This window comes from Candidatus Culexarchaeum yellowstonense (genome assembly GCF_024707025.1).
GTDB lineage: Archaea > Thermoproteota > Methanomethylicia > Culexarchaeales > Culexarchaeaceae > Culexarchaeum.
In genome coordinates this window covers 1-44,435 of record NZ_JANGFQ010000006.1, presented here as the reverse complement: position 1 = coordinate 44,435, position 44,435 = coordinate 1, and the positions used below count along the sequence as shown (strand labels likewise).

Here is a 44,435-nt window from a genome sequence, read left to right as displayed (position 1 = left end):
ACTATTAGTTCAGGAGTTTGTGGATGAATTGGAGCGTATACATGGTGAAAAGATATCTTCAATAATATCCTCTGAGCGTTATAGCATCATAAGTAGGGATATATTGCCAAAGGTTCAATTCATTGAGAGAGCACCAATATCACGGACATTCTCCGATAAATTGAATTACTGGACTACGCATCCAATACTCGGTTATCCAATACTCATACTAGTCTTCCTATCAATCTTCTATGCAGTTTTCACTGGAGGAAGATTATTGGAGGAAGCTTTAAGCTACATTTTTGATGAGAATTTAATGCCTTGGATTTCTGGGATTATTTCAGGCATCCTCCCTGAAACAATCTATAATATCGTGATTAATGGTTTCTTCGGTGGATTGATAGCGACACTCACAATCTCTCTACCATACATCCTACCCTTCTACTTCATCTTATCGATACTTGAAGATACTGGATATATGCCTAGGGCAGCATATCTAATGGATGCATTCATGCATAGGATTGGATTGCATGGTAAGGCTTTCTTGCCATTAATGCTTGGTTATGGATGTAATGTTCCAGCATGCTTGGGTTGTAGAATTATGGAGAGTGATCGTGAAAAGCTTCTACTAAGCTTTCTAGTGGTTTTAATTCCGTGTAGTGCTAGGACTGTGGTTATACTTGGAATTGTTGGTAAATATATTGGTTTCACGTATGCATTGATGCTGTATTTAATCAACATTATTGTGATAGTTTTGTTTGGGTATGCTCTAAATAGGCTTCTACCAGGTTGCCCTGTGGGTTTAATTATGGAGATGCCTGATTATCGTAAACCAGTTTTGAAGGCTGTTCTTTTAAAGACTTGGCATAGGGTTAAAGGATTCATTTATGAAGCTTCACCATTAATAGTTGCTGGTAGCGTCATACTTGAAACCATATACCAATTGAATATGGTTCCATTGATATCATATTATGCTTCACCATTAATATCCGGATTGCTTGGATTGCCAGCTGTAACGGCTTTCCCATTGATATTTGGAATTCTTAGGAAGGAGCTTGCATTAATACTGCTTCAAGAAGTTATTGGATCCAGTGATCTTAATTTAGTTTTAAGTGTGAAGCAGATGCTTGTATTCACGGTGGTTGTTATGTTTTTCATTCCATGTGTTGCCACTATAGCTGCATGTGTGAGGGAGGAGGGTTGGAGGAGGGCTACTTCAATCTCTTTGTTCACTATAGCGATTTCAGTTTTGGCTGGGTGGGTTACAAATATTGTTTTAACCTTCCTTTTCGGTTTATGATATTAGCATTGACTTTCGTAATTCTTATTCAAGTATGAAGCCTATTGGCTCCATAACTCTTTCAGGTATTGCTGGCATTTGGCTCACAACATCTTCTATCACTATTTCCGCCATTGGTTTATCTGCTCTTAAACCATAATATTTCCCCCCAGTAATCTTAGCTATCTCCATCATTAATGCTGTCGGCGTATAGAATATCACTTGCATATCCTTCCTATAGTATATTCTCTTGTATATTTCGTCTGATCTGTGATCAGTATTTATAACTATGGTCTTTATCCCATCTTTAGCTATCTTCTTTGCCATGTCCAATGCATCTGCTTGTGCTGGGTTTAGAAATTTGTATCTATTCTCCATGGATAATGGGTTTTCTAGGGCTACGTTTGCTATTCCATCAGATATTATCACCATTACTGGTATGGATTCCTTCATTTTTGATTTCTCCATTAACAGTATTTCTCTAGCCTTCTTTAACCCTGCAGCTAGTGGTGTGAAGTCGCTTACACCAACATTCACAAGTTTCTCTATTACTGCATTGATGTTTGTTGTTGGATATTGGAGTACCTCGGCGTTTCTCCCCTTGAATACTATTAATCCAACTTTATCCCTCTTGGCATGAGCCCCCTTCTGCAACCCTCTTATAGCAGCTTTTACACTTTCTATTGATGATACCATTGATTCACTTATATCTAATACTATCATTGTTATTAATGGCATTCTAGTTTCCTTCACCTTAACTCTAATATCATCATAATCTATTTTTATTGCAAGACCTCCTCCACTTCTACTCTTTTGTTTTGGTGCTGCTACTCTTATTGTGGGTGCTATGGCTATGTCGTATGGCTTCTCCTTTGGTAGTGCATGTTTAACGTATTTCCCCCTCCTAATCCAAATCCCCCTTGCAACTTCAGCTCTCCCCCTCCTTCTACCCTTCATGTACTCTGATGATAATGTTATCTTGAATAATGGTGGTGGCGCAGTCATTATCTCATAAATGTTTTGAAATATCTTCCTCCCCTTATCTATTGCAGCTTTATAATTTGCCTTTATCTTAGCACCCAATAATGCTATGTATTGAAATGCTCTTGAACCAAATTTCTGCATTGGTGGTGGAGCTTCAACTATTTGCTCTTTAACCATGATCCTATGTGTAATGATCCTCCTAGCCTCCTCCTCTTGGGCTCTAATAGCTTTAGCATACATCACTGCCCTCCCTCTTCTTCTCAATAACATATTGATTATTGCCTGTATTGCCATGTATATTGCGAAGGCTATTGCTGCTAGTTTAAATAGTTCTGTGCTCATGAATTCACTTATCTCCTCCCACCCTCCACCCCTCACTCCAGCGAACATTAGTGTTATTGCTGCAAAGGCAAAGTAGAATACCAGATAGTACATTATACCCATTATTAGGAATGCTATTGGTGTTGGTATGTTTAGTGTTCTACTCTTCATTGATGGTGGTTTTGTTATTTGTGGTAAAGTTGCACTTTCACCTATCTCCACCTTAACTTGCTTTATCTCCTCTTCTTCAGCTTCTTCTTTCACACCTTTAGTTGTTGTTACTGCTCCCATCAATGTTTGCTTTAATTCTTCACTGGTTATTGGCGTGTATTCACCACTCTTCATCCTGTGTGGTAAAACCATTTCAGCTGCTTTTAGCATATCATCGATGGTTACTTCAATTCTACCATTTAAAGCGGCTAATGCCTTTGAAACCTTAATGATGGTTATATCTGGTCTATGTCCATCAACATGCATTTTTGCACATAATTCCACAGCCTTTTCCTCTATTTCTCTACTTACCTTTATCATGGGCAGTAATTTCCTAGCCTCATTAATTTTCTTCTTTAACTCTTCTTGCTTCTCCACCCATTTCATTATGAATCCTTGTGGATCTTCCTCATATTCTATATTCCTACTAATAACTTCATTTCTATCTTCAATGCGGTTTATTTCATTCATTTTTACGCAAATTGCAAATCTATCTAAAATTTGAGGTCTTAAACCCCCCTCTTCCGGGTTCATGGTTCCAATTAGTATGAATTTTGCTGGGTGAACTACCTTTACACCCTCCCTTTCAACTATGTTCCATCCTGAAGCTGCTGCATCAAGTATTACATCTGTTAATGTGTCCGGGAGGAGGTTTACTTGATCTATGTATAGTATCCCCCTATTTGCCTTTGCCAATATTCCTGGTTCGAAATCTTTTACCCCCTCCCTTATGGCCTTTTCCCAATTTATGGATCCAACAACCATATCTTCCGTGGCGTTTAATGGTAGCTCTACAAATGGCATTTTAATTTTCCTTGTACGTATACTCCCCCCACTTGTAATAGTCTCTTTACATTTCATACACATTTCCTCTGGTTTATATGGGTTGCAATGGAATTGGCATCCTTCAATAACTTCTATTTCTGGTAGCAAGTCTATTATTGATCTTACAATCGTGGTTTTCCCAGATCCTTTTGGGCCTATTATCAGCACTCCACTTATTGTTGGATCTACAAGTATTGTAAGTAGTGCTGTTTTAACATTCTCTTGATCAACTATTGCTGTAAATGGGTAATTCAAACTTTCATACATTTGTATTCATGGTTTATTTATGTTTCAGCAACCCTATAAATTATTCTCAGTTAATCATATAACTTTGGATTTAACTACAATTTTATTGTTAATTATGCGCATCGATATGCATGTTCATACATGTTTATCCGATGGTTTATCTTCACCTTTAAAAACTGCTAAGGGTGCATTGGGTAAAGTTGATGGTTTAGCATTTACTGATCATATAAATTCTATGGATCAATTGAAAATTCTTGAAAGGCGCTTTAAGATTTATGGAAGTGTGAAGTTTGATGGATTTACAATTTTACCTGGATTTGAATTATCCTTTGATTTTGGACATGTATTGGCAGTCTTCCCAGACTTCAATTTAAGTTTCCCGAATAGAATTTTACATGATATTTGGGAGTTTCGTGAATTTGTTAAGGGGTGTGGTGGTATTATTATTGCTGCACATATATTTAGGTCTTCAGGGATTGGTAGAAGGGTTTTTGAATTGAAGAGGGTTTTCGATGCTTTGGAAGTTTATCCATTTAGTGACGTTTTTGATGTATACTCCCTTAAAATCCCATTAATTGCCGGTTCAGATTCGCATACTCCATACACTGTGGGTTTCGCATACACCTACATTCCCCATTCAAATTGTAGTGGTGATGAAATACTTCATTCAATTGTTAGTGGGAGAGTTCTCCCAGTAATGCGTAAACCCTACATTCTTAGGAAGTTGATGGATGCACCCCACATACTCTCAAAATTAATTCCAAAATAAATCCCGTACACTATAGGTATTTTTCTACAACTTTGAATGCTTCAGGTATCTTCTCAATAACATCCGTGGCGGTTATGTGATACCCCTTCTCCATTACAGCTATATCTCCAGCCAACCCATTTATGAATGCTGCTGCAACTGCTGCTCTGAATGGGTTTTGTGTCCACGTTATGAATGTAGCTGTAATCCCGGTAAGGACATCTCCAGTTCCACCTACAGTCATTCCAGGATTTCCAGTTCTATTAACTTTAAACTTTTCACCATCAGATATTATATCGTAATGTGATTTCAGCAGTATGGTTGCTCCAATCCTTCTAGCTTGCTCCATTACTATTGGTATCCTATTCTTCCATCCACCCCCCTCTTCGCTTGGTAGGGTTATTCCAGTTACTATTTTGAATTCCCCAGCATGTGGTGTTATAACGGTCTTTGCCCCTTTGGTTATTGCTGGATCCTTTGCGTAGGCTTTCAATGCATCTGCATCTATAACTATGTTTTTACCTTTATCTGAAGCTATCTTCAATATTTCCAATACTGTTTCCAAAACCTCTTGATTTGATGATAATCCTGGTCCTATGGCTATCGTATCTATTCTATCAGCTTCTCTTTCAAATAGTTTTATGGCATTCTTATTCAAGTATTCTCCCTCATACTCCTTGACTATTAAGTTTGGTGAGAAGCTTCTTATTGCGTTTGCAATGTGGCTTGGAGCCATTATCATTGATATGTCAACCCCTGCTCTCAATGCCCCCAATGCCGTTAATGCTGGTGCACCGGTGTATTCTATGCTTCCACCGATTACACATATTCTTCCAAAATCTCCTTTATGTGCAGTTTCCCTCCTCCTCTTTATGCTTATTGCTACATCTCCAGGTCCTGCAAATATCTCTGCTTCAGGTGGCACCCCTATATTCGACACAACTACTTCCCCAGCATATTTAGCCCCCTCAATACTTTCCAATCCAGCTTTTGGTTTATGATGAGTTACTGTTATGTCTGCTTTTACAGCTATGCCCATGGGAGTTCCCGTGTCTGGGTTTATTCCTGATGGTATATCTATTGAAACTACTTTTGCACCGTTCTCCTTTGATTGGTTAATTAACTTTATTATTTCTGAGAATGGTGGGTTTACAGTCCCTCTTATTCCAGTTCCAAGTAATGCATCAATTACGATGTCTGATTTCAATATGGTTTCCTTAACAAGATCTATTTGGCTTGTATCCTCAATCGTGATGATTTTTATTGATTTCTCCATATTCCTTACAATATTCCAATTCGATTGTGCCTCCTTTGTCCTTATATTCTCAGGTTTACCTACCAGTATCACTGTAACTTCATGTTCCTTTGATGCTAGATGTCTTGCTGTGACAAATCCATCTCCACCCTTATTCCCTGTTCCAGCAATTATTGTTATCTTCCCATTTTTGAGAGGAATTCTTTCAAGTACTATTCTGGCAACTTCTGCACCTGCATTCTCCATTAGAATGAGTCTTTGAACGCCTAGATATTCACAGTTTATATCTATGGCTTTAATTTCATCTGAACTTAACCCTTTACTCATACAAGCTTATCTATATTCCACCATTATAAATAGGTATTTACTGGTTACTCATCATAAGTTTTTAATGTTGTTTATGTTGCTTTTCTCTCTTATTTTATCCATGAATTCTCCTCCTATAATTTTGTTGAAGCATGTTACGCATACGCTTTTCCTCTCACCATTCTTTAATACATATTCGTACATTGATACCATTTCCCCATCATGCTCTATTAAACTGTTTCTTGAAAGTTTTCTACCGCAGATATAGCATCTGTCTCTTGCTGTTGCTCTCCTTCTCGACATTAGGTTTCAAATATATTGTATATTATGTACTAATTAAGTTGTTATTTAAATTCGTGTTTAAAGTTTCATGGGGGATTTTTCCTCATAGTCTTTTCCACTTGTTTAAACCTAACTTGCTATGTTGCTATAAAGCTATCATCATTTAATCGTCATGATTTTACCATCGCTATACAAATCTTAATATCCACATTTGCAATACATGTTTGGGGATTTTAGTTGAATGTTTTGTTTCGTAATGTTGGGTTGTATATTCTTATGTTAACTATGGATCGCCCCTTCTGTAGTGTTGAGGAAGTTGCTGAGAAAAGTTTTGCTTCATTGAATTCCATAATGGATGTATTGAAGGAGTTTGAGATGCGTGGGTTGATAAAGCTGGTTGATGTAGATGGCTCTCTTAGTGTTAATGTTCCGGATAGATTTAGGTTTGCATATTACTTGATTGATTTAGGTGTTGATATTAAGAAGGTTTCAAAGTTTCTTAGTTGGAGGGAATTTGAAGTATTATGTTCTGATGTTTTGAGGGAATTTGATTTTCATGTTGATAGGAACGTAAGGTTTAAGTATGGTTCAAAACGTTTTGAAATAGATGTTGTTGGATATAAGCTTCCATACATTATTTGCTTAGATTGTAAACACTGGTCTGAAGGTCGTTTATCAGCATTAAAATCTTCTTTGGAAAATCATTATAGGAAAACTTCAATATTTTCCTTACAATTCCCACCTAAACCTCTGATTGATCATTATAGTGGAGAACTTGTTTTCATTCCAGTTGTGGTTACACTTCTAGATTATGTGGCAGGGATCTATGATGGTTTACCAGTAGTTTCAATATTCAAACTTAATTCCTTCATAAATGATATTCTAATGATAATTCCATCATTGAGGGTGATTAGGGTTCATCCATAGGAATTGGTATATGGAAATATGTTTCTTTGTTGTGTTGGTCTGTTGCTTCAGATATGTGGGGATTATAGTGCGTTTCTGTTGCCGCTTAGTCTTTTGATGTTAATTGATTAGTTACTTTTATTTACCCTTCATGTCTATTACAACTAGCTATTTTCCATTTAAAATGTGTGGCGATGCCAATATTCATTGTGCTTGGATTTTGATGGTGTATGGCATGTGGGAGTCAATGTATGAAAAGCTTTACTCCATGAGGGTTTTTGATGAAAACTTGTATAGGAAACTTGCGGAGTGTTATATTGAAGAAAATTTAAGGGGCATCATTGGTGAGGTCGATAAATATGTACATTTATACAATGACTTTTGCGATGATGTTAAAATCATATTGAATTCTCCGCATATAATTCACACTAAACAGCTTTCCCACTTCCTGGAAAATCCCATGAATCACATAATTGATGTTTTCATTAAGAAGGCTTTCAATCTAATTTCCATGGGAGTTGATGTTAATAAGTTTGCTTCATCGATTAATCTTACCATTAAGAAGTGTATTGATGTGAATTTTAAGATGATATTCCAAAATTTTGTTGCTTTATCTATACCCTACAATCTCCACTCACATAATCCCAAAATAGTTTATCCCAAGAATGGTTGGATAATATTGTCTAGGAAGGGGGTTCAGAATAACGACTCTCTCCCACCCAATTATGTCTTGGAGATTGATGGTAGGCGATTCAGCTTCTTCATAGAGGCCCCTCGACCTATTGATTGGAGTAGGAAGGTTAGGAAGAGTTCAAAAATACCTCTTCATGCAGCTCCAAGACCGGACATAATGATATATCGGGGTTTCGTCAAAAATATTTTGAAGAATAAAGATCGTAGGGTGAAAATGGATTCTATCATTAAGCGCCCCTACATTATAATTGAATGTAAAGAAGTTGAGGGTTGGTGGAAGAGTTCAAGATTATCTAAGGGTATTAGAAATCTCACTAATGGGGAATTGGAGAATGTTAAGGCGTTGGATGTCGTTGAAGTCTATCAATCTCTCTATAGACCCAAAAAAGCCTTTGTGGTTTCAATGGTTAAAGCTCCTAGGGGTGTTAAGTATAAGTTGGGTTTGAGGGGGATTGAAATCATCGATGATACTGGTTTTAATCCATTCATGTTATCCACATTATCTAACGCTTTACTTAATGGTGTTTAGTGTGATTTTCATGGCATTCGTTATTGTGATATGGCTAGATATATCCCCATTAATGTGATCATCATACCCAACATCTTGATACCGTCAATGATTTGACCTAAAATCATGTATGCAAGTATAGTTGATATTATAGGTTCCCCTAATGTTGATGTAGCTACAGTTATTAGTCCAAGGCTTCTAAGTAAATAGTTTAGTAATGTGTGTCCCATTAGCATTGGCACTATTGTTAGTAGTATGATGTATGTCCATGTGTTTATGTTGTATGATGTAAAGTTTATGTTGTTCGCAAATATATATGTCAATGTGGTTATTCCACCTATCCCATAAACCCATGCTGTAAGAGCTTGTGTGCTCATTTCATTTCTAAGTATTCTGTTGGCTGACAAGTATATTGAGAATGATGCTGCACCTATCAATGCATAAATTATTCCCTGAATATTGACTTCACTTATATTTAATTCCCCAATCCCAGTAACCATCATTGTGGATCCAATTATTGAAGTGATTATTCCCATTAGCCTCTTTCCACTAACCTTTTCACCCATGAATTTTCCTATGATTGTAGAGAATATTGGATGTAGGTTTACTATTGTTGTGCTAATGGCTACTGGGATCATATGTAGTGATTCCATCCATAGTGTGAAGTGTGTTGCTAGGCTTAATCCTGAGATTACTATTAGGGGGCTGAATTTGGTTATCCCCTTATATTCACCGTTCACCATCATGATTAACAGTGTTAGTATTGATGATAGTGTCATCCTCCAGAATGCGCACACTATTCCAGGTGCATTTGATAACACCACAAATATTGAAGCCCATGATACGCTGAATACCGCTATCCCAAGTATTATGTAATCCTTCATTCAGTATGAAACTTAACGTTAACATATAAGATAAAGATTTTGCAATGCCCTATAGGCAATGGTTATATTTATGTCTTCCACAATATTATACTTGGATTCCCATGAAGGAAGCAATGTTATATGAATCCATGGGTAGTGGAAGTGTTAAATGTAATTTGTGTGGTCGTAGATGCATAATTCCTGAAGGTAAAACTGGTTTCTGCCGTGTACGAAGGAATGTGGGTGGGAAATTATACTCCCTCGTTTACTCTAAAGTTTGCTCTGTGGCTTGTGATCCAATTGAGAAGAAGCCTCTATTCCATTATAATCCTGGTGCATCCGTCTTGAGTATAGCTACTATTGGATGCAATTTTAGATGTTTATTCTGTGATAATTGGGTTATAAGTCAAGAGGAAGAGATTTATGGTAGAGAGTTGCCTCCAGAGAAGATTGTGGAATTGGCTTTGAAGAATGATTGTCAAGGTATAAGCTACACTTATACTGAACCAACAATATTCTTTGAATACGCATATGACACTGCCAAGATTGCCAAGAGTAAGGGTTTATTTAATACATTCGTAACTAATGGTTATATGACCCCTGAAGCTGTGGATACCATAGCCCCATATCTTGATGCCGCCACAGTGGATTTCAAATGTTCAGCAAATCCTGAGGCGTATAAAACTTTATCTAGCGTATTTGATGTTCAACCAATTTTCGATTGCCTATTGGAATTGAAGAGGAAGGGGGTTTTCATTGAAGTAACCAATCTACTTATACCTGGAATTGATGGGTGGGAGAGGGATCTTGAAAATTTAGCTAAATGGATTGTTGAGAACCTTGGCCCTGAAACCCCATTCCACATCCTTAGATTTCATCCAGACTACAAATTATATGATCGTTCTTCAACGCCAAGTTATATGCTTAAGAAGGCTTATGAGATATCCCGTAATTCCGGATTAAAGCATGTTTATGTTGGTAATGCACCTGAACTTAGACTGGAAAACACCTACTGTCCACAATGTGGTCAATTATTGATTGAGAGGTATGGATTCCAGGTTTTAGCATACAATATTACTGAAGACCTTAAATGCCCGAAATGTGGGTATAGCGTTAATGTTCGTGGAAAGTTTTGGGCTGGTGGTGGATGGCTTCGGGACATACTATAAGTTTATAAGCATATTACCGTAGAGTAGTCTATTAGTATATTAACTTGGGTGAAGGTGGATAATGTGAAGTATAGGCGTTTTGGAAGTTTAGATTGGCATGTTTCAGTGCTTGGTTTTGGGGCTATGAGGCTTCCAGTTATCGGTGACAATTATAGTAATGTGGATGAGGATGAAGCTATAAAGATGATTAGGTATGGTATTGAGCATGGGATAAACTATATTGATACTGCTTATGGTTATCATGGTGGTAAAAGTGAAGTTATAGTGGGTAGAGCTGTGGATGGTTATCATGGACGTGTCCGTGTGGCTACTAAGATGCCCGTTTACCTCGTTAATTCACAGTCGGATATGGATAAGGTTTTGGATGAGCAGTTGAATCGATTGGGCATGGATTATGTGGATTTCTATCTACTTCACGGTTTAAATAGGGAAAGGTGGAAGAAGCTTAAGGAGCTTAGGGTTTTCGAATGGATTGAACATGCTCTATCCAGTGGTAAAATAAAGCATATTGGATTCAGCTTTCATGATACCTTCGATCTATTCAAGGAAATTATAGATTCATATAATTGGACTTTATGTCAAATTCAATACAACTATTTAGACGTGGATTATCAGGCTGGGATTAGGGGGTTAAAGTATGCTGCTTCTAAAGGTATAGCCGTGGTTGTAATGGAGCCTTTGGCTGGTGGATTGCTTGCCTCACCTCCAATTGAAGTTATAAATGTGTTTAATGAAGCTAAGGTTAAGCGTAGCCCTGTGGAGTGGGCTTTAATGTGGGTTTGGAATCATCCAGAAGTTTCAGTGGCGTTGAGTGGTATGAGTACCATGCAGCAGGTTATTGAGAATGTTAAGTATGCTGAGAATGCCATCCCAAACATCCTCAGTCAAGAGGAGTTGGCTCTGTTTGATAGGGCTAGAGAAATAATACGTGGTAGGGGATTCATAAATTGTAGTGGTTGTAGATATTGTCAACCATGCCCCAATGGTGTTTTAATTCCAGACATATTTGCATATTATAATGCCTACTTTAAGAGGGGTAGGGATCCATCTGTAATAGATGAATATAACCTCAAAATTCCACCCAATGGTAGAGCTGAAAATTGTATTAAATGTGGTAAATGTGAAGAGCTTTGCCCGCAACATATTGAGATAAGGCTTTGGCTAGATAGAGCTAGGAGGCTTTTCAGCCGCCCAAGATAAACTGAAATCACTTATATACCTCCATAAATACACATTTTTATCGTGACCTTCATGGCTTTTAAGGAGTATAGAGAGTGGCATTCCAAATGCAATTTAAAGATTGTTGCAGAAAATCTAATTAAACGTGGATTTAAAGCTAAATGTTTTGATGATGTTAAGGAGGCTAAGAACTATATTCTATCAATGATACCTCAAAATGCCACTGTTGGTGTGGGTGGCTCTGTCACTATTAGGGAGCTTGGGATAATTGAGGATTTGGAGTCTAGGGGGGTTAAGGTTATTCACCATTGGATTAGAGGGTTGAGCCCTGAAGATTCATATAGGCTTAGGATGATGGAAATTAGTAGTGACTTCTTCCTTTCAAGTTGTAATGCTTTAACAATTGATGGCGTTATAGTTAATGCTGATAGTTCTGGTAATAGAGTTGCAGCCTTAGCCTTTGGTCCTAAAAACGTGATAATGGTTGTTGGCGTTAATAAGATTGTATATGATCTTGATATGGCTTTGTGGAGGATATATAATGTTGCAGCTCCCATGAATTCACGTAGACTTGGAGTTAAAGTTCCATGCGCTGAGGCTGGATATTGTGTTGATTGTGATTCAGCAGATTGTCCTGTTAGGGTTATTGAGATCATTGAGCGTAAACCTCAAGCTGGAGACTATCATGTAGTTTTGGTTAATGCAAATCTTGGTTTCTAAGCTTCACTCAAATTCAAAACACTATATTTTATTTGCAATCATAATGTTTGGAAAGTCTTTAATTCATCTTCACAGATATATTTAATTGGCGTCTTAAATGTCTGTTTACAATTGGATTTTTAATAGAGCTGTGGAGTTGGAGAGTGAAACAATATCTTTTAGACGTGAAATACACATGTATCCAGAACTTGGATTTCAAGAGAAGCGTACAGCTAAACTTGTATCTGAAATGCTTGGTAAGTGGGGTTATGAAGTTCATACTGGCATTGCTGAAACTGGAGTTCTTGGGATTTTAAGGTGTGGTGAGGGTAGGGTTGTGGCTTTAAGGGCTGATATGGATGCACTACCAATACAAGAGGAGAATGAAGTTCCATATAAGTCTAGGGTTCCAGGCGTTATGCATGCTTGTGGACATGATGCCCATGTAGCTATGCTCTTAACTGCAGCTAGGATTCTATCTGAAATGAAGGATAAACTTAGGGGGGCTGTGAAACTCATATTCCAACCAGCCGAGGAGTTGGGTGGTGGTTTGAGTGGTGCTTTCAAGATGATTGAAGAGGGGGTTTTGAAGGATCCCGATGTTGAAGCAATTTTTGGCTTCCATGTATGGAATAATCTGGATTCTGGTAAAATTGGGTTGAGGGAGGGTCCAATATTAGCTTCAACTGGGAGATTTGAAATAGATGTTAAGGGTTTAGGTGGACATGGAGCATCCCCCCATTTAGCCATAGACCCTATAGTTGTATCTGCAAGTATAATATTGAATTTACAAACCATTGTGAGTCGCAATCTGGATCCATTGGAGTCTGGTGTTGTTAGTGCTTGTTCCATTCATTCAGGGACTGCCTTTAACATAATTCCAGAATCTGCCAAAATCATTGGAACTTATCGGGCTTTAACCTTTGAGGTTAGGGATTTATTGAAGAAGCGTATTAAGGAGATATCTGAGGGGGTTGCCAAGGCATTTAATGCTGAATGTAAGGTCACCCTTGCTGATGGTGTTCCTCCAACTATAAATAATCCAATTGCAGTTAGGATGGCTAAGAGTGTTTTAAGTGAGATTGTTGGTTTAAATAATATTGTTGAAGTTAAGCCTAGTATGGGTGGAGAGGATTTTGCTTACTATCTTGAGAAAGTTCCTGGAGCATTCTTAGAGCTTGGGACGAGGAATGTTGAGCGTGGGATAACTTCTCCACATCACAATCCAAGATTTGATATTGATGAGAATGCTTTGAAGTATGGTTCAGCATCATATGCTGCCTTAGCATACCATTACCTTGCCCATGGATTCTAAACTTTCCTCTTTATTTTTACTATATGTTCCCCCTCTTCAATTAATCCATAGGTTAATACGACAGTTTCATATTCCGATATATACTTGTTCTTCAACAATTCTTGATATGTTGCTTCTAACCCCTCCTTATAATCGTTTGCTTCAACTTTTATTGGTTTTACTCCCCATACCATGGTGAGTTTTCTAAGTGTTTTAATGTTGTTTGAAGCTGCGTATATCTGGATTTTCGGTCTATATGCAGCTATTCTAATGGCCATTCTACCCTTTTGCGTGTATATTGCTAGTTTGGAGCTTATTGATTCCGCTAATACTGCTATGCTATGTGCAAATCTTTTCTGAATATCATCATCTATTGGTTTTAATTTCACATCGGTTCTTTCCTCATTTGCTTCTATTATACTTCTAAGCCACTTCACAGCTTCCACCGGGTATTTCCCAACAGCTGTTTCTCCGGTTAGCATTATTCCATCAACCCCTTCAGCTATTGCATGTGCAACATCAGTTACTTCAGCTCTTGTTGGTGCTGGATTTTCCATCATTGATGCAAGTACTTGTGTTGCAACTATTACTGGTTTACCCATGAGCCTTGCAGTTTCAATTATCTTGTGTTGTAGTATTGGTATTTCTTCCAATGGGAATTGCATTCCAAGGTCTCCCCTTGCCACTAGTATCATATCTGATTCTCTAACTATTTCCTCTAGGTTTTTCACTGCACTTACACATTCTATTTTAGACATTATCGCAATATCCTCCACCCCTTCTTCCGCCAATATCTTCCTAAGCTTCTTCACATCCTCTCCACTTTTAACGTAGCTTAATCCTATGTAGTCCATGGAGTTTTTCACGGCGAATTTTATGTTATTCAAATCTTCCTCCGTTATTGATGGTATGTTGAATTCCCTCCCTCTTATCACTATCCCCTTCCTTGATGTTATCTTTCCAGGTGTTAATGCCCTTACCTTTACCTCCCCCTCCCTTACCTCCTCTACTTTTAGACTTATATTTCCATCATCCATTAGTATTACATCTCCTGGAGCCACTATGTTGTAGAATTCATCATTTGGTAATGGTATGTTTCCCTCATGATCCTCCACTTTATTTACCATTTTTAATTCCATGCCTTGTTTTAGTTTTATTGGTTCTTCAACATATCCTAATCTTACACTCCCCCCTTTTAAGTCTCCTCCAACTCCTATTACCATTCTTAATTCCTCTTCAGTTTTCCTAACATTCTTTAAATGTTTATTCCATTCTTCTTCATTTCCATGGCTAAAATTTATTCTGAAAGCTGATACCCCTTCCAACACCATTTCTCTTACAGTTTTCAGATTTTTTGTTGATGGTCCAAGAGTCGCTATAATCTTTATCTTCATAATTCCCTTCCAATCATATGTAAGCTTGAATTTTAATGTTTCCATATTTAATCAGTTATTTAAATTTTAATTGGCCTTTAAATACAAAATATAAATAAACATTTATACATAGAATTAGTCAGGTGTTTACCATATGATTGAGGTTGAGGAGATGCGTGAAGTAGTTCGTGGTTATAGGAATCCATGTATGCTAATTATAGGGTCTCATTCAGCTCTTGATGCTTGGAGTGGAGCTAGGGGTAATGGTTTGAGATGTATAATTTACACTACGAGGGAGAGGGCTGTAATATATCTTCATAATGCTATAGCTGGAGGTCCCGATGAATTCATTGAAGATTTACCGCAAGTTGTCTCTAGGGATGTTCATGTTGTTGAAGATTTACGTGATTTATCTGGAGATTGGAGGTATGCCATTCTAATTTTGGATAGGTATTCTGATATTGTGAAGCATGTGGATGACCTTATTGAATTGGAAGCTTTACAGATTCCAAATAGGGCTTTCTCCGTTTATGTTGGTGGTGACGATTATTGTAGTGTTATTGAAAATGATTTTGCAGTTCCAATTGTAGGTTCTAGGAGGCTTCTTAAAATTGAGAATAGGGGGATTGAGAAGGATTATTACTGGTATCTTGAAAGGGCTGGCATACCATACCCCAAGAGCATTAGATATGAAATTTATAGTGGTGGTATTAGGTTTAAGGAGCCATATGAAAATCCATTAATATTGAAAACCTATCATCCACAGAGGATTTTTGAAAGGGTTTTCATTTTTGCAGCAGATTCCAATGATCTTGAACGTAAAGTTGAGAAGGCTATTGAAGATGGATATTTAAATGAGGAGACTTTAAAGGCTGCTAGGGTTGAGGAGTTAATTCTAGGTCCTCATGCCAACTTCAACTTCTTCTTCTCACCATTAAATTCAATTAAGAGTTGGGGTAGTGTTGAGGAGTATTATTCGAAACTATATAATTTAAGTTTGGAGGAGGCTAGGGTATGTTTGGCCAATGAATTCCTATCCATAGATGAGCGTAGGGAAACAATCCTCGATGGATTGAAGAGGCTTCCAGTAGATGTTCAATCTAAACTTGAAGAGAAGATTTTACCATCTTTCGAAGTTACACTTCACGCTATGGTTAGTATACGTGAATCCATTATAAAGGATGTATTGAGATGTGCTAATAGACTCCTATTATGTTTGAGAAGAGAGCTTCCACCTGGAATTATTGGATCATGGTGTCTTCAGACTGTAATAACTTGGGGTAGACCAAGTGAATATGGTTTGAAAGCAGGGTTTAAACCAGATTTTGAAGTTGAAGGTTTAGGGTTTGGTTTATATGATAGTTTTGGTGAAAACCCCCCAATGCATATACCTGTCACTCAAGATGTTGCTTTTAGGCATGGTGGTGGAACTAATGTGCATATGGGTATTGGTGGTCAGTACTCCAATGTTAGGTATAATAGGCGTATAAGTTTAGGTGAGAGGATAGGTTTGGAGATTAAGCGTGCAGTTAAGATGAAGGCTTTAGATCTCCTTGTCACGTGAATGGGTGGTTGATTTGTATATTGTGGAGAAGTATCCAAACCCATTTTCAGATGGTGGATTCGTTGATGCCGTTAGATATTCAAATCTAAATTTCCCATTGCTTAGGAGGGGGAAGGTTAGAGACATATACGATCTTGGAGATCACTTAATACTATTCCATAGCGATAGAATCTCCGCCTTCGATGTCGTTTTAAGGGAGCTTATACCCATGAAGGGTATTTACCTCAATAAACTTACAGCATTCTGGTTTGAACGTACAAAACACATATTCCCAAATCATTTCGTTGAAATGGTTGATGATAGGTCAATTAAAGTTGTTAAAGCTAATCGTATTGATATTGAGTGGATTGTTAGGGGATACTTGTATGGGTCTGCTTGGAGAAGTTATTCGAGTGGTAAGAGGGTGATATCTGGTGTTGAGCTCCCCAATGGTTTAAGTTATGCTGAGAAGCTTCCTCAACCAATACTCTCCCCTACAACGAAATCTGATGTTGGTCATGATGTGGAGATTAGTAAGAGTGAAGCTATTGATAGAGGTCTTGTTTCACGTGATGAGTGGGATGAACTTGAAGAAGCATCCCTCAAACTATACTCATACTATAATAGTGTTGCTGAGAGTGTTGGCTTAATTATTGCTGACATTAAACTTGAGTTTGGAAGGTTTAAGGGTGAATTGATACAGATAGATGAAGCTCCCACACATGATTCAGCTAGGATATGGGTTAAGAAGTATTATTGTGTTGGTAAACCTCAAGAGAGATATTGTTTGGATAAGGAGTTTTTGAGGGCATATTTGATGGCTAAAGGGTTTAATGGTGCTGGAGCTCCTCCACAGATACCTATGGATGTTATTAGGCAGGTGGCTTGGAGGGTTAGGGGTGCATATGAAGTTATAGCTTTAGGTCGATGTATTGATGAATTACCCTTAAAGGGGTTGGAGGAGTTCATTTAGAGAGGTACCTTCCATGGATTATTTAAGACACAACTGTGGTGTTTCCGCTGTATATAGGTTTGATGGTGGTAGTGTACTGGAATACTTGTATTGGTCTTTGGTTTCATTGAATCATAGGGGGCATCAATCGTATGGTATTGTAACCTATGATGGAGATTTCCACTCATTAAAGGATCTTGGATTGATCTCCGATATCCCCATTGATAAAATTACTTCCATGGCTAAGCAGCTTACGGGGGATGTTGGTATTGGCCATGTGAGATACGCTACTAGTGGTGAATCCTCAAAATTCAATTTAGCTTTAGATGCTCAGCCAATAATCGTTGGTGATGATATTAAACTTTGCTTGGCATATAATGGTAACATAGTGAATGTTAATAGTCTTAGGAGGTACTTATCCAATGTTGGATACAAGTTTAGGGGGACTTCCGATTCCGAGGTTCTTGCTTTGATGATGTTGCATTGGCTTAATAAGGGTTACAGCATTAAGGATAGCGTTAAAAATGTTATGGAGATGGTGGATGGAGCATATTCTGTCACCGCATTACTAAATGATGGAACTCTAATATTCTTCAGAGATCCATATGGTATTAGGCCTCTAGTTTATGGATTCAGTGGTGATGGAAGTATGCTAATAGTTGCATCTGAAAGTGTAGCGTTAAATGCCAATGGGATTAGGGATTTCAAAGTTGTGAAACCAGGCTTCCTCCACATGTTTTCTAAGGAAGGTGGAAATGAAATTGTTAAGATTGCAGATAGCCCCGGTGAACATTTATGTTCATTTGAATTTGCATATTTCGCTAGACCTGACTCTAAGTTTAATGGTAAATATGTTTGTGAAGTTAGGCAAGATCTTGGTAGGAAGCTTGCCATTAGATATAGTGATATTGCAAGTAGGGTTGACTGTGTTGTTCCAGTTCCTCAAACTGCTGTGGATGCAGCCTATGGATTCCATGAAGTTTCAGGTAAACCGTTGCAGCAATGGATCGTTAGGGATAGGTATGTTAAGCAGAGGGCTTTCATATTGTTCCCTGAGGATAGAAGGGTAATTTTACAACACAAGTACAATATTCTGTTTGATAGGTTGCGTGGTAAGAAGATTGCATTGATAGATGATAGTATTGTTAGGGGTGACACTTTGAAAACTCTTGTTTCAACATTGCGTGAGAGTGGAGTTTCAGAGATACATGTTTTCGTAACATTCCCAAAGATTATAGGGCCATGCTTCTATGGTATTGATATGGCAACATTCCAAGAGTTGGCGGCATTTAATAGGAGTGATGAAGAGATACGTAAATTCATTGGCGCTGACAGCGTCAATTATCAGACCATAGAGGACTTTGTTGATTGCATATCCTCCAAGAATGTATGTTTAGGTTGCTTAACCCTAAACTATCCAACAAAATATGCCATGAAACTTTCACGTTTAGCTATGAATTTAGCTTTGAAGGGAGTTAAGGTTAAGGGTAGGATAACTGAAGAGTTTGATGGTGATGTTTATGGCTAGATTCAAAGTTAGGGTTGAAGTTTGGTTGAAGGATGAGCTTGTGGATGCTGAAGGTAAAACCGTTGAGGAGGCTTTAAAGGATTTAGGCTACAATGTGTTTGGAGTTAGGGTTGGTAAAGTTTATACATTCATTGTTGAATCTAAGTCGCCAAGTGAAGCTGAAAGGATAGTTGTTGATATGTGTGAAAGGCTTTTGGCTAATCCTATTAAAGATAAGTATTTTGTGAGTGTGTCGAGCCATGAAGTATGAGGTAATCAATATACCCCCAGAAGTTTACATCTTCCATATATCTGAATTATCAGATGAGGAGCTCATCAGTTTATCGGAAAGTTTGCGGTTAAATCTGAATTTGGTGGAGTTGAAGAGCATTAGGGAATATTTTAGAACTAAGCTTAATAGGGGTGTTTTCGATTTAGAATTGCACTCCTTCTCTCAATTATGGTCTGAACATTGTAGGCATAAGGTTTTTAGAGGTTTAATTGTTGATGAAAATGGGGAACCAATAGTTGATGATATGTTGAAGAGCTATATTGCAAAGGCAACTGAAAAGTGCAATAAGCCTTGGATTGTTTCGTTCCTAAAAGATAATGCTGGTATAATTAAATTTGATGATAATTATTCCATAGCTGTAAAGGTTGAGACTCATAATCATCCATCAGCAATAGATCCATTTGGTGGTGCTGCCACTGGTGTTGGTGGTGTAATTAGGGATATTCTCGGCGTTTGGGCTTCACCAATAGCTTGCATTGATGTATTATGTTTCGGCCCCCTAGATTACCCAATGGATGCAATTCCAAAGGGGTTTAAGCATCCAAAATATCTGTTTAGGGGTGTTGTGAAGGGGATAGGGTTTTACGGTAACAATATGGGTATTCCAACAGTTGCTGGTGCAATATGTTTTGATGAGGGATATGTTGGTAATGTCGTTGTTTATGCTGGTTGCATAGGGATTCTGCCAACATCCTCCTACAAGTTTACAGCTAAACCCAGTGATAAATTGATTTTAATGGGGAATTCTACTGGTAGGGATGGAATTCATGGTGCATCCTTCGCCAGTAGCGATCTAAAGGAGGATTCTGAGAGGATCTCCAGATCCGCAGTTCAAATCCCCGATCCAGTTGAAGAGGAGAAGTTGAGGCGTGCGATAATTAGGATTAGAGATGAAGGTCTTGCATCGGGTATAACTGACCTTGGTGGTGGTGGATTGGCTGTTGCTGTGGTTGAAATGGCTGATAGGATTGGTGGTGGGGCTAGGGTATTCTTGGATAAAGTTCATTTACGTGAATCCATGCTTCCATGGGAGATATGGATATCAGAATCTCAAGAGAGGATGCTATTAATAGTTCCAAGCGAGAATGTTGATAGGGTATTGGAGATTGCCTATGAAGAGGATTTAAAAACTTCAGTTATTGGAGAATTGACTGGAAATCCATTCATCGACGTATATTACCGTGGAAATCTCTTATGCCATATTGAGACGAATTTCCTATTACGTCCCCCAAAAGCTAAGTATGTTGCTAAGTGGTCTGCACCAAAATTATGTGAACCAGTTTTCGAAGAACCTATGGATTATGGTGATGTACTATGCAAATTGCTATCTTCACCTAACATTTGTAGTAGGGAGGATGTTATTAGAACGTATGATCATGAAGTTCAAGGTAATACTGTAATTAAACCTCTACATGGGGATTACGGTGGCCCAAGTGATGCTGTCATCTTAAAGCCTATCTCAGAATCTTGGAGGGGTGTTGTGATCTCTGTTGGTGTTAAACCTTGGTATAGTAGGATTGATCCATATTGGATGGCTGCTTCAAGCATTGAGGAAGCTTTGAGGAATAATGTTTGTGTTGGTGGGAGGAGGATTGCAATACTCGACAATTTCACTTGGGGGAATCCTGAGAAGCCCGATAGACTTGGTAGCTTGGTTAGAGCTGTGAAGGCATGTTATGATTTTGCAGTTGGCTTTGATGTTCCATTCATTTCAGGTAAAGATAGCTTGTACAATGAATCTCCACTTGGACCAGTACTTGAAACTCTACTCATAACTGCTGTGGGAATTATACCTGACATTAGGAAAGCTGTAACCTTAGATTTTAAATCTGCTGGTAACCCAATATACCTGGTTGGTTTAACGCTACCTGAACTTGGAGGTTCACAGTATTACCGTTTAATGGGGTATATTGGTTCATCTGTACCAAAAGTTGATGTTAAATCTTCCAAGAAGGTTATGGAGGTGATTATTGAAGCTATGGATAAGGGTTACGTGAGGGCTTGCCACGATATATCTGATGGTGGATTGGGCGTAGCCATATCTGAGATGGCTATATCCAGCAATTTTGGTGCAGAAATATACTTGGATAAAGTTCCGAGAGTTAATGTGAATAGAGATGACATTATACTGTTTTCTGAGAGTAATGGTAGGTTTCTATTGGAGGTTGATGGGAGATTTGAAGAGGAATTCCATGAGCTGGTTAATTCGTATGGTTGTAGTGCCGGTAAGATAGGTTTTGTTTCAAAGAGTCCACGTATGGTTATTCATGGTTTAAATGGTAGGATTCTCATGGATTTGGAAATTGAAATTTTGAGGAAGTGTTGGAAGGGTGGCTTAAAGCTATGAAACCCAAGATATTAATTATACGTGTTGCTGGAACGAATTGTGATTCTGAGACTGCTAGAGCATTGGAAGAGGCTGGAGCTTCTGCACAGATAATTCATACTAGGAGACTGATTGATGGGATCGTGGATTTATCTTCATTCCATGGATTAGTTATCCCTGGAGGGTTTTCCTACGGTGATTATGTTAGGGCTGGTGCTATATGGGCTTCAAAGCTTTACTCAAAGCTCATGGACAAAATTGTTTCCTTCGCAAGTTCAGGTAAACCCATACTTGGAATATGTAATGGATTTCAAGTTTTAGTTGAAATGGGTCTCCTTCCAGGTTTAGGTGAGTTTGGTTTACGTAGCGTATCTCTAGCGCCAAATGATTCAAGTAAATTTGAGTGTAGATGGGTTTACCTCAAATCTAATAGTGATAATAGAGTTTTCATGAAGTATTATACTCCCGATAAGGTTATTAGGATGCCGGTTGCCCATAGTGAAGGTAAATTTATTGCTTCAAATGGTGTTTTGAAGACTTTAATGGAGAGAAGGTTGATATTGTTTCAGTATGCAATGCCAAATGGTTCTCTAGCCAATGGGGTTTACCCATTTAATCCAAATGGTTCTTACATGGATATTGCTGGCATATGTAATGTTAATGGTAATGTTATGGGTTTAATGCCTCACCCTGAGCGTGCAACATATTTATGGCAGTATCCAGATTTTGCTTCAAAAATTTATGGTGATGTTAAATCTGTTCATGGTGATGGCTACTGGATATTTAAATCCATGTGTGACTACATCATTGAAGAAATTATTTAATGTGAGTTATTTTCGAGATGGTTTCCTTCGCATATTTTATGGCTCTTTCAATTAACTTCTCTGTTTCTCCAAGATAGTTTTCCGGTTTCAATAGTTCCTCCACTTCTTCCTTATTTAAGAGCTTCATGATTCTATTGTCTTGTAGTAATGCATCTTTGAATTCAATTTTTTCCAATGCAACTCTCCTAGTTATTTCCCTTAGAATTTCATGGGCTTCTGTTCTCGCCATCCCCTTCTCCACAAGTTTCATTAGGACGTTTTCACTCATCATAGTCCCCCTTGTTATTTCAAGATTTCTCTTCATGTTGTCGACGTTTACCACTAGGTTTTCCAATACTTCCATCATGGAATCTAGCATTTCATCCAGTGTTAGTATTGTGTGTGATATTAGGAATCTTTCGCTACTACTATTTGTTAAGTCTCTCTCATGCCATAATGGTATATTCTCCAATGCAATTATGACCATGGATCTCAAAACCTTTGCTAATCCACATATTTTCTCCGATGTTACTGGATTGGCTTTTTGGGGCATTGTGCTGCTTCCAACTCTCCCCTTGACTCCCTCGGCTAATTCCCCTATTTCTGGTCTCATGAGTTCTCTAATTTCCAATGCAAGTCTATCCAATTGGCTTCCAAGTATTGCTATGTTTGCTACAAGTTCTGCAAATCCATCTCTGGGTGCTATTTGTGTTGAGATTTCATGTGGTTTGAGTTCAAGGATTCTTGATGCTTCCCCCTCAACTATTAGTCCCTTATCTTTCCATGATGCCATATTTCCAACAGCTCCTGAAATCTTACTTCTTATCAACCTCTTCTCCATTTCATGCATTCTCTCTAGGCTTCTTGTAAATTCGTATACGTAGTTTGCAAATTTGAATCCAAGTGTTATTGGAACTGCATGTTGACCATGTGTTCTGCCAGCCATAATAGTGTTTTTATATTTTATGCTGTACTCGATTAGTTTATTGATTACTTTTACTGTTTTCTCCTCTAATATTTTCAATGCATCCCTCATTATTAGGCTCCATGCTGTATCAACTATGTCGTAGCTTGTTGCGCCGAGATGCACATATTTCCCTGCTTCACCAGATTTCTCGGCTAATGCTGTGGCTAATGCCATTATATCATGTCCAAGTTTTGCTTCCAATTCATCCACTCTACTTACTTCAACTTTGCAGACAGCTTCCTTTATCTTTTCAGGAACCCATTCTTCAACTATTCCAGCTTTTGCCAATCCATATGCTATTGCAACTTCAACTTCCAATCTCCTTCTCATAATCTCTTCTCTTGTAAATAGCTTCCTCATTTCCTTACTTCCATATCTCCATTCCAGTGGACATATTTCTGTGGACAATTCTTTCACCTCCCCCTAATCTTCCTCCTATACTCCAATAGTTTAGTTTTCAATTCCTCATATTTCAATGCCAATATTTCCACGGCTAATAGAGCAGCGTTTCTAGCGTTATCTATTCCAACACATGCCACTGGAATTCCTGGGGGCATTTGAACTATGGATAGTAATGCATCTAATCCAAGTAGCTTCACTTCCCTTGGAACCCCTATTACTGGTTTAATGGTTTTTGATGCTATGAATCCTGGTAGCGCTGCTGATAATCCCGCTATGGCTATGAATACTTCTGAATCGCATTTCTCAATGTACTCTGAAAGTTCTTCTGGATTTCTATGTGCAGACATCACTCTATAATCAACTTCTATGTTGAATTCATGTAGTGTTTGAACAACTTTATCTCCAATATCCTTGTCACTATCGCTTCCCATGATGACGCTTACTTTTGGCATGAATTCACCAACTATACTCTCTTTCAACTCATATTTTATAATTGTTCTTTGATGTTGAGGGCACCGTTAAATACTTGTTTTCCAGAATATTCTTTGGAGCTGGTTTATGTCTCAAATATATGGTTCTATGGGTATTGATGCTTCAAAGAAGGCTGTTAAGATCATTGAAAGTGTGGTGCAGAGCTCCTTCCCCCATGCGTTTACCAATGTTTTAAAGTTGAGTGATGGGAGATGTGTAACTTTACATGTTGATGGTGCTGGAAGTAAACCTATAATTGCATATTTAATTTGCAAGGAGTTTGGTGACTACAGCTTCTTCCAGCATTTAGCTCAAGATGTTTTAGCAATGAATTTAGATGATATTGTTGCAGTTGGGGTTAAGCCTATGCTTTTTGTGGATTATATTGCATTGAACCCATTTAGGCTTGATAGGGAGAGTGTCCTCAAGTATATAGCCTCCGGTTTCTCCAAAACTTTACAAACACTTGTAGGGTTAAGTGAATCGTCGAAATCCTTTACGCCAATCTTCGTTGGTGGTGAAACTGCAGATATGCCAGATCAATTGATGACAATTGATGTTGCTGGAGCAGTTTATGGGGAAGGTGATTGCAAAGATATTATTGATGGGATGAAGATCAATAGTGGGGATGTAATTCTAGGTTTGAGCAGTTCTGGGAAGGCTAAATATGAGCATATTGAGAATAGTGGGATCATGTGTAATGGTTTGACTCTAGCTAGACATGTACTCTTAAATGAGTATTATGCTTCAAAGTACCCTGAAACCTTCGATCCAAATAATCGTTTACGATACTCTGGACCTTACAAATTGGATTCATATGTTGATGAACTTGGAATGACATTAATGGAGGCTTTGTCTTCACCAACAAGGATATATGCACCAATAATTGCCGAAATATTATCATCATATGGTGGTTATGTGCATGGCATGGTTCATATAACTGGTGGTGGATTTACAAAGATGTTAAAGGTTGGATATAGCGTTAACTATGTAATTAATAATCTACCAGAACCTCCACCAATATTCAAGTTGATTCAGAGGGTTTGTAGGTCTGATTGGAGGGATATGTATTCGGTTTTCAATATGGGTGTGGGTTTTGTGGTTATTGTTGAGCCAAGCATTCTTGATTCCATAGCCAGTATATGTGAGAAGTATGGGGTTCAAGTGTTTAATATGGGGGTTGTTGAGAAAAATTTTGATGGATTTAATAGGGTCATAGTTAAGTCTGAGAATGTAAAGTTTGAGTTAACCCCCAATTAACCCCTCCTACTTCCTCCTTTCTTCTATGACAATCATGGTTGTCGTTGACATTATCTTCTTCATCTTCCTAATCTTCATTGTCACTATATCTCTAAGTTTATTTATATCTTCGGCAGTCACCTTCGCCACTATATCATAAACTCCATAAACTATATGTGCCTCCTCCACCTCCTCTAAACCTTTCAAGTCTTTAAGTACCTCTTCCTCAGACCCAATCTGAGTATTTATTAATACGAATGCTTTTACAGGCATTTTCAATCTTAATAATATCTTTACCTATACACTTATTTATTACTTTTCATTGGCATTGAAACTAAAACTTTATTTCCATCACATACTTCCATATTATGATTTGTTTGTGTAGTGGTGTTTAGTGATGGGCGGTGATAGGAGGAGGAATCCCCTCATTGCCATTGGATCTATGGGTGAAGTTTTACGTGGAAATCTTCTTGTAATGATTGTTAGTAGTGGGATATGGACTTTTGGAGGTTCTCTTGCAGCCCCCTTCGACACACTGTATTATCTTGGCCTTGGAGCATCATATGCAGATATAGGGTATTTAACTGCCCTATGGAGTTTTGCAAGAATATTCTCCCTTGTTATTGGGGGTTATCTTGCTGATAGGATTGGTAGGAGGTTTCTCGTTGCCCATTTAAGTTTTGCAGTTGCAATTGAAGATCTATATATTGCTTTAATTCCGGATTGGAGGTATGCTATACCACAAAGGATATATGATGGTTTTATTGGAGGGCTTAGGGAGCCTGCCTTCAGTGCTTTGATAGCTGATTCCACTCCTGTAAGTAAGAGGGCTTTGGCTTATGCTGCATGGCAAATCCTACCACCAATGTTTGGTTTAATATCACCAATAATTGCTGGGGGGTTAATTGACTTATATGGTATAGTTTATATGATGCGTATATTCCACTTCATAACATTCCTCTGTGGAACAACGGCATTCCTTATTAGAATTAAGTATTTGAAGGAAACTTTAATAACGGCTTCTGGGGGTATGCGTAGCCGTGTGTCTGTGTCGGAAATTTTACGTAATGTTGTTCCTCCACTTGATCATATGAGTAAGCCCCTTAAGGTTTGGCTTATAATAAGTTTTACTGGTACGATGTTTGGGGCTGCTGCAGGTCCCTATTGGGTTGATTATGCAGTTAACGTTATTGGTTTGAGTAAATCCAGTTGGGGGGTCCTTGATAGTATTAGGCGATTTGAGAATATGGTTGTAAGCCCAACATTTGCTGCTATGTCTGATGTTTCAGAACGTTTTGGTAGATTGAAATTCATAATTCCATCAGCTTTCATATCTCCAATAACAAATATAGGATTTGCATATAGTAAGAGCTGGGTTGAAGTGTATTTCTGGCTTATTCTTTCGACGTTTCTATCCGCAGCTTCTGCACCAGCTTCTTCAGCACTGTTTGCCGATTATATGCCCCGTGAATATCGTGGGAGGATAATGGCTTCCTTCAGTCTAATTAACAATATAGCAACGATGTTTGGAGGGTTAATTGGTGGTTACATTTATGGTAGTGTATCTAAAAGATTGGTTTTCATAATTCCATCCATTGTTGGATGGATTAATGCAATATTAATCTTACACTACTTTGAAGAGCCACGCATAAAATATGAATGACAATAAATTATTTAATCTGTTTTCAATCACATTTTACTTTTGAATGTGATTGGAATGGGTGAAGTGGCTTTAATTGGTTTTGGAAATATCGGTCAAGCGGTAGCTATAGATCTAATTAATTCTGGTATTCACCCAAAAGTTATTGATATATCTGATGAAAGGTTGAAATATGCTTCCAGTAAGTTTGGTTTGGAAACCTTAAAGTTGGATGTCTCAAAAATTTCCTCACTTAATAAGTTGCATGGTTTCAATGTAATTATAACTGCATTGCCAGGTTCCATTGCATATAGTGTTTTGAGTAATTTATTGAAGTTGGGTGTTAATATTGTGGATGTATCATTTTTCCCCGAATCTCCATGGCCCCTTGACTCTATTGCAAGGGAGAAGGGTTCCCTAATAATTGTGGATGCTGGATGGGTGCCCGGTTTAAGCAATATATTCTTAGGCTACTTCCATTCAAAGTTTGGAGGGTTAAAGATTGGTAGAATATATGATGGGGGTCTTTCGCTGAATCCAAATGCTCCATTGGGCTTGGCGTTAACATGGTCTGTTGAAGATTTAATTGATGAGTATATTAGGCCTGCTAGAGCCATAATTAATGGTTCTGAAGTCTCTTTAGATCCATTATCGAATACTGGTGAAATAAATATTCCAGGTCTTGGTCTCTTTGAATATTTTGTTTGTGATGGTATTCGAACTATGCTTAAAACTTTCAGTGGAGTTCAAGAGCTTGTAGAGTATGTTTTGAGATATAAGGGGCATTTGGAGATAATGAGTTCACTTAAGAAGATTGGAATGTTAAGTCGTGAACTCTTTAGGGTTGATGGATTTGAAATTCCAATGAACGTTTTAACCGCCAAAATTTTGCGTAGAGTTTTGCTTAGTGATATTGAAGATCGTGTGGTGATGTACATTGAAGCTTACTCCAATACTGGTGTTTGCAAGAAATTCTTCATGGATATTAAATATGATCATTCATTGAAAATGACTGCCATGGCTAAAGTTACTGGTTTCACGCAATCCACTATAGCAAAAATGGTTTTGGATGGAATTATTACAGGGAAGGGTTTAATGCCTCCTGAAGCTATTGGTATGAATTTAGACTACTTCAAAGTGTTTAGGGGGATTATTGAGAGTAAGGGTGTAAAAGTTTTTGAATCACAATGATTTATAGTGTTATCCATGAGTGAATTAAAGATTTCAGACATTCAACGCATGGTTGATGATTGGATTAAAAAGTTTGGTGGAGGGTATTGGAGTCCCTTATCTATGCTTGCTGCACTGGTTGAAGAGATTGGCGAGTTGGCTAAAGCTTTAAATTCAATTGAAGGTGGTAAAGGCTGCGGTAATATGAAAGCTCTTGTGGAAGAAATTGGAGACGTCTTATTTGCATTAACATGTATATCCAACTATTATGGCATTGATATGGGTGATGCATTAAAGAAGTGTGTGGAAAAGTATACTGTTAGGGATGCTGATAGATGGATTAGGAAATGACTTCTAATGCAATTTAAAAACAATAAACATCATAATTTAAAAAGAGGGATGAAATCCATAGAAACGAAATGCTTAAGCAATATTATGCAGATTCCTTATTGAGTGAGTTATGTCCAGTGATGTTCGTAAAGGATTTAGAAATGCATTACGCAAGTTCATTGCCACAATCATATTATACCTATTAACTTCAGCATTAACACAGTACATTGTAAGCTACGTTTTAGTAGCATTTCTCAATATTGATATATCTGGATATAAGATTTACATTGACATTTCCTTGGGACTATGCTTTGGATATTTAATCATACAATACTTCTCTGAATTAATTTACTGGTCTATTAGGTCTAAGTACGATCATGCAACGGCAGCTGCTATGAGAAGCCTATTTAGACTATTGGGTGTGGGGGCTATGTTAACAACCCTTGCCGGGGCTTTATCAAATCCCACAGCTGGCGTTGCCCTAGGTGGCTTTATCGGTATGTTAATCGGTTATGCTTCACAACAGAGTTTGGGGCAGGTTATTGCTGGAATACTATTATTATTGTCAAGGCCATTTAAGATAGGTGATAGGATTGAAGTTGGTGGAGTTGCTGGTAGAGTTGAGGATATTACAGCACTATATGTTGTGCTGTCAACTGATGATAACAAGCTTGTATATGTTCCATGTAACTCCATTCTAGGTTCAAGATTAACAAAATATAGGTTGGAGAAGTAGCTGAATAATATTAAATCCAGCGACTTTACCATACCTCCCTAAGAACTCTTAGGACGTTTCCTCCAATAACCTTACCTATTTCTTCATCACTATACCCATTTTTCACAAGCCATCTAACTATATTTTTGAATTGTGATGGGTTTTCTAAGCCATCTACATATTCAACTTCCTGGTATTCCAGTTCCTTAGTTCTTGTTTCAGTTAATGATAGTTCTCTTGTAAATACTTTGTGTAGTGCTACGTGGTCTCCGAATAATGTGTCCGGCCCGAAGGCAACGTAATCTATTCCCACCAGCTTTTCTATGTATTGGAAGTGTTTCATCACGGTTTCTATGCTATGCCTCCTGTCTTCAAGTGTTAGTGTTGTGTGTGGTGAAGCTTCCACTCCAATTACTCCCCCCTTCTCAGCTAATGCCTGTATAACTTCATCGGGTTTCATTCTTCTCGTTGGCCACAGCTTCCTTGCACCTGCATGTGTTATGAAAACTGGTTTCTTACTTGCTTCAATTACATCCATGGATGTTTTATCACTTGAATGAGCTATATCTATTGCCATTCCAATTTTATTCATCCTCTCAACAAGTTTGTAGCCTAAGTCTGTAAGTCCTTTATCGTATTTATCTGCAAGGCCGCTTCCAAACTCATTCCCCTTACTATATGTTATCCCCATGCATCTAACACCCAATCCATACAGCACATCAACTCTATCTATTTCTTCACCAATCCTAGGAGTGCCTTCCATATGGATAACTACCCCTATCTTCCCCTCTCTATGGGCTTTCTCTACATCTTCAATTCTCCTAACTATGAATGCCAGGTTTTGGTGGTCTATGTCTGAAGTGAACATCCCAATTTGGTAAACTACGTTATCCCAACTCCAAGGGTCTCTTGATGGCGCTAACCCTATACCATCGAATAGTCCATCGAAAATTACGTCTATACCCGAAATTGCAAGTCCCTCGTATCCTGTGAACATTCTCCCCTCCCTCACGTATGGTAATATTTCTTGTGGGTTTTCTGGGAATACTGTGGAGTGGTCGTGTAGTGATATGACAATATATTTCTCCAAGATCTCTTCAACCCTTTCCTCCTCGTTTTTACTTAATTCTATATTCCTAGATGGAACTCTATCTATCTCCTTTGTCAGTTTGAAGGCTTTATAATCCTTGTTTGATTCAAGATACTGGAATGATTTATAACCATTATATTGCTTCCTCTTCATTTTAATGCACCGATTGATGATTTATTGCGTACTGTGCATTTAAGGGTTTTGGAAACTTAAGTTTTCACTTGGTTTTGTATGGTAAACTATTTCTTATGTGATGATTTATAGTATTTTATGTGGGTTTCATGGAGTTTTTCGATCCAAAATTGTTTTTGAAGATGCTGTCTGATGGTGTGAAATTGGATTATGAAAGTTATGCTGCTGTAATTGCTCATCGCTCATCAGATCCATTCAAACTCCTAATAATGACCATACTCTCCCAGAATACTAATGATAGGAATGCCATAAAGGCATACAATAATCTATCTTCAAAGTTTAATGTTGATGCTAAAACTTTAAGCAATATTCCAATTGAAACTTTATCTGAGCTAATTAAACCTGCTGGTATGAATGTTAAACGTGCAGTTAAGATCATTGAATTATCAAGGATAATTTGTGAACACTATGATGGTGATCTGAATAACATTTTAAATTTACCTTGTGATGAAGCTAGACGTGCTTTAATGCTTCTTCCAGGTGTTGGAGCTAAAACTGCGGATGTAATACTGCTTTTTACTGGTAAATGTCCAACATTCCCAGTGGATACACATATCACTAGAGTTTCCAAGAGGCTTGGAATTGTAAGCGCTAATGCTGATTATGAAGAAATTAGGGGTGTTTGGATGAAGATGTATAGGGCATCAGATTATCTTCGTCTACACTTGTTACTCATAGCTCTTGGTAGACAGTTTTGCACTGCTAGGAATCCAAGGCATGATGCTTGCCCAGTTAAGGTTATGTGTGGTTTTTGGAGGAGTATTAAATCTTAATGCTTTCCCTTTCTATTGGTAGTATCATGCAGTGCAATCCTCCTCCACCTTTAACCAATTCGTATCCTTCAACTCCTATAACGTCAAAACCCCTCCTTTCAAGTTCCCTCATAATCCTCCTATTCCATATATACGATAACACCTTCCTATCGCCTATTGCCACTAGATTTGCTCCAAACATCCTATCTTCCCTATCGGTTACAGTTATTAGTTCGTAGCCCTTCTCCATTAACCATTTAGCTAAATTTATTATTCTGATTTTGCCATCCTCCATGTACATTTTTGATGGATACATGGATATATCTTCAATTCTAGTTACAGCAACGTTGTTTGAAAGTATCATAAGTCCCCCATCTAAGTGCACTCTCCTCATTGGTAGTGGAACTGAAATTAAGTTTTTGAAGGTTTTACCAAGTCCATCCATCAATATCCTCTTTACAGCTTCTTCATTGGTTCTAGGTCCATAACCTATCATTAATGTTTCTTCATTTAACCATACGGCATCTCCACCTTCAAATATTGCTGGTGCATCCATTACCATTTGTATTGGAACGCCTATATTCTTCAATGCTTCCATAACTATTATTGGTTCAACGCTCCTCGCATGATGTTTCATTCTCCCTATTATAGCTCCATTCTTTGTTACTGTTCCTGTGTCTCTTGTGAATACCATGTTTGGACATAATTTTGTAGCTTCAAGTAATTCTCCATCAACTTCCTCTTCCACTAGATATACTTTAACCCCTTCCTCTTTGAGTATCTTAACGAATTTCTCGTGCTCCTCCCTAAATTTATCTAGGTCTGGCACTTCCCTGAAGAGGTAATCTTCCCTATTACTTCCATTAACTATGTTTACTTCTTCCCCTGGAATATGCATTAACACACTTTTCAATTTTCCATATTCGCTTTGCGCTCCATACCCCATTTAAATCACTGTTAATATTGTCTGTTTCTTTTCTGTATAAATGGGTTTCCTCATCCCCTAATCTTCTTCCATATAGCTCCAAGCACAATTGATAGTATTAATACTAGTATCATTGTTTCTAAATCTCTACCTATATATTGGCTGGCTAGTGTTGCTAGTATTAGGAATATCATTAGTGTTGGTGCTGCTATGGATTTTAGATTACTGGTTATACGTTTAACCCCCTCTTCTTCATATAATGGTTTGTATTGTATTTCGTATCTTATCCTCTCCTCTTTATCCCTATACTTCTTCAATGATGTTAATATTTTATTTAAGGTGTTTGTAAATGTTTCAGCTTTATCCTTCCACTTATGGAAGTTTATATCTTTGATTTTACCGTTCTTCAATGCTATTTTTACATGATATTCGTTTTCCCCGGAACTCTTAACGTATACTTCCATTTCAACGTTTGATATCTCATTTATTGGTATCCTTTCAGCATATATTTCTGATAACCTTCCAAATAGTGATGCTACATATGGTACTATGTACCTATAGCTAATTATTCTATTCATCTCCCCACTCTCTATTTTCACGTAGTCTCCTTCTATGCTAACTATAATGTCTGCTTCAGGTATTTCTTCCCTATATCCAATGAATGTTTGTGAATATTCCTTTGCTAGTATTATTGGGTCTTCCCCCTTCTTCAACCTATTTAAAACTTCCATTATTAATTCAGCTTCATATGCCATTAACTTAATTTCACATTCTTCCGGTTTCTCGAATCTTTCCCCTTCCCTCTTCATCCATAGTATTCTCAATTTTCCACGTTCATAGTTTACTGTGACTATTTTGTTTATTGGTATTTCATTTTCCAAGGTTAGTTGATATTCCTCCCTTGCAAACCATCTTTCCCTCGGTATGCCTATTCTTCTAGTTCTATCTATGAAGGGCCCTTCTCTAACTCTAAGGTGCTCGTTTGTTAATTCTATTATTTTGTCGTCTCTCCTTATTTCAAGTATTTTTATTTCGTTCATCATGATTATCTATTCAATTTGATATTATATCAACCACTCTTTTAACAGTTTCTAAGGCTTTCCCCCTATCCTTTGCTTCTACAATTATTCTTATTTTTGGTTCCGTTCTTGATGGTCTTATTAGTGCCCACCAATCTTCTGATGATATTTTCACTCCATCCATTAAGCTTATTTCTCCCAGAATTTTCAGTTTATCAATTTTATCTTCTAAGTTCACATTACCTTTTTGTATGCTTGTTTTTATCATGTGGTATTTTGGCATTTCAGATACTATTTCCGACAATTTCCTTCTACTTTCCATTATTTCCCCTATTATTGCCAGTGCCGCTATTGCTCCATCTCTTGCCATGTGGAATTCTTTCATTATTAGTCCTCCACTACTTCCTTCAACTCCTATTTCACTATTGGTTTCCATCATTGTTTTTATCATGTTTGCTTCTCCAACTTTTGACCAGTATACTTTCACTCCATATTCTTCTGCTATATCTTGTAGAACTTTTGATGAAGCTACATTTATCACTATTCCACTTACCCTCCTCCTTTTGAGTATGTGTTTTAATGCTATTGCCATGCTATAGTCTTCCCCTATTACTCTGCCAGTATCGTCTATGCATACGAGTCTATCTGCATCGCAATCGTGTGCTAATCCCAAGTCTGCACTTATGGATTTCACTATCTTTGAAGTTTCTTTGAGAGCTTCTTCTGTTGGTTCTATTGGTCTATTGAATTTTCCTGGTATGGCGTTTATTGAGATTACTTTGCAACCCAGTTTTGATAGCATTTTTGGTGTTGTTAGGGAGCCTGCCCCTCCACCTGGATCTACAACAACCTTTAATTTGCTGTTTCCAATATTCTCCATGCCCATGAATTTTATAACTGCTTCTATGTATCCATCATTTATGTCTTTGCATTCTACTGTTCCAGGGTTCTTTGATATTTCCAGTTCTCCCTCCTCAGCTCTCCTTATTATTTCATCTAGTTTGTCATCCCATATTAGTATCCCATTTTCATCGGACATTTTCATTGCATTATATTCTGGGGGGTTGTGTGAAGCTGAAATTATTATTCCACCATCCATTTTCAATTTCTCCGTGAAGTATAGTATTGCTGGTGTTGGTGCAATGTCCACGTCAATTACTTTGCATCCAGCTAATGTTAATCCTGATATTGTTGAATGTTTTAGTGGGATTCCCGATGGTCTTGTATCTCTACCAACAATGACTTTATGGGTTTTCATTATGGAGGCATATGCATTGGCTAGGTAGTATGTGGTTTCAGGGGTTAATTCTAATCCATATATCCCCCTTACTCCTGAGTAGCTTTTTATCTTCCAAAAATCAATCTTCTTCACACTTATAGTTATTTAGTTTTCATTATATTTCCTTTATTATTGCTATTTCCGCTCCTATGATTATGCTTATATTTAAGTTTTTCAATTTTTATGGGGTGTTTTCATGACAATCCTTGTGGGGCGATGTATTAGGTGTGGTAAAAAGGTTTTCGTGTCAGATGATTTCTATGTTTGTGGTAAGAAGCATATATTTTGTGGTATTTGCAGTGTTAAGCTTCATATGAAGTGTCCCATTTGTTCATCAAGTTTAGGGGAATATGTTGTTGGGGGTTAGGGAAAATTATTCCCCCTTATGTTTCTTTGCAAATTCCTCTGTTACATCTATGAGTTGCTGTATCTCTCTTTCCGTATGGGCGTAGCTTATGAATGTATGTGGTAGTGTGGGTTTCACAACTATTATTTTATTTTCCAATAGGAATCTATGATACTCCTTAGCTAACTCTTCATTCTTCCCCTCACTTGCTTCTCTAGCATTCTTCGGCTTCTTCTTTGTGAAGTGTATTCCAACCATGGATCCATCTCCAGTTGTATGTGCATTTACATTGTACTTGCTGAAAACTTCCTCTAATCCATTTCTAAGCTTCTCCCCAAGCTTGTTTATATGTGGATATATGTATCCCTTTTCATACTCCCTAAGCATTATTGTTCCAACGTAGCTTACCAATGGATTTGCAACGTATGTCCCCCCATGGAATACCCTTTCACTCTTATCCTTGTATTTTATGTGATCCATTAGCTCCATAATATCTCTCCTACCACATACAGCTCCTATGCTTAACCCACCTCCACCCACAGCTTTCCCCAACACTGTTATGTCTGGTTTAACGCCATAATATTGTTGAGCCCCTCCAGGTGATAGTCTGAATCCAGTTATTACTTCATCGAATATTAGTAGTGTATCGTAGTCGTCGCATAGTTCCCTTAATCCTTGTAGGAATCCATCTTCTGGGGGTATGCATCCTCCAGCTCCAAGTATTGGTTCAACTATTATGCATGCAAGCTCATTCCCCCTCATAACTTTACTTATTGTTTCAAGATCGTTGAATGGTAGGGGGATTGTGTCTTTCGTTGCCCCCTCAGTTAGTCCAGCTGATTCTGGTTTTTCGAATGGGTAGTTTACTGCAACGTGTAGTGCATCATACCCTCCATGCCATCCCCCCTCCATCTTACCTATCTTCACCCTCTTCGTGTATGCCCTCGCCAATCTTATGGCGTACATGTTGGCTTCTGTACCACTATTTGTGAATCTAACCATCTCTGCACTTGGAACCATCTTTACAACTTGCTCTGCAAATTCCACTTCATATTCATGTGGTAGTCCGAAGTGTGTTCCAACTTCTATTATTCCCCTTAAAGCCTTCAGCATTATTGGTGGGTTGTGTCCCATTATTAGTGCACCATGACCAACCCAGTAATCCACATATTCGTTTCCATCCACATCATATACTCTGCATCCACTTGCCCTCTTTACGTATATTGGGTATGGTTCAAAGTATCTTATCGCGTAACTAACCCCTGCAGGCATAACCTTCATTGCACGTTCATATAGTTTACGTGAATTTTCAGTTCCCAAACAATTTCACCTCAATTAAATGTACTTATGTGATTTGTTTTTAACGTTTTTGAATCCCATAGTAGTGGTTATATTGTTGTGGTGTATAGTCTATTTGTGGTGATTTATTTGCCCAGTAGGATTGCTTCTTTGAAGTGTGTTAGGTGTGGATGTGAATTTGATTATCATCAGAACATAAACTTCTGTTTGAATTGTGGTTCCATAGTTGAGTTTCAAATGGATTATGATGTCATAGGGTCTATTGTGAGTAAGGCTAAGATATCTCTTAGGGGGTTTAATATGTGGCGTTATAGGGAGTTCATTCCAATAGAGGATTACTCAAATATTGTCAGTATGGGTGAGGGTTGGACTCAACTTATTAAGAGTAGGCGTTTAGGTCCAAATCTAGGTTTGAAGAATTTATATTTCAAACTAGATTCACTTAACCCCACAGGGTCATTTAAGGATAGGGGGGCCTCAGCTGCTGTTAGTAGGGCTTTAGAATTGAAGGCTCCTGGACTTGTGGGGTTCTCCACTGGGAATGCTGGTGTTGCTCAAGCTGCATATTGTGCCTTGGCTAATGTTGGGAGTATAGTTTTAGCTCCAAAATATGCTTCTAGGGAGAAGATTGCATCTATAATGATGTATGGTAGTCGTGTACTTCTCATTGATGGGACATTTGATGATGCAAGTAGATTGGCTAAGGCTGTGGCGGATAGACTTGGATGGATATATAATGGTGGTGTTGTGAACCCAATTAGGCAGGAGGGTAAAAAGACCCTTGCCTACGAGATTTGTGAGCAGCTTGGCTGGAGCTCTCCAGATTGGTATATTCAATCTGTGGGTATGGGAACTGCAGCTATAGGTGCATGTAAGGGGTTTAAGGAGCTTTTAAACCTTGATTGGATTGGACGTATACCTCGGATCGCATGTGTCCAAGCTGAGGGATGTGCTCCCATGGTTAAAGCATTTAAATCCAATAGTGAATTTGTGGAGCCCGTCATGGAGCCTAGAACCATTGCAAGCGCTATTGCCGTTGGAAATCCTGTTGGCTGGCCACTCCTAAATAGGTATTTGAGGGAGTGTAATGGTCTTGTTGAAGCTGTTTCTGATGATGAGATAATTGAAGCTTATAAGATGCTTGCAAGGTTTGAGGGGATTTATGCGGAGCCTGCTGCAGCAGCCCCATTAGCTTTAGCTAAGAAGCTGTTGGAGTCTGGCATAATTGATGGGGGTGATGTTGTGGTATGCGTGATTTCTGGGTTTGGTTTGAAAGATGTTTCAGCAACTTTACGTGTTGTGGGTGAACCTCCCGTAGTCCCAAGTAATGTTGATGATGTTTTAAAGGCCCTATCACAACCCTAATTCTCCAATAATTCTCCTCGATACTTCATCTACGCTTCCACTCCCATCTATAACCCTAAGCTTTCCAAGCTTTTCATAGTATTCCATAACTGGTTTGGTTTTAGCGTAGTATTCTTTAAACCTCCTTCTAACAACATCCTCCTTGTCATCTTCCCTCACCAGTAGTTTGCTTCCACATTTATCGCATATTTCATCTATTCTCGGAGGTTTCAGTATCATGTTGTATATTTCACCACATTTTGGGCAGTACCTTCTACTCGTCAACCTCTTAACGCATTCCTCTTCACTTAACCTTATATCTATGACTATTTCCGGCTTCATTTCCGTTTGCTCTAAGGCTTCAGCTTGTGCAATTGTCCTTGGATATCCATCCAGTATGTATCCACCAAATTCCCTCAACATATTTCTAAGTGTGTTGAGTGTTAACTCGATTATTATGTTGTCTGGAACCAGCTCCCCCCTATCAATGTACTGCTTAACTAAGGCTCCAAGCTCAGTCCTTTTCATGATGTTTTCCCTCAATATGTCTCCAATGGATATATGTGGTAGCCCATATTTCTCCGATATTATTTTTGCTTGAGTCCCCTTACCTGATCCAGGTGGACCCATGATCACTATTTTCCTCATATCGTCGGAACCCCCACCATCATTTTTAACGCCATATATATAATTGCACTGATCATTGCTGCAACAGGGATTGTTGATATCCATCCAGCGACGAGCTTGAATACAGTTCTATAGTTTACTGCCTTATAATCTTTTGCTAATCCAACCCCTATTATTGATGAATTGCTTGCTATGGATGTTGATATTGGCATTCCATATCCAAAGATCATGTATGGTATTGTTGTGAATAGGTATACTACTAGTGCATTGCTGAATTCGGCTATTGCACCCATAATCACATCTATCCTAGTTATCCTGAATGCAACTGTTTCAATTACATTTTTACCCCAAACAAATCCCCCTATGGCTATTCCAATAGCCCCCATTATTGATAGTAGTAGCATTGTGTGGTAGTCTGGCATTCTACCAACCTTCATGGCCACTGTAACATATGCTCCCGTGGCATTTCCAACATCATTTGCACCGAAGGAGTACGCTGAAAAGCATAGTGACATTATTAGGATTGCTGAGATTGCCTGTTCAAGTCTATACGTCCAAGGTTTTCCAGCTAGTATTTTTGCTGTTAACTTGTATAGTATATATGATAGTGCTATTGCAGATAGTGGTGATGTAATCCAGCTTATAACAACATTCCATAGTACATCATAATTTACTCCCGATAATCCATAGGCTGCTAAACCATATCCAATGACACTTCCAATTGTGGTGTGGGTTACTGAAACATCCAACCCCTTACATGAGCAATATAAAACCCATATTGATGTTGCTATTGATATTGCGACCGCTCCAAGTATGTCTATTTCGCTAACAACCCCCTTACCTATAGTCTTCATAACCATGAATCCCTGCGTTACAGCCCCTATAAATGTGAATATTGCGAATAGGGTTATAGCTCTCCTTATGGAAACCACTCTTGCTCCTACTGCGCAGTCTGTTGGTGTTGCTGCATCATTAGCCCCCATACTTATTGAGAGGAGGAAGGATAATGCTAGTCCAATTGCTAGTAGTATGGTTGTAGTGTCGAGCAAGCAATTCAGCCTCCACAAGTCAATGGAACGTGTTCAGTTTTATTATCAATGAATTATTTAAAACCCTTACTAACGCTGATGCGTTGAAATTTAATTGAGGGAAACTTTTATATCATAGTTTCATCCCTCTATTTTTGAGTGGTGGATTTATTGAACCTCAAGCCAACATATTCCGCTATTTGGTTTGGTAGGAAGCGTGAGTTGGAGGTTTTAAATATTGTTAAAGTGCATTTTGAATGCATAGTGTCGACTGTTTCGGCTTTGAGGGATCTTGTATACGCAGTTTGTGATGGGAATTTCGATGAGGCTGACCGTATATTCAAAATTATATTTCAGAGGGAGAAGGATGCTGATGATGTTAAGGAGAAGATTTTGGATGAGCTTTCTAAAGGGCCATTCCATCCAGCTGATAAGGAAGAGATTATGCATTTAATTTTAACTGCAGATGATATAGCTTCAAATGCTAAGTCTGCTGGTAGGAAGTTTTGTATGGCTAGGGGGGCTATTCTTCCAAAGGATATTGGTGATGGTTTGAGGGTGCTTGCAGACTTATCCTTCCAAATAACATCTAAACTTAAAGATGCATTTGAGGTTCTGGTTATGGATCCACGTAAAGCTGTTGATGTTGCGGAGGAGGTGGAGAGGTTGGAGGAGAAGATTGATGATCATAGGGTTGGACTTATAATGATGATATTGAGTTGGGGTGAAAATTATCCGAAGATTAGTAGGTGGATTATGATTAAGGAGGCTGTGGAGAATATTGAGGCTGCCGCTGATAAATGTGAGGATACTGCTGATGTTATTAGGATGATAAGTATTTCAAGGGTTTAATTAAGTTTATTAGTTTCTTTACACATTCTTCTCTCTAAGGTATTGTGGAGTTTATGGTGAATAGGATAGTTCCAGATACAAGTGTATTGGTGGAGGGTAGGCTTTCCAAGATTATTTTGGAAGAGGATATTAGGGATGTTGAAATAATTATTCCGAGGGTAGTCTTAGATGAATTGCAAGCTCAAGCTTCAAATGGTAGGGAGAGTGGTTTCAGGGGGCTTGATGAGATTATTAAGTTGAGGGGGATGGCTGGGGATAGGGGGATTAGCATCAATATTGTTGGTGAAATTGCATCCATTGAAGATATTAAGATGGCTGGTATGGGTAGGATTGATGCTTTGATTAGGGATGTGGCTAAGAAGTATGCTGCCACACTTTACACAATGGATTATGTTCAGTCACTTGTGGCTGAAGCTGAGGGTGTTAAGGTTAGGTTTATTGGTTTAGAGTCTGATTATGCAAATCTGAAGATTGAAGACTTCTTCACCAATGACACCATGAGTGTTCATTTGAAGGAGGGGGTTCCACCATATGCTAAGCGTGGTAGACCTGGAAGGTGGGAGCTTGTTAAAATTAGGGATCGTGTTTGTGAGAGGGCTGAGCTTGAGCATCTAGTTAGGGATATACTTAGGAGATGTCACTCCAATGGCAATGCATTCATCGAAATTGTTAGGCATGGTGCAATGGTGGTGCAACTTGGAGATTATAGGATTGCCATAGCTAGACCTCCATTTTCAGATGGATTGGAGATAACGGCTGTTAGACCTATAGTTAAGGTTTCCCTTGAAGATTACGCTTTATCTGATAGGTTGAAGAGGAGGCTTGCGGAGAGGGCTGAGGGTATACTCATATGCGGCCCCCCTGGGGCTGGTAAATCTACATTTGCTTCAGCTCTAGCTGAATTCTATCGCTCCACAAAGAATGCCATTGTTAAGACCATGGAGTCTCCTAGGGATTTACAGGTTAACGATGAAATAACTCAGTATGCCCCTTTGGAGGGGGAGTTTTATAAGACTGCTGAAATCCTATTGCTAGTTAGACCCGATTACACTGTTTTTGATGAGTTGAGGAAAACTGAGGATTTCCAGGTTTTCGTGGATATGAGGCTTGCTGGTGTTGGGATGATTGGTGTGGTTCATGCATCTTCACCTGTTGATGCCATACATAGATTTATTGGTAGGATAGATTATGGTGTTATACCACAAGTCATTGACACCGTGATATTCATTAAGGATGGATCTGTCAGGAAGGTTTATGAGTTGGATTTGGTTGTTAAGGTTCCTCATGGTATGACTGATGAGGATCTAGCTAGACCTGTGGTTGAGGTTAGGGATTTTGAGAGTGGTGAGGTTGAATATGAGATATATGCATTTGGTGAGGAAACGGTTATAGTTCCAATTAGGAGGGAAGCTAGGGGTAAGCATGTGGGGAGGAGGTTTGATGATTTATTGAGGTATATTAGGCGTTTCGATCCCAATGCTGAATTGGATGTTATCTCAGATAATTCCGTGATTGTTAAGGTTGATAGGGATGTTATTCCACGTATAGTTGGTAGGAATGGGAGTTTGATAAGTAGCATTGAAAGGAGGTTTAATGTTAGAATTGAACTTCAACCAAGAGTTTCATCTTTAATGCATTCTGGAAGTGTTGATTATAGTTATCGTGAGACTAAGCGTAGCTTAATATTCTATTTTGGTAAAGATTATGCTAAATGTAATATGGATGTTTATGTTGATGGTAGATATGTGGGTTCGTATAAGTGTGATAAGCGTGCTAGAATAGTATTTAACATTTCCAGTGATGTTGGCAAGGTCTTGAGTGATGCTTTGAGGAATGGTTTGAACATTGAGTTTAAGCCTTCACAACAACAGTAAACGTTAATATACTTTCAATAATAAACTATGTTTGATCAGAATGTCTGTTAGTGTGTCTGTTAGTGAGAGGCTTTTCCCCGAAATTGGTGGTTTGAGGAGTGATTTCATTAAGGGGTTTGCTGAGGAGATGAGGCGTAGGGGGCTTACAACTAAAGTTTCTAGGGAGAGGGGGTTTGACTTAATATATAGCGATATATTCGGTGAAGCGAAGATATACGTTATAGATGAAGGTGATTTCGTTAGGTTTGGTTATAGGCTTAATATCTCAGTATTACTATTCATATTGATAGTGATCCTACCACTAATTGAATTTAACCTAATAATATTGAGTGTTGGGGTAGCGGTGGTTTGGGCTATAAAAATAGTATTGTTGAAATCAAATATTAATGAGTGTGCTCAAAACACTTACATTAAGCTAAGCTTCTCAGGAGGGGAGAGGGCTAAGGAGGAGACTGTGGAATCTAAGCAATCTGGGGGGAGCGGAGATGCTGCCAATCCCACTTCAAATAACCATCTGTAGACAATCAAAAAATAATAATAAAGTTTAAATTACACTAAGCTATAATGATGTTTACAGTAATTTCTTAGGTGTATGTGATGAGTGTAAAAGTTATGAAATTTGATGTTGAGAAAATGCAAGTTGCCTTAGCAACTGATGTTGGTAGCACCACGACGAAGGCTAGATTGTTTAAGAAGGTGGATGGAGTTTGGAGGTTTATATGTGCTGGTGAAGCTCCAACCACTGTTGAGAAGCCATTTGAAGATGTAACCATGGGATTGAGGAATGCCATAACTGAAGTTGAAGAATTAACTGGACATAAACTACTAAAACCAGATGGTTCTGGTCTCATAATCCCATATCAAGGGAATAATGTGGGTGTAGATCTATACGTATCGACGAGTAGTGCTGGTGGTGGATTGCAGATGATGGTTGCAGGTGTCGTTAAGACCATGACTGCTGAAAGCGCTGAGAGGGCCGCCCTTGGTGCTGGTGCAATAGTTATGGATGTTATGGCAATAGATGATGGTAGACCTCCACATAAGAAGATTGAGAGGATGCGTTTCCTAAGACCTGACATGATACTACTAGCTGGTGGAACTGATGGTGGAACTATAAAGCATGTTGTGGAGATGGCTGAGCTTATAAAGGCAGCTGAACCAAAACCAAGATTTGGATTAGGCTACAAGCTTCCAATAGTTTATGCTGGAAATAAGGATGCTAGGGAACATATAAAGAAGACTCTTGGCGAAACATTTGATTTAACCATTGTGGATAATTTGAGACCTGTACTGGAAGTTGAGGTTGTGGAGCCTGCTAGGGATGCCATACATAGATTGTTCATGGAACATGTTATGGCTCATGCCCCCGGATATCACAAATTAACTGAGTGGGTTATGGTTCCAGTCATGCCAACGCCTGCCGGTGAGGGTATGATGTTTAGAACTATTGCAAAGATGTGGAATATTAACGTTTTGGGTGTAGGTTTGGGTGGAGCTACAACAAACGTTTACTCCGTTTATGAGGGGAAGTTCGTTAGAACTGTTAGTGCGAATTTGGGTATGAGCTATAGTATCACCAATGTTTTGAAGGAGGCTGGTGTGGCTAACATAATGAGGTGGCTACCATTTGAGATGGATGAGAGGGAGGTTAGGAATAGGTTGGCAAATAAAATGATTAGACCAACCACTTTACCTCAAACATTGGATGATCTGCTTGTGGAGCATGCAGTTGCAAGGGAAGCCATTAGGCTTGGATTTGAGCATCATAAGTTGTTGGCTAGAGGTTTGAGGGGTGTTCAGAGGAGGAGGACTATTGCAGATATATTTGAGCAATCCATGGAGACTGAAACATACATAAACATGATGAATATCCAGTTGATTGGTGGAACTGGAGGCCTATTATCCCATACTCCACGTAGACAACAAGCTGCACTCATATTGATAGATGCATTCCAGCCAAAGGGTGTTACAAGGCTTATGTGTGATAGCATATTCATGATGCCACATCTCGGCGTCCTATCAACTGTACATCCGAAGGCTGCCATGGAAATATTTGAGAGGGATTGTATCGTGAAGCTTGGGACAGTTATAGCTCTTGATGGTCATGCCAAGTCTCCTGGACCTGCAGTGAAGGTTACTGCCCATATGCCTGATGGTAGAACTGTGGAGAAGGTTGTCAATTATGGTGATATTGATAGGATACCTCTACGTGATGATGAAACTGCAACTGTTATTATTGAGCCAACAGGTGATTTCGATGTTGGTATGGGTCCTGGGAAGAAGAGGGAGGCAACTGTTTGGGGTGGAGCTGCTGGTATAGTTATAGATGCCAG

Annotated in this window: 40 protein-coding genes; 25 read left to right on the top strand and 15 right to left on the bottom strand. The window is 38.4% G+C overall.

Annotated elements, in window-relative coordinates; translation table 11 throughout:
- Positions 1 to 1,279: ferrous iron transporter B (locus MRT15_RS02350; RefSeq protein WP_304327557.1), on the top strand; the 1,279-nt coding region annotated here is incomplete at its 5' end.
- 24 nt (positions 1,280 to 1,303) lie between these two features.
- Here MRT15_RS02350 and MRT15_RS02345 read toward each other — a convergent pair.
- Entirely contained in the window at positions 1,304 to 3,853 is a 2,550-nt protein-coding gene (locus MRT15_RS02345) for a VWA domain-containing protein (protein WP_304327555.1), read from the bottom strand.
- A gap of 106 nt (positions 3,854 to 3,959) precedes the next feature.
- Here MRT15_RS02345 and MRT15_RS02340 point away from each other — a divergent pair, with 106 nt between their 5' ends.
- Complete coding sequence (locus MRT15_RS02340; protein ID WP_304327554.1) at positions 3,960 to 4,613, top strand: PHP-associated domain-containing protein; 654 nt, start codon at positions 3,960 to 3,962, stop codon at positions 4,611 to 4,613.
- 10 nt (positions 4,614 to 4,623) lie between these two features.
- On the opposite strand, the gene MRT15_RS02335 is transcribed toward MRT15_RS02340, so the two are convergent.
- Positions 4,624 to 6,174, bottom strand: a complete 1,551-nt coding sequence (locus MRT15_RS02335) for an NAD(P)H-hydrate dehydratase (RefSeq protein WP_304327552.1) — start codon at positions 6,172 to 6,174, stop codon at positions 4,624 to 4,626.
- Positions 6,175 to 6,225: 51 nt separating this feature from the next.
- Positions 6,226 to 6,456 carry a hypothetical protein gene (locus tag MRT15_RS02330; protein WP_304327550.1) on the bottom strand — a complete coding sequence of 77 codons (231 nt, stop codon included), beginning with the start codon at positions 6,454 to 6,456 and terminating at the stop codon, positions 6,226 to 6,228.
- A 216-nt stretch (positions 6,457 to 6,672) separates the two neighbouring features.
- Here MRT15_RS02330 and MRT15_RS02325 point away from each other — a divergent pair, with 216 nt between their 5' ends.
- Positions 6,673 to 7,362, top strand: coding sequence for a hypothetical protein (locus MRT15_RS02325; RefSeq protein ID WP_304327548.1), 690 nt, complete (start codon positions 6,673 to 6,675; stop codon positions 7,360 to 7,362).
- Positions 7,363 to 7,576: 214 nt separating this feature from the next.
- Complete coding sequence (locus tag MRT15_RS02320) at positions 7,577 to 8,563, top strand: hypothetical protein (RefSeq protein WP_304327546.1); 987 nt, start codon at positions 7,577 to 7,579, stop codon at positions 8,561 to 8,563.
- Positions 8,564 to 8,583: 20 nt separating this feature from the next.
- Here MRT15_RS02320 and MRT15_RS02315 read toward each other — a convergent pair whose 3' ends face one another.
- Positions 8,584 to 9,426: a DMT family transporter gene (locus tag MRT15_RS02315; RefSeq protein ID WP_304327543.1), complete on the bottom strand. Its 843-nt coding sequence runs from the start codon at positions 9,424 to 9,426 to the stop codon at positions 8,584 to 8,586.
- A gap of 101 nt (positions 9,427 to 9,527) precedes the next feature.
- Between MRT15_RS02315 and amrS the strand changes: the two genes are divergently transcribed.
- The 4 genes from amrS to MRT15_RS02295 all read left to right on the top strand — a co-directional run bounded on the left by amrS (position 9,528) and on the right by MRT15_RS02295 (position 13,767).
- The gene (gene amrS, locus MRT15_RS02310) at positions 9,528 to 10,574 is read left to right on the top strand and encodes an AmmeMemoRadiSam system radical SAM enzyme (RefSeq protein WP_304327542.1); all 1,047 of its coding nucleotides are present in this window, start codon (positions 9,528 to 9,530) and stop codon (positions 10,572 to 10,574) included.
- Between the two features lie 63 nt (positions 10,575 to 10,637).
- Positions 10,638 to 11,774: an aldo/keto reductase gene (locus MRT15_RS02305; RefSeq protein ID WP_304327540.1), complete on the top strand. Its 1,137-nt coding sequence runs from the start codon at positions 10,638 to 10,640 to the stop codon at positions 11,772 to 11,774.
- A gap of 51 nt (positions 11,775 to 11,825) precedes the next feature.
- Positions 11,826 to 12,473 carry a lactate utilization protein gene (locus tag MRT15_RS02300; protein ID WP_304327538.1) on the top strand — a complete coding sequence of 216 codons (648 nt, stop codon included), beginning with the start codon at positions 11,826 to 11,828 and terminating at the stop codon, positions 12,471 to 12,473.
- 97 nt (positions 12,474 to 12,570) lie between these two features.
- On the top strand, positions 12,571 to 13,767 hold the full coding sequence (locus tag MRT15_RS02295) for a M20 family metallopeptidase (protein ID WP_304327537.1): 1,197 nt from the start codon (positions 12,571 to 12,573) through the stop codon (positions 13,765 to 13,767).
- On the opposite strand, the gene pyk is transcribed toward MRT15_RS02295, so the two are convergent.
- Positions 13,764 to 15,140, bottom strand: a complete 1,377-nt coding sequence (gene pyk / locus MRT15_RS02290) for a pyruvate kinase (RefSeq protein ID WP_304327535.1) — start codon at positions 15,138 to 15,140, stop codon at positions 13,764 to 13,766. The genes MRT15_RS02295 and pyk overlap by 4 nt on opposite strands.
- 133 nt (positions 15,141 to 15,273) lie before the next feature.
- Between pyk and MRT15_RS02285 the strand changes: the two genes are divergently transcribed.
- The 6 genes from MRT15_RS02285 to purQ are packed head-to-tail and all read left to right on the top strand — an operon-like array spanning position 15,274 to position 22,563.
- On the top strand, positions 15,274 to 16,683 hold the full coding sequence (locus MRT15_RS02285; protein WP_304327532.1) for a DUF1297 domain-containing protein: 1,410 nt from the start codon (positions 15,274 to 15,276) through the stop codon (positions 16,681 to 16,683).
- Positions 16,684 to 16,705: 22 nt separating this feature from the next.
- Entirely contained in the window at positions 16,706 to 17,635 is a 930-nt protein-coding gene (locus MRT15_RS02280; RefSeq protein ID WP_304327559.1) for a phosphoribosylaminoimidazolesuccinocarboxamide synthase, read from the top strand.
- A gap of 13 nt (positions 17,636 to 17,648) precedes the next feature.
- Entirely contained in the window at positions 17,649 to 19,142 is a 1,494-nt protein-coding gene (locus MRT15_RS02275) for an amidophosphoribosyltransferase (protein WP_304327530.1), read from the top strand.
- On the top strand, positions 19,135 to 19,392 hold the full coding sequence (purS, locus tag MRT15_RS02270) for a phosphoribosylformylglycinamidine synthase subunit PurS (protein ID WP_304327528.1): 258 nt from the start codon (positions 19,135 to 19,137) through the stop codon (positions 19,390 to 19,392). Before MRT15_RS02275 ends, purS begins: the two co-directional genes overlap by 8 nt.
- Positions 19,382 to 21,760 carry a phosphoribosylformylglycinamidine synthase subunit PurL gene (gene purL / locus MRT15_RS02265; protein ID WP_304327526.1) on the top strand — a complete coding sequence of 793 codons (2,379 nt, stop codon included), beginning with the start codon at positions 19,382 to 19,384 and terminating at the stop codon, positions 21,758 to 21,760. Before purS ends, purL begins: the two co-directional genes overlap by 11 nt.
- Positions 21,757 to 22,563, top strand: a complete 807-nt coding sequence (gene purQ / locus MRT15_RS02260) for a phosphoribosylformylglycinamidine synthase I (RefSeq protein ID WP_304327524.1) — start codon at positions 21,757 to 21,759, stop codon at positions 22,561 to 22,563. The genes purL and purQ overlap by 4 nt, the downstream gene beginning before the upstream one ends.
- On the opposite strand, the gene purB is transcribed toward purQ, so the two are convergent.
- Together purB and purE are read right to left on the bottom strand one after the other, a co-directional pair.
- On the bottom strand, positions 22,556 to 23,917 hold the full coding sequence (purB, locus tag MRT15_RS02255; protein WP_304327522.1) for an adenylosuccinate lyase: 1,362 nt from the start codon (positions 23,915 to 23,917) through the stop codon (positions 22,556 to 22,558). The two genes, purQ and purB, sit on opposite strands and share 8 nt — an antisense overlap.
- 5 nt (positions 23,918 to 23,922) lie before the next feature.
- Entirely contained in the window at positions 23,923 to 24,363 is a 441-nt protein-coding gene (purE, locus tag MRT15_RS02250) for a 5-(carboxyamino)imidazole ribonucleotide mutase (protein WP_304327520.1), read from the bottom strand.
- Positions 24,364 to 24,469: 106 nt separating this feature from the next.
- Here purE and MRT15_RS02245 point away from each other — a divergent pair, with 106 nt between their 5' ends.
- The gene (locus MRT15_RS02245) at positions 24,470 to 25,642 is read left to right on the top strand and encodes an AIR synthase related protein (protein ID WP_304327518.1); all 1,173 of its coding nucleotides are present in this window, start codon (positions 24,470 to 24,472) and stop codon (positions 25,640 to 25,642) included.
- A 6-nt stretch (positions 25,643 to 25,648) separates the two neighbouring features.
- On the opposite strand, the gene MRT15_RS02240 is transcribed toward MRT15_RS02245, so the two are convergent.
- Entirely contained in the window at positions 25,649 to 25,894 is a 246-nt protein-coding gene (locus tag MRT15_RS02240; protein WP_304327517.1) for an Lrp/AsnC ligand binding domain-containing protein, read from the bottom strand.
- A gap of 124 nt (positions 25,895 to 26,018) precedes the next feature.
- Between MRT15_RS02240 and MRT15_RS02235 the strand changes: the two genes are divergently transcribed.
- From MRT15_RS02235 to MRT15_RS02220, 4 genes are all read left to right on the top strand, one after another.
- Positions 26,019 to 27,284, top strand: coding sequence for an MFS transporter (locus tag MRT15_RS02235; protein ID WP_304327515.1), 1,266 nt, complete (start codon positions 26,019 to 26,021; stop codon positions 27,282 to 27,284).
- A gap of 54 nt (positions 27,285 to 27,338) precedes the next feature.
- Entirely contained in the window at positions 27,339 to 28,451 is a 1,113-nt protein-coding gene (locus MRT15_RS02230; protein ID WP_304327513.1) for a saccharopine dehydrogenase family protein, read from the top strand.
- 15 nt (positions 28,452 to 28,466) lie between these two features.
- On the top strand, positions 28,467 to 28,781 hold the full coding sequence (locus MRT15_RS02225; RefSeq protein WP_304327511.1) for a nucleotide pyrophosphohydrolase: 315 nt from the start codon (positions 28,467 to 28,469) through the stop codon (positions 28,779 to 28,781).
- Positions 28,782 to 28,890: 109 nt separating this feature from the next.
- Positions 28,891 to 29,496 carry a mechanosensitive ion channel domain-containing protein gene (locus tag MRT15_RS02220; RefSeq protein ID WP_304327509.1) on the top strand — a complete coding sequence of 202 codons (606 nt, stop codon included), beginning with the start codon at positions 28,891 to 28,893 and terminating at the stop codon, positions 29,494 to 29,496.
- 25 nt (positions 29,497 to 29,521) lie between these two features.
- Here MRT15_RS02220 and MRT15_RS02215 read toward each other — a convergent pair whose 3' ends face one another.
- Entirely contained in the window at positions 29,522 to 30,718 is a 1,197-nt protein-coding gene (locus tag MRT15_RS02215) for a dipeptidase (protein WP_304327507.1), read from the bottom strand.
- A 128-nt stretch (positions 30,719 to 30,846) separates the two neighbouring features.
- Between MRT15_RS02215 and nth the strand changes: the two genes are divergently transcribed.
- The gene (gene nth / locus MRT15_RS02210; protein WP_304327505.1) at positions 30,847 to 31,530 is read left to right on the top strand and encodes an endonuclease III; all 684 of its coding nucleotides are present in this window, start codon (positions 30,847 to 30,849) and stop codon (positions 31,528 to 31,530) included.
- Here nth and MRT15_RS02205 read toward each other — a convergent pair.
- From MRT15_RS02205 to MRT15_RS02190, 4 genes are all read right to left on the bottom strand, one after another.
- Positions 31,520 to 32,455, bottom strand: a complete 936-nt coding sequence (locus MRT15_RS02205) for a dimethylarginine dimethylaminohydrolase family protein (RefSeq protein WP_304327504.1) — start codon at positions 32,453 to 32,455, stop codon at positions 31,520 to 31,522. The two genes, nth and MRT15_RS02205, sit on opposite strands and share 11 nt — an antisense overlap.
- Positions 32,456 to 32,505: 50 nt before the next feature.
- Positions 32,506 to 33,477, bottom strand: coding sequence for a hypothetical protein (locus tag MRT15_RS02200; protein ID WP_304327502.1), 972 nt, complete (start codon positions 33,475 to 33,477; stop codon positions 32,506 to 32,508).
- Between the two features lie 10 nt (positions 33,478 to 33,487).
- Positions 33,488 to 34,825 (bottom strand): phosphoglucosamine mutase, encoded by a 1,338-nt coding sequence (gene glmM / locus MRT15_RS02195; protein ID WP_304327500.1) that lies wholly within the window; start codon positions 34,823 to 34,825, stop codon positions 33,488 to 33,490.
- A gap of 280 nt (positions 34,826 to 35,105) precedes the next feature.
- Positions 35,106 to 36,398 carry an aspartate aminotransferase family protein gene (locus MRT15_RS02190; RefSeq protein WP_304327498.1) on the bottom strand — a complete coding sequence of 431 codons (1,293 nt, stop codon included), beginning with the start codon at positions 36,396 to 36,398 and terminating at the stop codon, positions 35,106 to 35,108.
- Positions 36,399 to 36,506: 108 nt separating this feature from the next.
- Between MRT15_RS02190 and MRT15_RS02185 the strand changes: the two genes are divergently transcribed.
- Positions 36,507 to 37,742: a threonine synthase gene (locus tag MRT15_RS02185; protein ID WP_304327496.1), complete on the top strand. Its 1,236-nt coding sequence runs from the start codon at positions 36,507 to 36,509 to the stop codon at positions 37,740 to 37,742.
- Here MRT15_RS02185 and MRT15_RS02180 read toward each other — a convergent pair.
- Positions 37,731 to 38,369, bottom strand: a complete 639-nt coding sequence (locus MRT15_RS02180; RefSeq protein WP_304327494.1) for an adenylate kinase — start codon at positions 38,367 to 38,369, stop codon at positions 37,731 to 37,733. The genes MRT15_RS02185 and MRT15_RS02180 overlap by 12 nt on opposite strands.
- Entirely contained in the window at positions 38,366 to 39,397 is a 1,032-nt protein-coding gene (locus tag MRT15_RS02175) for an inorganic phosphate transporter (protein ID WP_304327492.1), read from the bottom strand. Before MRT15_RS02175 ends, MRT15_RS02180 begins: the two co-directional genes overlap by 4 nt.
- Before the next feature lie 150 nt (positions 39,398 to 39,547).
- On the opposite strand from MRT15_RS02175, the gene MRT15_RS02170 reads away from it, so the two are divergent.
- The 4 genes from MRT15_RS02170 to MRT15_RS02155 all read left to right on the top strand — a co-directional run.
- Entirely contained in the window at positions 39,548 to 40,228 is a 681-nt protein-coding gene (locus tag MRT15_RS02170) for a DUF47 domain-containing protein (protein WP_304327490.1), read from the top strand.
- 53 nt (positions 40,229 to 40,281) lie between these two features.
- On the top strand, positions 40,282 to 42,102 hold the full coding sequence (locus MRT15_RS02165) for a PINc/VapC family ATPase (protein WP_304327489.1): 1,821 nt from the start codon (positions 40,282 to 40,284) through the stop codon (positions 42,100 to 42,102).
- 40 nt (positions 42,103 to 42,142) lie between these two features.
- Positions 42,143 to 42,622 (top strand): hypothetical protein, encoded by a 480-nt coding sequence (locus tag MRT15_RS02160; RefSeq protein WP_304327487.1) that lies wholly within the window; start codon positions 42,143 to 42,145, stop codon positions 42,620 to 42,622.
- A gap of 77 nt (positions 42,623 to 42,699) precedes the next feature.
- Positions 42,700 to 44,435: glutamate mutase L (locus tag MRT15_RS02155; RefSeq protein WP_304327485.1), on the top strand; the 1,736-nt coding region annotated here is incomplete at its 3' end.

Coding starts and splice junctions, on each gene's coding strand:
- MRT15_RS02215 (WP_304327507.1), bottom strand. CDS start 30,718: ATGAAGAGGAAGCAATATAATGGTTATAAATCATTCCAGTATCTTGAA.
- MRT15_RS02230 (WP_304327513.1), top strand. CDS start 27,339: ATGGGTGAAGTGGCTTTAATTGGTTTTGGAAATATCGGTCAAGCGGTA.
- MRT15_RS02205 (WP_304327504.1), bottom strand. CDS start 32,455: ATGGGGTATGGAGCGCAAAGCGAATATGGAAAATTGAAAAGTGTGTTA.
- MRT15_RS02225 (WP_304327511.1), top strand. CDS start 28,467: ATGAGTGAATTAAAGATTTCAGACATTCAACGCATGGTTGATGATTGG.
- purL (WP_304327526.1), top strand. CDS start 19,382: ATGAAGTATGAGGTAATCAATATACCCCCAGAAGTTTACATCTTCCAT.
- purE (WP_304327520.1), bottom strand. CDS start 24,363: ATGCCAAAAGTAAGCGTCATCATGGGAAGCGATAGTGACAAGGATATT.
- nth (WP_304327505.1), top strand. CDS start 30,847: ATGGAGTTTTTCGATCCAAAATTGTTTTTGAAGATGCTGTCTGATGGT.
- MRT15_RS02300 (WP_304327538.1), top strand. CDS start 11,826: ATGGCTTTTAAGGAGTATAGAGAGTGGCATTCCAAATGCAATTTAAAG.
- MRT15_RS02330 (WP_304327550.1), bottom strand. CDS start 6,456: ATGTCGAGAAGGAGAGCAACAGCAAGAGACAGATGCTATATCTGCGGT.
- amrS (WP_304327542.1), top strand. CDS start 9,528: ATGAAGGAAGCAATGTTATATGAATCCATGGGTAGTGGAAGTGTTAAA.
- MRT15_RS02220 (WP_304327509.1), top strand. CDS start 28,891: ATGTCCAGTGATGTTCGTAAAGGATTTAGAAATGCATTACGCAAGTTC.
- purS (WP_304327528.1), top strand. CDS start 19,135: ATGGCTAGATTCAAAGTTAGGGTTGAAGTTTGGTTGAAGGATGAGCTT.
- MRT15_RS02285 (WP_304327532.1), top strand. CDS start 15,274: ATGATTGAGGTTGAGGAGATGCGTGAAGTAGTTCGTGGTTATAGGAAT.
- purQ (WP_304327524.1), top strand. CDS start 21,757: ATGAAACCCAAGATATTAATTATACGTGTTGCTGGAACGAATTGTGAT.
- MRT15_RS02240 (WP_304327517.1), bottom strand. CDS start 25,894: ATGCCTGTAAAAGCATTCGTATTAATAAATACTCAGATTGGGTCTGAG.
- MRT15_RS02245 (WP_304327518.1), top strand. CDS start 24,470: ATGTCTCAAATATATGGTTCTATGGGTATTGATGCTTCAAAGAAGGCT.
- MRT15_RS02315 (WP_304327543.1), bottom strand. CDS start 9,426: ATGAAGGATTACATAATACTTGGGATAGCGGTATTCAGCGTATCATGG.
- MRT15_RS02200 (WP_304327502.1), bottom strand. CDS start 33,477: ATGATGAACGAAATAAAAATACTTGAAATAAGGAGAGACGACAAAATA.
- MRT15_RS02275 (WP_304327530.1), top strand. CDS start 17,649: ATGGATTATTTAAGACACAACTGTGGTGTTTCCGCTGTATATAGGTTT.
- MRT15_RS02340 (WP_304327554.1), top strand. CDS start 3,960: ATGCGCATCGATATGCATGTTCATACATGTTTATCCGATGGTTTATCT.
- MRT15_RS02180 (WP_304327494.1), bottom strand. CDS start 38,369: ATGAGGAAAATAGTGATCATGGGTCCACCTGGATCAGGTAAGGGGACT.
- MRT15_RS02235 (WP_304327515.1), top strand. CDS start 26,019: ATGGGCGGTGATAGGAGGAGGAATCCCCTCATTGCCATTGGATCTATG.
- MRT15_RS02335 (WP_304327552.1), bottom strand. CDS start 6,174: ATGAGTAAAGGGTTAAGTTCAGATGAAATTAAAGCCATAGATATAAAC.
- MRT15_RS02165 (WP_304327489.1), top strand. CDS start 40,282: ATGGTGAATAGGATAGTTCCAGATACAAGTGTATTGGTGGAGGGTAGG.
- MRT15_RS02320 (WP_304327546.1), top strand. CDS start 7,577: ATGTGGGAGTCAATGTATGAAAAGCTTTACTCCATGAGGGTTTTTGAT.
- MRT15_RS02295 (WP_304327537.1), top strand. CDS start 12,571: ATGTCTGTTTACAATTGGATTTTTAATAGAGCTGTGGAGTTGGAGAGT.
- pyk (WP_304327535.1), bottom strand. CDS start 15,140: ATGAAGATAAAGATTATAGCGACTCTTGGACCATCAACAAAAAATCTG.
- MRT15_RS02160 (WP_304327487.1), top strand. CDS start 42,143: ATGTCTGTTAGTGTGTCTGTTAGTGAGAGGCTTTTCCCCGAAATTGGT.